Raw genomic sequence first — 56640 nt, forward strand, 5'->3', positions numbered from 1 at the left:
ACTGCAGGCGGTGTGGCACGCGGCTCAGGCGCGCGGGCTGCAGGCGTGGTTCGCCCGGAACGGTTCGGAGGAGTCGGTGGACCCGGCATGGCCGCTGCGCCCCGAGATCCCCGCCCGGGCGGCGTGACCGCCACGGCGTGACGGCCGCGCGGCGCGTACGGCGGGCCGGAGACGGGTACGGGTGCCCCGCCGCTTCGGGACACCCGTACGCTCCGTGGGGCCCGACCGGCCGCCGGTGCGGGCCGCGGCCGGCCCCCCGACCACCGCCGCGCGGTGGCACCGCAGGAGGCGGGACCTGGGAACGGGCCCTCACAGCCGAGGGGTATTGGTCTGGACCTCTCTGCACGCATTCAAGCCAATCCCCGGAACCGCGTCAAGGCGACCGCGGGAAACCGCCGCAACTCCTCCTCGCCCCGGCCCCGCTGGCGGCGGGTCGGCTCCGGGTAACCGGCAACGCACGAGGCCGGTCCGTCAGATGACGGACCGGCCTCTTCCGGTGGGCGATACTGGGATCGAACCAGTGACCTCTTCGGTGTGAACGAAGCGCTCTCCCGCTGAGCTAATCGCCCGGGAACGCACTGAACCATACAGGTACCGGCGGGTTTCCTTCAAACTCCCTTCCGCCCACGGCGGCCCCGGGCCGGGTCCGGCACCGGGCGCGCGGGTACTCACCGGAGATCTGAGTACCCGCGCCCATCCGGCCGCCCTGTGCCCCGCACCACACTCGACGCCATGGACAACGCGCTGCCGCCGGCCGAGGAGCTCCGGCTCATCGATCGCGAACTGGTCCGACTCGACGCCCACCGGGCCCGGTTGCTGGCCCGCAGGGCCTGGCTGCTGACGGCGCTGCGGGCCGCGGGTCCCGCCGCCGGGCCTTCCCCGGGCCCCGTTCGCTCCCGGGGGACGGCCGCCGAGACGTCCCCACCGGGTGCACAGAACGTCCTGCTCGCCCTCGGCGGGACCCTGCTGGCGATCGCCGCCGTCGCCTTCACCGTGGTCAGCTGGGGGCACATGGGCATCGGCGGCCGCGCGCTCGTGCTGGGCGCGGTGACCGTCGCGGCCCTCGGAACGCCCCTCCTGCTGCTGCGCCGCAAGCTCGTCTCGACCGCGGAGTCGGTGGCGGCGCTCGCTCTGGTCCTCACCGTCCTCGACGCGTACGCGCTCAGGCGTGCGGTGCTTCCCGGGACGGACACCCTGGCCTACACGGCCGCGGCCGCCGGTGTGCTCGCCGCGGTCTGGGCGGGATACGCGCGCGCCGGAGGCGGGCTGCGCCTGCCGCTGCCCGGTGCCGTGGTGGCGGGGCAGCTGCCGCTGCCGCTGTGGGCGCTGTCCGCGGGCGGAAGCGCCGGGGCCGTCGCGTGGGCGGCACTGGCGACCGCCGGACTGGACGTCCTGATCGCGCTCGGCGCCCGGCGCAAGGGCGTGCGGGCCCCCGCGGCCGCCTGCGCCGTGGCGACGGGCGGCTGGTCCCTGCTGACCGGCCTCTGGCTGTCGGTGTCCGCGGCCTCCCCGGCCGCCTCGGTGGAACCGGCGCTGCTGCTCCTGGCGGGCGCGGCCCTGGCCCTGGCGGCCGCGTGGCGGACGCCGGCGTCGGCATCGGCATCGGCGATCGCGACGATCGGCGGCCTCGCGGCGATCGGCGGCCTCGCGGCGATCGCGGCCCTCGGCGGTGTGCTGCGGACGGCGGTGCCACCGGACTGGGCCGTCCCCGCGTATCTGCTGAGCGCGGCGTCGCTGCTCGCCGCCGTGAGGATCCGTGCGCCTCGGGTGGTGCTCACCGGGCTCGGCGCCGCCTCCGGTCTGGTCCACCTCGCCTCGGCGCTGTGGGCGGCACCGGTCGTTCTGCTGGGGCTGACGGGACCGGCCGCCGTCCTCGAGAACGTCTGGGGCGGACCGCCCGCACCGGGCGCCGCCCCGCCGGGCGCGGCCACCGCCCCGGTCGTCCTCGCGGTCGTGGCCGCGGCACTGTGGGTGGCGCCCAGGCTGCTTCCCGCCGTACCGCCGCCCCGTCCTGCCGGGGAGTGCGCCGCACTGGTCCTGGCGTGGTCGGCGGCCGTGGCCGCCCCCGTCGCCCTGTCGCTCCCGCTCGGCCCGGCGCTGGCCGTGCAGTTGTCGGCGACGGCCGCGGCCCTCGCGCAGGCGGCCCGTCCCTCACTCGCGGCCGCTCTGCTGCCGACCGCGCGGCGAGCCCCCGGCGCCGGGAGAAGCGGCCGCGCGGCGGACGGGACCGCCACGCCGCCCGAGGCCGCCCGGACACCACGCGCCACCGCGTCACCGGAGGCCACCACGTCACCCGGGGCCACAGGATCAGCACGCGCCACCGCGACGCCCACCGGTTCACCACCGCACCCCGGCTCCCCCGCCGCGGACCCGGCGCCCGACGACCACACCCCGCCCGAGGCCCCGGGCCGCACCGGCGGTGCCGCCGGTGCGGCACCGCCGGCCGGCCGGCCGGAGCCTCCCCCGTACGCGCCCGACCCCCTCCGCGCCCTCGCCGCCACGGCGCTCGCCTGCGCGCTGCTGTCGGGGACGGCCGCGGCGCTGCTCGGCCTGGCGACCCGGCCCGCCACGTTCACCGCGCTGGGCGTGCTGGTGGCACTGGGCGCCACCGCAGCGGTGACGGCCCGAGGTCTCGTCCGGACCGTCGCCGCCTGCACCACCGTGGTGGGCAGCACGGGGCTGGTGGCGGCGACGGCGGCGGCAGCGGAGCTGCCGGGGCACCGGATCGCCCTCGCGCTCCTGGCCGTACCGGCGGGGGCGGCCTTGCTCGGCGCCCGGCTCGGCCGGCACCCGGTCGCCCCGGCAGTGGAGGTGACGGCCGCGGCGGTCGTGCCGATCGCCGTCGCCCTCGCGGCCCCGAACCCGCCGGCCCTGGCCCTGGTGCTGGCCCTCGCCGGCGTGGTGGCCGCGGGCACGGCCGTACGGGCCGAGCGCAGGCCCCTGGCCGGATACGCGGCGGCGGCGCTCTTCGTCGCCGCCACCTGGGTGCGCCTCGCGGCCTCGGGCGTCGACACGCCCGAGGCGTACACCCTGCCCGCGACCGTGCCCGCGCTGGCCCTGGGACTCCTGCGGCGCCGCACCGATCCGTCCGCCTCCTCGTGGACCGCGTACGGCCCCGGGCTCGGCGCGACCCTGGTACCGAGCCTGCTCGCGGCCTGGGGCGACGCCGGTTGGCAGCGCCCGCTGCTGCTGGGCCTGGCCGCCCTCGGGGTGACCCTCGCCGGAGCCCGGCGGCGGCTCCGGGCACCGCTGGTCCTCGGCGGTCTGACGCTCGCCCTGGTCGCGCTGCACGAACTGGCGCCCTATGTCGTCCAGGCCGTCGACGCCCTGCCGCGCTGGCTGCCGCCCGCGCTGGCGGGACTGCTGCTGCTGGCCGTGGGGGCGACCTACGAGCAGCGGCTGCGCGACGTGCGCCGGTTCCGGGAGAGCCTCGGCCGGATGCGCTGAACGGGTGATAGGCCGACGGCCCCGGAGACTCTCGGTCTCCGGGGCCGCCGATCCGGGTGGTGGGCGATACTGGGTTCGAACCAGTGACCTCTTCGGTGTGAACGAAGCGCTCTCCCACTGAGCTAATCGCCCGGGCGCACCGCAAACATTACCCCATGTCAGCGGCGCCTCGGGACCACTTCACCGGCCGCCCCGGCGACCGCCGGGCGGTCGCCGCCCGGCTCCGGTCACTGCTCGATCCTCCAGGGCATCTCGATCCCGAAGTTCCAGAGGTACACCCCGCTCAGCACGCCGACGACCACCAGTCCGACGGTGGTCAAGATGATGTTGCGCCGGCGCACCTTCGGGTCCAGCGCCCGCTGCGCCGCCTCGGTCACTTTCCGTTTCGTCCAGTGCAGTACGAGCTGCGCCCAGACGAACTCGGTGGCCCAGATCGCCATGCCCGCGAAGATCACCAGCCAGCCCGGCCCGGGCAGCGGAAGCATGATCACGCCGGCCACGACGACCGCGAAGCCCACGATGAAGACGCCGACCTGCCAGCTCAGATGAAGCGTCCGGCGCCTGCGCACGAACCCGGGTGCCCGCGATCCCAGAACAAGCCCTGCGGGCGCGGCCGCATCCCCCGTGACGGAACCTCGGGCCGCCGTCGCGGCGCCCCCGCTCCGCTCGTCACTCTCCGCACTCATGAGGCAAAAATACCCGACGAATCGGCCTGCTGGAATGACCGCACGGTCGTACGCGAAACTCCTCCGTTCGGGGTACCCCAAGGATCACAAAACAGACAGAGGGGTTTACAACGGCACCGTAGGTGGCATGTCGATTTCGCCGACGTGCGAATCCCCGAGCGCACACTGAGCGAAAGGCCCTGGCGCTTATGAACACCACGGTCAGCTGCGAGCTGCACCTGCGCCTCGTCGTGTCGAGCGAGTCCTCACTGCCTGTACCCGCGGGCTTGCGGTATGACACGGCCGATCCGTATGCCGTGCACGCCACCTTCCACACCGGAGCCGAGGAGACGGTCGAATGGGTGTTCGCCCGCGACCTTCTCGCCGAGGGCCTTCACCGGCCCACCGGAACCGGCGACGTCAGAGTCTGGCCGTCGCGCAGCCACGGCCAGGGCGTCGTCTGCATCGCACTGAGCTCTCCGGAGGGCGAGGCCCTGCTGGAGGCTCCGGCGAGGGCCCTGGAGTCGTTCCTCAAGCGGACGGACGCCGCGGTCCCGCCCGGCACGGAGCATCGCCACTTCGACCTCGACACCGAGCTCTCGCACATCCTGGCGGAAAGCTGAACCAGGGCGAGGGCAGCGGGCACCGTCCGACTCGGGGAGACGGCACCGCAAGGACACGGACAACCGCATAGGGCAGGCTCCGGCGCCGTCGCCGCGGAAACCACCGCGACGACGGCGCCTTCGCGTCCCGGTTCCTCCGGGGGCGACGGCGCCGTCGCCCCCGGAGGAACCGGCTAGAGTCAGCGGAGTTCGGCGGGCGGCCGGCCCGCGGCAGCCCAGGGAGCGAATCGTGCTGATCCCTCACGACACCCGCATCGCCCTCGACGTCGTCGTCGATCTGGTGAACACCGCGCCCGAGCGGGACGGCCCCGCCGAGGACGGGCTCGGCGACGTGTCGTCGCTGTACACGCTGGTGGAGAAGTACAGCATCAGCGACGTGGGCGACCTCGGCGAACACGATCTGGACGCCGTACGCGAGGTGCGGGACCGGTTCGAGAACGTGTTCGCGGCACCGGACGCCCGAACCGCCGCCGAACTCATCAACCGGCTGGTCGACTCGGCGGGCACCACGCCGCGGCTGACGGACCACGACGGCTACGACTGGCACGTCCACTACTTCGCGCCGGGCGCCTCGGTCGCCGAGCACCTCGCGGCCGACTGCGGCATGGCGCTGGCGTTCATGATCGTGTCCGGTGAGCAGGAGCGGCTGCGCCGCTGCGAGGCACCCGGCTGCGGCCGTGCCTTCGTCGATCTGTCCCGCAATCGCTCGCGCCGCTACTGCGACAGCCGTACCTGCGGCAATCGCCTGCACGTCGCCGCCTACCGGGCACGCCGCAGGGAAGCGGCCGGCTGAGCTCTCGTCGGGTCACCGCCGGCTCACAGCAGGAAGAGGTCGTGGACCGAGGCCATGAGCAGAAGGCAGCCGATCACCCCGAGGAAGATCATCAGGGGCGGCTGGGAGAGCGCGAAGAGGCAACCACGCGGCTCGTCTGAGGGGGCGGGGGCCTGGCCCCGGGAGGTATCCAGCATCTCGGGGGTGATGATGACGCAGGACCGGCCGCGATGATCGACCAACACGCCTGAGTGCCGGGGCAGTTCACCGGATCCCGTGGTTGACTCCGCCCCCGGGGGCCGCGCATCGCCGCCCCGCCCCGGGCCGCACATCGCCGCGCCGACCGTCGCCGTGCCGTCGCCGAACGGGGACCGCCCACCGCGGTGGCGTGCCGGGAGTCGGCACCGTCCGCCACCACCGGGCACCGCGTGGCACCGCCTGACACCGCCGCGGCGCTCGGAAGGCGTGCTCGGCAACCGTGCCCGGATGCCGTGCCCGGATGCCGTGCTGGGATGCCGTGCTCAGATGCCGTGCTTCTTCAGGATGGCCTCGATGTCGCTGAAGTCGTCGTCCGCGCCGGCGGCGGACCGCCTCCCCTTGGGCTTCGCGGCTCCCCCGGGCCCTGCGACCGGGCGGGCGGCCCTGCCGAGCGCCGGTGCCGAGGCCGGGGGCGCGACGGCGTGCGGGCCGCTGCCTTCCCGGGCGGAGGCCCGGGCCAGCCTGCGCCGCTCCACGGCGCGCGTGGTGAGGAAGAGCCCCCAGGCCGCACCCAGCAGCCCCACTCCCACCCAGGCCGTGGGACTGAAGACCGTGCCGGCCGCCCACTCGACGACGCCCGTAAGGACGAGGCCCAGGGGAACCAGCGCGTAGGCGGCGATCCGCGTCGCCGTGAGAAAGCGCTTGCGGTACGCCGCGACCGCGGCGACACCCAGCCCTGCCGCGGACACCGCGGCACATATCGTCTCGGCAAGCATGCGGTCCTCCCGGCGAGCGGAGCGGCCCCGGAGGGGGCCCCTGGGTAAGGCGGTCCCTTCCATCCTGCACCCGGTGGTACGGCCGGGGCCATGATCCCGCCGCTCCTCAGGGGGATCTCCGGGGCGCCCTCCTCCCCGGGAACCGGGAAGGTCCGGGTTACGAGGCCGCGGGCGAGGCTGGAAGACTGGGCCCATGAGCGACTCCTCCGCGGCCCCCGTCGTCCTGGACGTCTGGTGCGAGCTGCAGTGCACCGACTGCCGTACCGCCCTGTCCGATCTGCGGACCCTGCGCGCCCACTTCGGCGAGCGGCTGGAGCCCCGCCTGCGCCACTTCCCGCTCGAGAAGCACAAGCACGCCTTCGCCGCGGCCCAGGCCGCAGAGGAGGCCTTCGCGCAGGGCAGGGGCTGGGAGTACGTGGAGGCCGTGCTCGCCCGCGTCGAGGAGCTGGACCGCGAGGGCGAGCCGTTCCTCGTCCGGGTCGCCCGTGAACTCGGCCTGGAAGCGGAGGAGTTCGACACCGCCCTCATCGACGGACGGCACATTCTGGTCGTCGACGCCGACCAGGCCGAGGGCAGGGCGATCGGGGTCTCGGGCACCCCGACGTACGTCATCGGCGGCGAACGGCTCGACGGCGGCAAGAGCCAGGAGGGGCTGCGCGAACGCGTCGAGGAGATCACCGGCCGGCTGCTCGCCGGCTGACGGGCCCTCCCTGGCCGGACGGAACAACCGGCCGGACGGAACAACCGGCCGGGACCGACCGCCGGCGGATCCGGCGCGCGGCCCCGCCCGGCCCCCGCGCCGCGCCCGGCGGACCCAGCCCTGCCGAGCCGCCCCGCACACGTCCCTGCCGCGTCGGACGCCACCGCGGGGCGGGGGCCGGCCGTGGAACGGGCCGCACCGCGGTGGCGGGCGGCTGACGGCGCTCCCCACCGGTCGCTCCCGCCGATCGCTCCCGCCGGTCACCCCCGCCGGTCACCCCCGCCGGTCACCCCCGCCGGTCGAGGCACTACAGCAGCGGCTTGGCGAAGTGGTGGAGCACGGGCCGGTAGCCGAGCGACGCGTAGAGACCGGCTGCCGGGACGTTCCCGGCGGCGACGTGCAGTGCGAGCGCGGGCGCTCCGGCCCCGTGCGCGATCTGCTCGGCGACCAGCATCAGGGACCGTCCGTACCCCCGGCCGCGGTGCCCCCGGGCGACACACACGTCGTACACGTACGCGCCCCGCTCCCCCGTGCGCGGAGCATGTTCCGCTACCCAGACGTGCCCCACTGCGGCGCCGGCCACGACCAGGGCACGCAGCCACGCGCCTCGGGTCGCGGGGCCGTCGGGGAGCTTTCCCCGGTGGTCGGCCTCGGAGCGGGCGCGGGCCAGGTCCCCGGGCAGGCCCCGTTCCGTCCGGGTCCGCGCGTACCGCTCGACGGCGTCCGCCCGCCAGGACGCGAACTCCGCGTCCGTGAGAGGGCGGCTCGACACGCCCCCGGGCAGCGCGGGCGGTTCCGGCGGCACCTCCTTGCGCAGCGTGCGGCCGGTCTCGGCGTACCAGAGCGCGGTTGCCAGCCGCAGCCCGGCGGTGGCCTCCGCGGGGACGGAGGCCACGACGCGGGTGCAGCCCCAGCCGCGCAGCACCTCCTCGGCCGCCAGCGCCGCGACCGCGCCCCGGCCTCGCCCCCGGGCGTCCTCGTCGATGCCCAGGGACCGCAGGACGCCCGTCGACCGGCCGGCGTCCGGGTCGCGGGCGAGTTCGACGGAGCCCACCGGCCTGCCGTTGACGCATACGTCGTAGCCGCGTGACATGGCGCCGTCCGCGCCCCGCTGGAGCGGCCCGGTCGGCCGCAGGGTGGTGGTCATCAGAGGAGTTCTACCTGTCCCGGGGCCACCCGTCACCATGCCCGTACGCGCCGCTCCCCCGCAGCGGCGAGGAGGCCCCTCAGACGGGCAGCGGATCGGGGTCGGCGGCGGCGTGCTCCTCGAAGATCCGCATCGCCTTGGCCGTCAGGGGCCCGGGGGCGCCGGGCAGCTCGCGGTCGTCGACGCGGTGGACGGCCTGGACGTCGCGGGTGGTGGAGGTCAGGAAGATCTCCTCGGCGCGCTCCAGCACGTCCATCGGCAGGTCGGCCTCCTGCGCGCCGGTCCACTCCGCGGTCAGCGCGCGGGTGATTCCGGCCAGGCAGCCGGAGGTGACGGGCGGGGTGAACAGCTGGCCGTCGACGACGACGAACACGTTCGAGCCCGTGCCCTCGCAGAGCCGTCCGAGGGTGTTCGCGAAGAGCGCCTCGGACGCGCCCCGCTCACGGGCGCGGGTGAGGGCGACGACGTTCTCGGCGTAGGAGGTGGTCTTCAGCCCCGCCAGCGCACCGCGCTCGTTGCGGGTCCACGGCACGGTGATCACCGCGGTGCCGTCCGGCCGGCGTGTGGTCGCGGCGAGCGCGACGACCAGGGAGGGGCTCTTGCCGCCCCGGTCGGAACCGAGCGGGGAGAGTCCGCCCGTGTACGTGATGCGCAGCCGGCCCAGCGGCATGGGGTTGGCCTCGAGCACGGCCCGACAGGCGTGCCGCACCTCGTCGCGGTCCGGGTCGGGCAGGCCGAGACCGCGGGCCGAGCGGGTGAGCCGGTCGAGGTGGCGGGTGAGGGCGAAGGGGCTGCCCCCGGTCGCCTTCACGGTCTCGAAGACGCCGTCGCCCACGGTCAGCCCGTGATCGAACACGGAAACCACCGCCTCGCCGGCGTCCCTCAGTCCCCCGTTGACCCAGATCCTCATCGCCCGGTCCTTTCGCTCTGCGCGTACGCTCCCGACGCTACCGCGAGCAGCCGGGACGCCTTCAGCTCGGTCTCGTCCCACTCCCGCTCCGGGTCGGAGCCCCAGGTGATCCCGGCTCCGGTGCCGAAACGGAGGACTCCCCGGGCGCGGTCGATCCAGAAGGTGCGTATGCCGACGGCCAGCTCACCGGTGCCGCGGTCGGCGTCGACCCAGCCGACACCGCCGCAGTAGGGGCCGCGGGGCGCCGTCTCCAGTTCCGCGAGGATCCGCAGGGCGCTGGACTTCGGCGCTCCGGTGACCGAGCCCGGCGGGAAGGTGGCGTCCAGCAGCTCGCGCCATCCCGCGCCGGGCGCCGGCTCGCCGCGCACGGTGGACACGAGGTGGACCAGACCGGGATGTGCCTCGACGGCACACAGCGCCGGGACGGTCACGGAACCCGGCGCGCAGACCCGGCCGAGGTCGTTGCGGACCAGGTCCACGATCATCACGTTCTCCGCGTGGTCCTTCTCCAGCAGGTCGGCGGCCGTGCGGCCGGTGCCCTTGATCGGCCCGGACTCGACCGTGCTCCCCTCGCGGCGCAGATAGAGCTCGGGCGAGGCGGTGGCGATCTCCACCCCGTGCGCGGAGAGCCGAATCGTTCCGGCATAAGGGGCGGGGTTGCCGCGGGCGAGCAGCGCGGTCAGGGCGTCGACGTCGGCGGCCCCGGGATCGGGCAGCGGCGCCGACAGCACCCGGCAGAGGTTCGCCTGGTAGACCTCGCCGGCCGCGATGTGCGCGCGGATACGGCGCACGCCCGCGGTGTACGCGGCCCGGTCCATGGAGCTGGTCCAGTCGCCGGGGGCGGGGCCGCGCCAGCGCCCGGGGGCGGGGGCGGGCACCGGCGCACGCCGGACGTCCCCGAAGCGAGCGCAGGTCAGACGCCCTTCGAAGTCGGCGGCGACGGCCCAGAAGCCGGACGAGTCCAGTGCCTCGGGGTCGCTGGTGACATCCCGGAGGTCGGTGGCGACGAGGCCGCCGAAGCGGGCCATGGGAGCGAGGTCGTGCACGGCTGCGAGTCTATGGCGGGCCCCCGGCGGGTGCCGTCGGCGCCCGCCGCCCGATCCCGGGGACGGCCCCGGGGTGAGCACGGCTCAGCACGCTGCGGAAACGCGTTTTTGTGCTGGCCCGGGAATCCGCTAAAGTTCAACACGTCGCCGGGACGCGGAAGCGGGCCGGAAACGACAGGCGGACGTGGCTCAGTTGGTAGAGCATCACCTTGCCAAGGTGAGGGTCGCGAGTTCGAATCTCGTCGTCCGCTCGAAGAACGGGGGATCATCCCGACCCCCGCACTCCGGGGTGGAGTGGCCGAGAGGCGAGGCAACGGCCTGCAAAGCCGTCTACACGGGTTCAAATCCCGTCTCCACCTCCAAGGACGATTAGCTCAGCGGGAGAGCGCTTCCCTGACACGGAAGAGGTCACTGGTTCAATCCCAGTATCGTCCACGCAGCACAGGCACCACGTACAGCACGAGCAGCACACGCAACACCCACGGCCTCCGCGCCGTGATCCCGAGGACGATTAGCTCAGCGGGAGAGCGCTTCCCTGACACGGAAGAGGTCACTGGTTCAATCCCAGTATCGTCCACGCAGCACAGGCACCACGTACAGCACGAGCAGCACACGCAACACCCACGGCCTCCGCGCTGTGGCCCCGAGGACGATTAGCTCAGCGGGAGAGCGCTTCCCTGACACGGAAGAGGTCACTGGTTCAATCCCAGTATCGTCCACAGCCCGGAGCCCCCGGTCGCGCCATGCGGCCGGGGGCTCTCGTGTGGATCCGGTACCGCCGTGACCCGAGGCGGCTCCGGCCGTCTCCCGGGCCGTCTTCCGGCCGGTTCGGGCCGCGTTCCGGTCGCCGGAGCGGCCGGGCGGCCCGAGCGGCTTCGGCGTCAGGACGAGAAGAGCATCCGGCCGAAGCCACGCTGGCGGTGATGGCCGCCGTGGTGGCCGTGCGGGGCGCCCCAGGCCGGCTGCACCGGGGCCGGCTGACCGTGCGGGGCGGGCGGCGGGGCCTGCTGGACCCACCGGCTCTCCAGGCGGGTCAGCGCCTCCAGCTCGCCGTAGTCCAGGAATATCCCCCGGCAGCCGCTGCACTGCTCGATGTGGACGCCGTTGCGGTTGTACGTATGCATGGGTGCATGGCACTTGGGACACTGCATGCTTCGGTCAGCTCCTCGCCGCTCGGTCTCGTTGGGTGGTCCCGTTCCCCTCCGGCGGCCGGATCATGTCGTCCAACTCGATCGGAAGAGCGGCGATTCGGGCGCATGCGTCGGTCATCGACCGTTCCACGTCGTCGAGATCACGCCGTCCGGCGGCGCTCTTCGCCAGTGCGAGGGCCGCGGTCTGGACGGTCAGGGCGCGGGCCGGAGCGTCGAGCGACGGCCACGGATCGGCTCCGTCCGGCCCCGCGGCGGGACCCCCGGCGCCACGGTAGGCCCCCAGGAAACGCGCCCAGGTGTCCGGCGCGAGCAGGCCCGCCGCGAACCACGCGGCGGGCCGGGCGAGGTCCCAGGCCGGGTCACCGAGGCCGAGGTCGTCGACGTCGATGAGATACCAGGATCCCCCGCCGACGGGGTGGCGGACCAGCTGGCCCAGATGCAGGTCGCCGTGGCATAGCCGGGCGGGAGCGGGTGCCGGAGCCTCGCCCCTGGCCCACGGGGGCAGCCGGCGCCAGGCGCCGAGCACGGCACCCGCGGCGGGATGCTCCGGAGCGGCCGCCCGCATCCGCGCGACCGCGGCGGCGGCCCTGGCCGGACCGCGCATCACCGGCAGCGGGCGGGGCAGCGGGCCGAGCGGCACCCTGTGCAGCCGGGCGAGCAGTCCCGCCGTCTCCTCCCAGGGGGCGCCGTCCGGGTCGGACGGGTCCACGGGACTGCCGTACGGCCAGGTGGTGACGGGGCGCCCGTCGAGTAACCCGGCGGCGGGGAGCGGCGGCAGGAGTATCCCGGCGAGCAGCGGATGGGCGGCAACGGCGACCCTCACACGGTGGTCCTCCGGGTCGGTCCCGGGCGCATGGGCCTTGGCGACGGCACGGCCGTGCCGTACGACGAGCGCGTCGGCCCGCTCGGCCAGCACGTCCGCGTCCTGACCGCAGGCGCGGCAGGAGCCGCCGGGCGACCGCGCGTGCGCCGCCTCCCTCGCCTCCGCTGCGAGGGCAGGCACCAGTGCGCCGACGCTCTGCTCCACGCGCCGAGGGTACGGGCGGGGCGGGGCCGGGTACACGGGGCCCGGCACGGAGGACGGCGCCGCCGCCCGCCCGCCCGCCGTCGGAGAAGGCCGGGCCACGCGGTTCGGGCCCCGGCCGGCCGAGCGCCGGACACCGGGCACGGAGCGGCACCCCGGACCGGGCCGGCACCCCGGCCAACCCGGGGCGGGGCACGGGAGGGGCCGAGGCCCACCCGGGGCGGGGCACGGGAAGGGCCGAGGCCCACCCGGGGCGGCGCGGCACCGGACCGAGAAGAGCACCGGACGGAGAAGGGCTACACGCGGAGAAGGGCGACGGAAGCGGAAATAGCGCTCGGCCGGCCGGCTCCCCAGCCGGCCCGCCGAGCGCTGTCGTCCGCCGCACCCCCGTCCCCACGGGGTTTCGGGTGGGATGTACCCGGCCCGGGCCGCTCTCCCGGACCCGGGGCGCCGCTCAGCGCCCCAGCATCACGCCCACGGACGACGCCTGTGTGACCACTGCCTCCCAGCCGCCGAAGGCGACGACGAGCAGGGTCGCGAGAGGGAGGACCATGGCCGTGGCGACCAGCGGGTGGCGGCGACCGCCCGGACGGCCGTCGAACGCGGTCGACGTCCTGCGCGCCGCTGTCCGGATCATGCTCCGCGATGCCGTGTCCGCCATGGTTCCTCTCCCCGTGCGATCAGCAGCGGCGGGTGCGTGACCTCGGGGGACGAGTGCCGCCCCCGCCGCTTGGACTCAAGATTAGGGAGCGCGGGGAAGGCCCACGTCATGCCCGCGTACCGATTGCCGGGCCTCCGGGAGGATGACTCCACCCGGCTGTGTGTACTCCCCTGGGTGGAGAAGTGGCCCCGGGTCTGGGGGTCTTCCCGGAGGGGACGGCGGTCTCCGGGCGTCCACGCCCCGACGTGCGGCCCGACCGGCACACCGGCGTCCGGTCGGCGTGCCGGGCAGCCGTTCGCACGGCGGAACCGGAACACGTGACTTCGCTCACTTCGGCCGCTGCCCCCGGCCCGCGGCCGTCGCGGCCCGGCAGCCCGCCCGGCCCGCCGGGGCCCCCGCGCCCCGGCGGCGGGCCGCGCCCTCACGGACGTCTCCCCGCTCTCCCCCGTCGATCCAACCGGCTTACGCACATGCCCGGTTGAGAGCGGCCGGGACCGACGACCCGGGTCTCCGGGTGCTTCTGACCACTGCTCAGTTCCGCCGTCGGGCAGCCTCAATCGATCGGCCGGCGAGGGCGCGGCCTATGAGCACGCCGGCCCGCGGGTACGTAAGCTGTGCCACGTCAAAAGGACCACGGCCAGCGGGGATGAACATGGCGATGATGCGGCTCCGGCGCGAGGATCCGCGTGTCGTCGGCTCGTTCAGGCTGCACCGGCGACTCGGCGCCGGCGGCATGGGAGTCGTGTACCTCGGTTCGGACCGGCGCGGTCAGCGGGTCGCGCTGAAGGTCATCCGGCCGGACCTCGCCGAGGACCAGGAGTTCCGCTCCCGCTTCGCCCGCGAGGTGTCGGCGGCCCGGCGGATCCGGGGCGGCTGCACGGCCCGGCTGGTCGCCGCGGACCTCGAGGCGGACCGGCCCTGGTTCGCCACCCAGTACGTACCCGGACCGTCCCTGCACGACAGGGTGGCGGGGGACGGCCTGATGTCCGCCGCGGAGACGGCCGCCGTCGGGGCGGCGCTCTCCGAGGGCCTCGTGGCCGTGCACGAGGCCGGGGTGGTCCACCGGGACCTGAAGCCGTCGAACATCCTCCTCTCCCCCAAGGGCCCCCGGATCATCGACTTCGGGATCGCCTGGGCCACCGGAGCGAGCACGCTCACCCATGTCGGCACGGCGGTCGGCTCTCCCGGCTTCCTCGCCCCCGAGCAGGTGCGCGGCGCGGTCGTCACCCCCGCCACCGACGTGTTCTCGCTGGGAGCGACGCTGGCGTACGCCGCCACGGGTGACTCCCCCTTCGGGCACGGCAGTTCCGAGGTGATGCTGTACCGGGTGGTCCACGAGGAACCGCAGCTGCAGGGCGTGCCGGACGCGCTGGCACCGCTGCTGCGCTCCTGTCTGGCGAAGGATCCCGAGGAGCGGCCCAGCACCCTCCAGCTCTCCATGCGGCTCAAGGAGATCGCGGCGCGCGAGGCGCAGGGCCTCCCCGAGGTGCGGCCCCCGGTGCAGCGGGACCGGACGGAGGAGGAACTGCCGTCGGGGCGCCGCACGGCGCGGTACACGGAGCGGACCACCCAGGGCAGGCCGGCAGGTACCGGGACGGGGTCCTCCACTTCCCGGGAGCGGGCGCCTCGGCAGCAGGCGTACCGTACGGGCGGCTCGCGGCCGCCCCGGTCCCGGGGCGGCGCGAACACCGGCGGCAGGCCCGCTTCCCGGCCCGGGACGAGGACGACGTCCACCGGGCGCAGGCCGGCCAACCCCCGGCTGCTGCGTCAGCGGATCTTCGTGTTCGTCGTGGTGACGCTCGTCGTGGCGCTGGGCATCACGGTGGCACAGGGCTTGCGAAGCTAGGGCCGCGTCAGGCGACGTTCGCCCCGTCGCGACGCCCGGCACGGCGACTCGCCCCGTTGCCGCGTCGCCGAACCAACCGAGCAGCCCACCACGAGGCCGATCCGGCGCCCTGCGACGCACCGCACCCGACGCCGCTCCGCGCCGCCGCCGACGGGCGAACCTCGCCTGACGCGGCACCAGTGGTGCGGGCTGCGCAAGTCCCTCCCGGCCCGCGGGCGGACGGAGCTGCTTCCGCAACTCGCTCCCACTGATCCCAACGATCCCAATGACCCCACTGACCCCACTGACCCCGCTGATCCCGCTGATCCCGCTGATCCCGCTGATCCCGCTGGCCGGCTCCGGAGGCGATGGAGACGGTCCCGGACCTGCACGAACAGCGGCGCGGGGCGGGCGGCCAGGCGTCACCGCACCGGGTTCAGGCTCCTTGCGGGCGGGTCGCGTAGAAGGCCACGGCAGAGGCCGCGGCGACGTTGAGCGAGTCCACTCCCGCGGCCATGGGGATGCGGACCCACTCGTCGGCCGCGCGCAGGGCGTCGACCGACAGCCCGTCGCCTTCGGTGCCGAGCATCAGCGCCAGCTTCCCGTACCGGCGGGCTGCCAGTTCGTCCATCGTGACCGACTTCTCGTCGAGACACAGGGCGGCGGTCACGAAGCCGTGCTCGCGGAGGATCTCGACGTCCTTCGGCCACGAGGCCAGCCGGGTCCAGGGGACGTGGAAGACCGCTCCCATCGACACCTTCACGGCCCGTCGGTAGAGAGGGTCGGCGCAGCGCGGGGTGAGCAGGACCGCATCCACGCCCAGAGCGGCCGCGTTGCGGAAGGCGGCCCCCAGGTTCGCATGATCGACCATGTCCTCGAAGACGGCGACGCGCCGAACCGCGCCCTGGCGCGGACCCGGGGGCGGTGCCGTGCCGGCGCCGGTGCGCTCGCCGGCCGGCTCCGCGTCGACGACACGGTGGGCGCTCCGCAGCAGCTCCCCCACCGCCGGCAGCGGCTTGCGCTGCATGGACGCGAGGGCGCCCCGGTGGACGTGGTAGCCGGTGACGCGCTCGGCGAGGTCCGGGCTGACCGCGTACACCGGTGCCGGGACCTCGTCGATCACGTCGCGCATGACGTCGACCCACTTGGCGGACAGCAGCATCGAGCGCATCTCGTAACCGGCGTGCCGGGCACGGCGGATGACCTTCTCGCCCTCCGCGATGAAGAGGCCCTCGGCGGGCTCGCGCCTCCGCCGCAGTTCGACGTCGGTCAGCCCCGTGTAGTCGCGCAGGCGCGGGTCTTCGGGGTCGTCGACGGTGATGAGATCTGCCACAGGGTGATACTGCCTTGTCCGGGAGGAGGTGCCAACGGGTGGAGCGGAGTTCCCTTACCGCCGGTTACTTGCGGGGGCCCTCGGCGACGACGTCGCCGATGACGATGACCGCGGGAGGCCGGACATCCCGCGCCCGGACCGTCTCCGCGACCGTCGCGAGCGTCGCGTCCACCCGGCGCTGAGCCGCCGTGGTGCCCTCCTGCACCAGCGCGAGGGGCGTGTCCGGCGCCTTGCCGTGGGCGACGAGGGTCTCGGCGATGGCACCGATCTTGTCGACGCCCATCAGGATCACCAGTGTGCCGGTCAGCTTGGCCAGCGCCTCCCAGTCGACGAGAGAGCGGGGGTCGTCCGGTGCGACATGGCCGCTGACAACGGTGAACTCGTGCGCCACACCCCGGTGGGTGACCGGGATACCGGCGGCGGCGGGCACCGAGATCGAGCTGGAGATGCCCGGCACGACCGTGCACGCGACACCGGCCTCGGCCAGGGCCTGGGCCTCCTCCATACCGCGGCCGAAGACGAACGGGTCGCCGCCCTTGAGCCGCACCACCGACCTGCCCGCCTTGGCATGCTCGACCAGCGCGTTGTTGATGGCCTCCTGGGCCATGAAGCGGCCGTACGGGATCTTCGCCGCGTCGATCACCTCGACATGCGGCGGGAGTTCGTCGAGCAGGTCGCGGGGGCCCAGACGGTCGGCGATGACGACGTCCGCCTCGGCGAGCAGCCGGCGGCCCCGCACGGTGATCAGGTCGGGATCGCCCGGGCCGCCCCCCACGAGCGCGACGAAGGGCGGACGGTCGCGGCTGTGCGGTGCGGCGAGGGAACCGTCGCGGAGCCCTTCGACGATCGCGTCCCGCACGGCAGCCGACCGGCGCGGGTCCCGGCCCGTGAGCACCGCGACCGTCACGCCTTCACTGCGCCCGGTGGCCGGTGTCCACGCGGTCGCCGCTTCGGCGTCGTCGGACCGCACGCACCACGTCTTCGTCCTGTCCGCCTCGGCGGAGGCGGTCTCGTTGGCGATCGGATCGCTGGTCGAGACCAGCGCGTACCAAGCGCCGGCGATGTCCCCCTCCCGGTAGCGGCGCCTGTCCCAGGTGATCTGGCCCGCTTCCGCCATGGCCTCGACCGACGGTGTCACGGACGGCGAGATCAGGGTGATCTCGGCACCGGCGGCGACGAGGGCCGGCAGACGCCGTTGGGCGACCTGGCCGCCACCCAGCACGACAACGCGCCTGCCTGCGAGGCGGAGCCCCACGGGATAGGCGGGGTACTCCTCGCGGGCAGCGTGCTGCCGCTGTGCGGGGGTCTCTGCGGGCTCGGTGGGCTCTGCGGGCTCGGCCATGGCGGGGCGGCTCCTCGGTGCGGCGGTGCGGGGGCCGCTGCGACGGTGAAGCGGCTGGTGGGGACGGTGGGGCGTCCCGGCGAACACGATACGGGGTGGGGGCCCGGCACTGCCGGGCCGCGGAACGGGACGGACACGGACACGTTCGTGGACATGGACCCGGACCCGGACCCGGACATGATCGTGGTCTCGGACACGGTCGCGATCCTGGACACGGACTCGGACACGGTCGTGGTCTCGGACACGGTCGCGATCCTGGACACGGACACGGACACGGTCGTGGTCTCGGACACGGTCGCGGTCTCGGTCTCGGTCTCGGACACGGTCGCGGACACCGGCACGGTCGCGGACACCGGCACGGACGCGCAGCGGGCCGGGGCCTCGCGCGCCTGCGCGGAGGCAGCTTGCGCGTGGTGTGCAGATCCGGACTCTGCGGGCCTTCGCGTGCGCGGGCCCCGTCGACCCCAACGGCCTCGGCGGTCCCCTTCGCGTGCGCGCAGCCCCCTCTCCCGGCCCCGGGCACACCGGGTGGTTCACGCATTCGCGTGGGCGTGCGCGGGGCATCTCGCGACGATCGCGCCGCACGGACGTCCGGCACCCGCACGCCGACGCGCCGCGCACAGAGGCGTGGCTGCCGCGTGCTGACCGCTCGTACCCGACCGGGTGGCGGCCGCACGCCGACCGCCCCACACCGGCGCGTGGCGACCGCACGGGAACATGGCGCGGACGCACGGGAGCATGGCGCGGACGTACGGCACTGCGCCATACGTCCGCGCGAGCGCCGCGCTACTTCTCCGTGACGCCCGCCGAGTCGAAGGTCGCCACCTCGTGCATCGCGCGGGCGGCGCTCTGGACGAGCGGGAGGGCCAGCAGCGCGCCCGTACCCTCGCCGAGGCGGAGGTCGAGGTCGACCAGGGGACGCAGACCCAGCTTGTTGAGGGCTGCGACATGGCCGGGTTCGGCGCTGCGGTGGCCCGCGATGCACGCCGCCAGGGCCTCGGGCGCGACCGCCCGGGCGACCAGGGCCGCCGCGCCGGCCGAGACACCGTCCAGGACGACCGGCGTACGCAGTGACGCGCCGCCCAGGATGAAGCCGGCCAGGGCCGCATGCTCCAGACCGCCGACCGCCGCGAGGACGCCGACGGGGTCGGCCGGGTCCGGCCGGTGGAGTTCAAGTGCCCGCCGGACGACGTCCACCTTCCGCGCGTGCATCTCGTCGTTGATGCCGGTCCCGCGCCCGGTGACCTCCGCCGGGTCGGCCCCGGTGTAGACGGTGATCAGCGCGGCGGACGCCGTGGTGTTGGCGATGCCCATCTCACCGGTGAGCAGTGCCTTGTTGCCCGCGGAGACCAGGTCGCGGGCGGTCTCGATGCCCACGTCGATCGCGGCGTGGACCTCCTCGCGGCTCAGGGCGGGACCGGTCGTGAAGTCGGCCGTACCGGGGCGCACCTTCCGCGGCAACAGCCCGGGGGTGGCCGGGAGGTCGGATGCGACGCCGACGTCGATGACGCAGACCTCCGCGCCGACCTGGCTGGCGAAGGCGTTGCAGACCGCTCCCCCACCGAGGAAGTTCGCGACCATCTGGCCGGTCACCTCCTGGGGCCAGGCCGTGACGCCCTGGGCGTGCACCCCGTGGTCGCCCGCGAAGATCGCGACGGCGGCGGGTTCGGGGATCGGCGGCGGGCACATCCGGGACAGTCCGGACAGTTGAGCGGAGATGATCTCCAGCATGCCCAGCGCACCCGCGGGCTTGGTCATCCGTTTCTGCCGCTCCCACGCCTCACCGAGTGCCTTGGCGTCCAGCGGCCGGATGCCGGAAACGGTCTCCTGGAGAAGGTCGTGCGGTTCTGCGCCCGGCAGCGCCCGGCGGCCGTACGTCTCCTCGTGGACGACCCAGGACAGCGGCCGGCGTTTGGACCACCCCGCCTGCATCAGCTCGGGCTCCGCCGGGAACTCGTCGACATAGCCCACGCACAGATAGGCCACGACCTCCAGGTGCTCGGGCAGGCCGAGTGCGCGGACCATCTCGCGCTCGTCGAAGAAGCTGACCCAGCCGACGCCGAGCCCCTCGGCGCGGGCGGCGAGCCAGAGGTTCTCGACGGCCAGCGCGGAGGAGTACGGCGCCATCTGCGGCTGGGTGTGCCGACCGAGGGTGTGCCGGCCGCCGCGCGTCGAGTCGGCGGTGACGACGATGTTGACGGGTGTGTCGAGGATGGCCTCGATCTTGAGTTCCTTGAACTGCTTGGCCCGGCCCTTGGGCAGCGACCTGGCGTACGCCTCGCGCTGGCGCTGGGCGAGTTCGTGCATCGAGCGCCGGGTCTCGGCCGAGCGGATGACGACGAAGTCCCAGGGCTGGGAGTGGCCCACGGACGGCGCGGTGTGCGCGGCCTCGAGGACGCGCAGCAGGACGTCGTGCGGGATGGGGTCGCTGCGGAAGCCGTTGCGGACGTCGCGGCGTTCCCGCATCACGCGGAGTACGGCCTCGCGCTCGCTGTCGGCGTACCCGGGGGCGGGCCTCCCACGGGTCTCCGCGGAATCCGCCTCGCGGTCCCCGCCTGCGGACGGCGCTGCCTCGGCGACCGGTTCCGCCCCGGCCGCCCCGGCTGGCTCGCTCCGCTCGTCCGGCTCGGACACGGCGGCGGACTGTTCGGCGGGCTGTTCGGCGGGAGGGCCGGCCGCGGTCCCGGAAACCGGCTGCTCGGCGGCCTGTTCCACCGCGGCCCCAGGCCCGGTCTCGGTCTCGGTCCCGGTCCCGGTCTCGGTGTCCGGCAGCGTCCCGGCAGCGGGCTGCTCGGCGGCAGGTTCGGCTCCGGCCTCGGTGCCCGGCTGGGTCACGGCGACCGACTGACCGACGGCGGAGTCGCCCCCAGGGGCCGTCGGCCCCGCTTGGGCCGGCACGGTCTCGGCGGTGGCGTGCTGGGTGGTGGCGTGCTCCGCGATGGTGGCGTGCTCGGCGGTCGCCGGCGCGGTGCGCGATCCGGCGTCCGTGGAAGCCCCGGCCTCGGGCGCGGTCCCGGCGGCCGCGGGGGCGCCCGGTGCGGGCTCGGCCGTGGACGGGTCCCCGGTATGCGGTGCGGGGGACCCCGCGGGCTGCGCACCGTCGACGGCCTCGGCAGTCTCCCCAGTTTGCTCGGGCGGTCCGGTTTGCTCGGGCGGTCCGGTTTGCTCGGGTTCGGCGCCCGCATCATCCGCCGCCTCTCCCGTCCCGGGCTCGGCCTCGGTGACGGCGTCGGCCACCGCCGGCGGCTCCGCGGGAGCGCCGGGCGCCGTTGCGGCGACCTGCTCCGGAGGGACGGCGGGCCCCGCCTGCGCACCTGTGACGACGGGTGCCGGTGCGGGCTCGGCGGCGGGCAGGGGCTCCGGCGCGGACTCCGGCCGAGCGACCCCGGCGGCCTGGGCAGCGATCCCGCCCGAGGGCGCGGCGGCCCCGGCGTCCGTATGCTCCTCGCCGGACTCCGGCGCCACCGCCTCGGAGGCCGGCGCCACCTCGGGCATCGGGGTGGGCCCGGCCTGGGACCCCGTCGGCGGGACGTCCTCAGCCGGTACGAGCTGCTGCTCGGCGGCCGTGGGCTCCGGAGCCGCGCCGGCAGGGGCTGCCGCCGGATACGGCGGGGCGGGCACCGTCTCGGCGGCGGGGCCGGCTGCCGGGCCCGCGGGGGGAAGCACGGTCTGCGGAGGGGCCGTTCCGTCGAGGGCCCCGGCGACCTCCTCGGGTACCGCTTCCTCTGGCACCGTCACAGCGGTCGGGGCCTGAGCCTGCTGCGCGGCACCGGGCCGGCCGCCCTGCGGCGGGGCCTCCTCCGGCTGTGGGCCGGGCGGCACTTCGGCGTCGTCGTGGGGCGTGTCGAGGTACTCCGGGCCACCGGGCGGCGGACCCGCAACGGGTGCCGCCACCGCGCTCTGCCGGGGCGCGGGACTGCCGCCTCGGTGCGCGGCGGGGCCGCGGTCCGCGAGCGAGCGGACGACACCGCTGTTCGCCTCGGGGACCGGCGGGCCCATGTGGAGGGGGCGGCGCGGCTGAGCCGGGGCCTGAACCGGCGCAGCGCCCGGCGGCATCCGCACACCACCGAGGTCGAGAGACCTGGAGTCCCGGCCGCCGGCCTCATGCGCACCGGCCTCGTGCGCCGGAGACTCGGCCGCACCCCGCCTTTGCGCAGACGGACGGCTCCGGGCCGCGGACCGACCCTGACCCACCGGCTGATCGTGACCAGACTGATCGTGACCGGACTGTCCGTGGCCTGGCTGACCGGGGCCGGACTGTCCGTGGCCGTCCGGCCCCTGCCCAACCGGTCGGCCGTGGGCGGCACTTCGGCCCTGCTCCGCGGGCGGCTCCTCGGCCGGCTGCCGGCCCCCCTGGGCATTGGCCCGCCCGGCCGCCACGGCCTGGTCCGCCACCGCCGGCTCCGGCACCGGCGGCCGGGCGGCCGCCTGGGCGGGAACGCTCTGGGCCGGGACGCTCTGGGCCGGGACGGCGTGAGCGGCGGTCGCGTGAGCGGACACGGACGGCGCGGGCAGCGTCGGGGTGTGGGCGGCGTGCTGCTCGGCGGCCCGGGGAGGCCGCGGCTCGTCACCCGCGTACTGCTGCTGCTCCTGCGCGACCCGGGCGGGCGGCTGTCCGGGTGCGGCGGCCGCCGCGGCCCCGGGGTACGCGGGCACGGTCCGCGCTCCCGGAACCGGCGCGTGCTGGGCCGCCGCGGCGTCCTGGGCGGCCGGCGCCGACGGGTAGTGCCCTGCTCCGGGGGCCCCCGCCGGGACCGGCTCCGTCGCCACGGCCGGACTCGCCGTTTGAGTGGCGGCCGGGGGGGCTGCCTGAGTGGCGGCCGGGGGCGCTGCCTGAGTGGCCGTCTGCGGGTCGCTCCACGCCCCCTGCGCTCCCGGCATCAGGAGGAGGTCGTCGTCCTCGGGGACGGCTTCCGGGGCACCGCCGGAGTGGTCGAGGAAGGTGTACGTGCCGGGAGCGGGGACGCCCGGCTGCTCCACCATGCCTGCGTTCTCCGGCAGTCCCTCGCCCGGGACCCGGCCGGTGTCAGTCATGCGTACCCCTCGCCCATCGGTTGTGCTCCTTCAGACCTTCGCCCGGGGCGCCCGGTCGCGGCACGCACCCGTGCCCCTCACTACGAGAACGAGCATGTGCCCCACGCGGCACGAAAGCCCGCGGACACAAGCATTGTCGTGGGCGTTCGCGTCCGTGGCAGCAGGATCCGCCTCGGTCGGCTGTGGACTGCGCCACGTTGCGCGTCCCCCCGGTCGCGCCGTACCACAGCAGGGCCCTCGGCAACCCCCTCTTTCCGGCACTGACCGGGGGTCTCCCGGCGGGGCCGGGAGGGGGAATGGACCAACGGCCGGCTGCGGTGCAACGATCGGCCAGCCTACCCCGCCGGGGTTCGGCGCCCGGTTCAGGGGGGCGGTCGGCGGCAGGTCAGAAGGCCGGTTCCCGACGGTGGCCGGCGAGCAGGAAGACGACCGACCGCTCGCGCTCCGACCAGTCGCCGGGATCGAGTTCCACGGACTGGAGCAGGGCGCATTCGACGGCGTAGCCGCCCTCGGCGAGCGCCGCGCCGATCGACTCGGCCTCGTCCCTGGTGGAGGCGTGGGTGACGATCCGCTCGGGCCTGCGGTCGGCACAGGCGGTGACGACGGGTACGCCGCCCCCGCCGATGCGCACGACGTCCGGCTCCGGGAGCCGTTCCAGGACGTGGGGCGCCCGGCCGTGGACGGTCTGCAGCAGGACGCCGTGGCGGCGCGCAGCGGCGTCGGTACGGATGCAGGCGGCCGGGTCGCCGTCGACGGCGATCACCGCGGCGCCGAAGCGGGCCGCGTCGGCGGACAGTTCACCGCTGCCGCAGCCGATGTCCCACACGAGGTCACCGAGCCGGGGCCCGAGCCGGGCGAGTTGGGCGGCGCGCAGTCGCGGCGACTCGCTCTCGGCGGTGGGCCGGTCCTCGCCGGCCGGCAGGGCCCAGCCGCGCGGCTGGGAGGGGTAGCCGGGCTCCCGGCCGGCCGCCCAGCCCCCGCCGCCCTGGGCGCTGGTGCCGCCGACGACGATGACGACGTTGGGGTCGCGCCAGCTGTGGTCGGCGACCTTGTCGGAGGTCAGCACGGTGACCTGCGCACGTGCGGTGCCCAGTTCCTCGCAGATCACGAAGGTGCGGTGGACACCGTCGAGGAGCAGGGCGAGTTCGGCGGGCCCGGCGCCCGGGGAGGTGAGGACGGCGACCTTGGGATGGGACCGGCAGACGTTGACCGCGCGACGCAGTGTGCGGCTGTGGGCGACGACGACCTGGGCGTCGTCCCACGGCATGCCCGCCCGAGCGAAGGCGGCTGCGACGGCTGAGACGGCGGGGACGACCTCCACCTCCAGCCCGTGCTGCGGGGCGCGGAGGGTGCGTACGACACCGAAGAAGCCCGGATCGCCGTCGGCGAGGACGACGGGGCTGCCGCGGTGGCCGGCGATCCTGCGTGCGGCGAGATCGAGGCTGCCGAGGCGGACGCGTTCTGCGCCCGGCGGTACTTCGGGGAGCGCCAGGTGGTGGGCGGCCCCGGCGACGAGCGTGGCGGCGGACAGGGCGGACCTGGCGGCCGCGGTCAGCGGCGAGCCGTCCCAGCCGATCACCGTGACCCGGTCGGCCATCGTCGTCGTTCTCCTGGTGTCGTCGCAGGTGGGGACCGTGCCCAGGAGGCCCGGGGCAGGCAGGGCCGAGGGTACCCGGTGTCGGTGACGGGCGGTGGCTCGGCCTGCCCGGCGCCGCAGGGCTGGTTCCCGGGGACGATGCCGAGGAGCGGGTTACACGGTGCTGGTTCCACGACGCTGCTTCCACGACGCTGGTTCCACGGGGCCGGCGTGTACGGAGCCGGCGTGTACGGAGCCGGCGTGTACGGGGGCCTCCGGCCGCTGTCCGGCGCCGCCTGCCCCCCGGAGGGGACCGCGACACCTTGTCGTACCGGCAGGTCCGGCGCGGTGGGGCTTCGGGTCCGGTGGTTCAGTTCCAGTCGGTGTAGGCGGCGAACCCGCCTGCCTCGGCCATCTGGTCGGCGACGCCGTCGAGGTCCTCCGGGAGGAGGCTCCAGACGATGAAGTCGGTGCGCAGCTCGGCCCAGCTACCGTTCTGGGTGCGGGTGCGGGCTATGCAGGCACCGCGCAGGACGCCCTCGCTGATGCAGCCGATCCGCTGGGCGACCTGCTGGGCGGCCGCGTTGTCGGCGGCCGTGCGCAGCTCGACTCGTTCGAACCGCTGGTCGCGGAAGAGCCACCGCGCGGTGGCGAGGGCCGCCTCGGAGGCGTAGCCCTCGCCTCGGGCCCAGGGGGCGACGATGTACGACATCTCGGTGGAGCGCACCCGCCAGTCGGTCTTGCCCAGCCCGACCACGCCGACCAGGCGCTGGGTGAGGAACTCGGTGACGGCGAGGTCCATGCCCCGGCCCGAGGCACGTTCGGCGGGGGCGTGGTCGCTGATCCAGCGGTGCGCGGCGGACTCGCCGTAGGGCTGGGGCACGGCCGTCCAGGCGGCGACCTGCTCGTCGTTCATCATCTCGGCCAGGGCGGGGGCGTCGGCGGGTTCGAGCGCGCGCAGCACCAGCCGGTCCGTACTGATGGAGATGTCCGGGAACGTGGTAGTCATGCGCAGCTCCATGCGGAAGACCGTCGTAAGGGCCGTAAAGGCACAGCATGCAGCATCGGGTCGGCGCTGTGCATGGCCGGGTCGGTACGGCTCACCCTACGCCGGGGCCCCGCGCACCACCGGGGGTGCACGGGGCCCTCGTTCACCGGTACGTCCTCAAGGGCCGTACGGGAGGTGTCACTTGGCCGGGGCGCCGAAGGCCGGGACGACGGAGCCGGAGTAGGTGTCCTCGATGTACTGCCGCACCTCGGGTGAGTTGAGGAGCCTCGCGAGCTTCACGACGCGCTCGTCCTGCTCGTTGCCCTTCTTGACGGCGAGGAAGTTGGCGTACGGGTTGCCCTCCGCCTTCTCCAGGACGAGTGCGTCCCGGGCGGGCTTGAGGTCGGCCTCGATCGCGTAGTTGCCGTTGATGACGGCGGCGTCGACGTCGTCCAGGGCGCGCGGGACGGTCGCGGCCTCCAGTTCCCTGAACTCCAGGCCCTTCCGGTCGGTGATGTCGGACAGGGTGGCGCCGGTGCCGACGCCCGGCTTGAGGGTGATGAGGCCGTGCCCGGCGAGGAGCTGGAGCGCACGTCCCTCGTTGGTGGTGTCGTTGGGGACGGCGACGGTCTGCCCGGGCTTGATGTCCTTGACCGACGCGGCCTTCTTCGAGTAGAGGCCGAGGGGCTCGAGGTGGACGTCGACCACCGGGACGATGGTGGTGCCGTTCTTCTCGTTGAAGTCGTCCAGGTACGGCTTGTGCTGGAAGAAGTTGGCGTCGACCTGGCCCGACTGGGTGGCGGTGTTCGGCAGGACGTAGTCCGTGAACTCCCTGACCTCCAGTTCGAGGCCTGCCTTGGCGGCGAGCTTCTCCTTGACGAAGCCGAGGATGTCGGCGTGCGGGGTCGGGGACGCCGCGACGACGAGCGGCCGGGACTCCGCGGACCTGCCGCCGGATCCGGCCGCGGCGGGGTCGGAGGACGTGCCGCAGGCGGTGAGGCCGAGGGCGAGCGCGGCGGTGGCGGCGGCTGCCGCGGTGAGCTTGGTGTTCTTGCGGAGGTTGCGCACGAAGAGTGCCTCTTTCTGGTGTTGCGGTGGTGGCGCCCGGACAAGGAGTGCGGGCTCGCTCGGGCGGCCGGGGCGAAGCGCCGGCACCCGGGTGGTGCGGGTGAGTGGATGGGTGGGTGGATGGGGTCAGTCGGTGCGGCCGCGGCGCGACAGCAGCCGCACGAACCCGTCGCCGATCAGCTGTACGGCCGTGACGAGGGCGATCAGGACGACGACGGTGACGAGCATGAACTCGGTCTCGAACCGCTGGAAGCCGTAGGTCACGGCCTTGGAGCCGAGGCCCTCTCCGCCGACCGCGCCCGCCATGGCCGAATAGCCGACGAGCACGATCACGGTGGTGGTCACGGCGGCGGCGATCGAGGGGAGGGCCTGCGGCAGCAGTACCTTGCGGATGATCGTCGGGATGGATCCGCCCATGGACTGGACGGCTTCGACCAGTCCGTGGTCGACCTCGCGGACCGCCGTCTCCACGAGTCGCGCGAAGAACGGGATGGCGCCGACGGCGAGCGGCACGATCATGGCGGTTGGCCCGATGAAGGTGCCGACCACGGCCGTGGTGAACGGGATCAGCGCGATCAGCAGGATGATGAACGGCAGCGAGCGACCGATGTTCACGACCACTCCGACGGCCTTGTTCACGGGGGTGTTCTGCAGCAGTCCGCCCTTGTCGGTGAGGACGAGGAGGATGCCGAGCGGCAGTCCGCCGACCACCGTGACCACGGTGGACCACAGCACCATGTAGAGGGTGTCCAGCGTGCCCTGGGTCAGCAGGGGCTGCATCTCGGACCACGTCACTTGACGGTCTCCTTCACCAGCGCCGCGGCCCGGGCCCGGGTCGCGGTGCTCTCCACGGGCGCCGGGGCCGGCGCGTCGTCGTCCACGACGTCGACCTGGAGGCCCTGTTCGCGCAGGAAGCCGACGGGTACGACGTTGGCCTCGTAGCCGCCGGGCAGTTCGATGCGCATCCGGCCGACCTGCCTGCCGCCGACGGTGTCCATCGCGGCACCGAGGATCGATATGTCGATGTTGTAGGTGCGGGACAGCTGGGAGATCACCGGCCGGGTGGCGGCGTCACCGCGGAAGGTGACGTCCAGGACGGTGCGGTCCGGTCCCGAGGCGTCCCCGGTGACGGGGAACAGCTCGCGGGCGAGTTCGGAGCCCGGCGTGGCGAGCAGCTCGCCCACCGTGCCGGACTCGACGATCCGGCCCCGCCGCATCAGGGCGGCGGAGTCGCAGACGGTCTTGACGACGTCCATCTCGTGCGTGATGAGCAGCACGGTCAGACCGAGTTCCCGGTTGAGGTCGCGCAGCAGCTGGAGCACGGACCGGGTGGTTTCGGGGTCCAGGGCGCTGGTGGCCTCGTCGGAGAGGAGCACCTTGGGATCGCCGGCGAGCGCGCGGGCGATGCCGACGCGCTGCTTCTGGCCGCCGGAGAGCTGCGCGGGGTAGGCCCCGGCCCTGTCGGCGAGACCGACGAGGTCGAGGAGTTCGAGGGCGCGGCGCGAGCGTTCGGCACCGGACACGCCGAGGATCTCCAGCGGCAGTTCGACGTTGCCCCGCACGGTGCGCGAGGACAGCAGGTTGAAGTGCTGGAAGACCATGCCGATACGGCTGCGCGCCCGGCGGAGTTCCTTCCCGGCGCGGTCGCCGCTTCCGGCGAGGGCGGTGAGGTCGGTGCCGTCGACGACGACGCTGCCGGAGGTGGGGCGCTCCAGCAGGTTCACACAGCGGATCAGGGAGGACTTGCCTGCTCCGCTGCGGCCGATGACTCCGAACACCTCGCCCTCGCGGACGTGCAGGTCGACTCCGTCGAGCGCGGTGATGTCGCGGCCTCGCGACCGGTAGACCTTGGTGAGGCCCGTCGTGGTGATCACAGGGGTTTTCCGTCACTGTCGAGTGCGCGGCGCAGGGTTCCGCGGCCGGGCACGGGGCATGTCGTCTTCGGGGCAGCCGGCGCGGCACGCGGGTGGGCCGGTCGGCAACGTACGCGGGGCAGGCCGAGCCTTCACCGTCACGGCGGGCACGGCTGGACCGCGGGGTTTCGCTTCGGGGCGCGAGGCTCAGGCAGGGGTCCTCAGAAGGCGCACATTCGACACATACGGCGAGCACCGGGCGTCGTGATCGCCTCGGTCGCAGGGGTGCGGCTGCTCGTCGTGGTCATGCGGCCAGTAAAACAGACGAACGTACGACCGGATCACGGGTGTCCGAATAGCGGAACGCGGACCTCCGCAATCCGGATCACCGGCGACGGCCGTCGTCGTCGCCCCGGGCGCCTCGGGCTGCGCGGCCAGGGGAAGGAGCAGAAAGGACCAGGGAGGACCAGGGAGGACCAGGGGAAGTCAGGGGGACCAGGGGGAATCAGGGACAGAGGACGGGGGATTGCCGGGGAGGAGAGGACGGGGACGGCGGTGCCCGCGGCGGGTGCGAGGGGGAGGGCGGGCTGTGGTCAACGCCACGGGCGCCGTCCGGGCCGCGATCACCGTCCCGGCCACCCGTCACGGTCCCGGCCACCCGTCACGGTCCCGGCCACCCGTCGCCGTACGGACCACCCGTCACGGTCCCGACCACCCGTCGCCGTACGGACCACCCGTCACGGTCCCGACCACCCGTCGCCGTACGGACCACCGCCGACCAATCCGCCCGCGGTCGCCGGCCGGGGCCCGCCGCCCGTCGGACCCGCCGTCGCGCCCTCGGGGACCACACAGGCGGGTCGGGTCGGCGACGAGGCGCCGGGTCCGCGCGGTCGACCGGTCCCGCGCGGCGGCTCCTCCGGGGCCGCGCGCATGGTGCCTTTTGGCCCGTAATACGCTCTCCCCCATGCTTGACGCCCTGACGGTCGCGGTGTCCGTGACCGCTCTCGCCCTCGCCGCCTGGTGCGGTTTCGCAGCGTTCCGGGACCAGCCGACCAAGGACTGGCACTTCGCCGGTATGGCCGTGGTCACGCTGCTTGCGCTGGCCCAGCTGGTGACGGGCGTGGTGCAGCTGGCGAGGGGCGAGAAGGCCGACGAGGGGGCGACTATCTTCATCGCCTATCTGGTCGGCGCGTTCGCCGCGGTCCCCGCCGCCGGGTTCCTGTCGCTGACCGAGCGGACCCGCTGGGGTTCGGCGACGGTCGCGGCCGGAGCGGTGGTGCTCGCGGTGCTGGAGGTCCGGCTCCACGACATCTGGGGAGGCTGAGGTGGCCGGAGAGACCGGGCCGACGGGGGCGACCGGAGCAGCCGGAGCAGCCGGAGCCACCGTTCCGGAGGCGACGGGGGCGCCGGGGGCACGGCTGGTCAGGGGCCCGGGGCTGCTGCTGGTGTGGTTGTACGGGGTGATGTCGGTGGGCGCCGTGTCGCGTTCGGTGTACCAGATCGCCACCGAGTACGACCGCGCTCCCCTGGCGTACACGCTCTCGGCGATCGCCGCGGTGGTGTACGCGTTCATCACGTACACCCTGTTCCGCGGCGGCGAGAAGGCCCGCAGGGCGGCTCTGGTGTGCTGCGCCGCGGAGCTGGTGGGCGTCCTGATCGTGGGTACGTGGACGCTGCTGGACCCCTCCGCCTTCCCGGACGCCACGGTCTGGTCGGACTACGGCATGGGGTACCTCTTCATTCCGGTGCTGCTGCCCGTGACCGGATTGCTCTGGCTGCGCCGGTCCCGGCGCTGAACCGGTCCCGGCCGGCGGAGCGGGCCCGGCGGCGGAGCGGACCCGGCAATGACGGACCGCCCCACCCGCCGGACGGACCGTCCGCCTGCCTGCCTGCCTGCCTGCCGGACCGGCCCTGCCGCCGGCCGCGCGGGCTACGCGCTCCTGACGAACCTCCCCTCGGCCCGGGCCGAGGGCACCGCGGCCGCGTCCTTCTCCATGGTGACGAGCGTCAGCCGCGGGTTCATCACACGGGTGGAGACGGGCGTGTAGCCGTGGCCGCGGTAGAGGCGCAGATTCCGCTCGCTGCGGTGCCCGGTGAGCAGCTGGAAGCGGCGGGCCGCGGACTCGCCCGCGAAGTGCGCCTCGATGGCGTCGAGCAGCCGGCCGCCCAGACCGTGGCGCTGCATCCGGGGGTGGACGATGAGCTTGCGGATCGTGGCGATGCCCTCGCCGTCGGCCTCGCCGCGTACGGAGGCCACCACCTCGTCGCCGAGACGGGCCACCAGGGCGTGTCCCCGGTCGAGTTCGGCGCGGAGTTCCGCGAGCGTCTGGGTGAGCGGTTCGATGCGGTAGTCGCCGTAGAGTTCGGCCTCGCTCTGGTAGCACAGGTACTGAAGCTTGAGGATCTGTTCGGCGTCCTCCGCCGTTGCCGCTGAGATGGTCACGCTCATGCCCATGTGCGCATGCCTCCCGCTCACCCGCCGCCCGGTTGTCACCGCTCCATTCCCCGGAGTTCAGGAGCCGCAACCTCTGTAACGAGCATTCTGCGCAAGCATCCGAGGCAACGGGAACGCGTCGGTCCCAGACTTCCCTGTGAGATTCCCAACTCTCCTGCGATTTCTCGGTAGGTGGGGTCCCCCGGCGCCAGCATCGCAGTCAGCAGCCGGCGGCATCGACCCGGTGTGCGGGCGACCGCGGCCCGCAGGGCACGGCGCCGTTCCGCGACGAGCGCGGCCCGTTCGGGGCAGGCGGCGGGTCCCGCTGCGGGCTCGGCCGGGTAGGGGTGTTCACGCTGGGTGCGGGAACGGGCGCGGCGGGCCTCGTCCCGCACCGCCCCCGCCACCCAGCCGGCGGCGTCGGGCGGCGGGCCCTCGGTGCCGAGTCGCTCCAGGAGCCGTACCCAGACGGACTGTTCGAGGTCATTCGAGTCCAGGGCGCCGCCGTACGCCTCGGCGCTCGCCTCCGCGGCGACGAGCGGCCGCAGTTCGCGCACGAGCGCGCCGGCGGTCCCGGGTGCCGCGGCGGCGGGTGCCACACCCAAGGGTGCCGAGGCGCCGGATCCCTCCGCGGTGGCACGGGCACCCGCCGCGCTCCGGCCGGACCCCGGCCGCGGTCCGGAGCAGCCGCGGGCGGCGGTCGGGGACCGGGGCGCCATGGCGCCCCGGCGGGTGGCGGAGGGTGGGGCCGAGTCCGCTTCGCACGATGTCATGCCGTGCGGGACGCCCCACCCGGAGCCGCGGTTTCCACCGAGGACGGCTCTCACCCGGCCGTATGACGGCCGTTCGGCCCCTGACGCGGTCCGGCCGGAGCGGGCGCGGGCCGAGCGGCGGGCGCCGCCCGGCCGGTGGGCGCCCGGCCGATGGGCATGCGGCCGGTGGGCATGCGGCGGGCCGTCAGTCGTCGGCGAAGTCCGCACGGGCCAGCAGACCCGTGTCCGGGTTGTCGGTGAAGATCCCGTCGATGCCCTGCTCGAAGTACACCTTGAACGCGCCGAAGGCGTCGCCGTACGCGTGGGGGTCCGTACCGCGGCGGAAGTCGGCGGGCAGGAAGGAGTTCTCGTTCCGCATCGTGTACGGGTGCAGGATCAGCCCCTGCGCGTGGGCGTCCCGGACGAGCGTGGTGGGCGTGCCCAGCCTGCCGCTCGCGTCCTTGGGCACGATGAGGTCGAGGGTGGGCCCGATGCCCTGGGCGAACGAGGCGATCCACTTCAGGCCCTCGGGCGTGACCAGGTCCGCGACCGTGCGCGGGTCGCCGGCCTGGGTGAAGTCCCAGGGGCGCGTTGCCGCGCCGGCGAGCAGCACGACGCGCGGCGAGTCCACCAGCTTCGCCAGCCGCTGGATGCTGCTCGGCTCGAACGACTGGAGGAAGACGGGCGAGTTCCCGCGGTGCCGGCCATGGCGGCGCAGCAGCTTCGCGAGGCGTTCCTCCAGGCCGAGGCCGATGCTGCGGAAGTAGGTCGGGTGCTTGGTCTCGACGTGGAGCCACACCGGCCGGCCGCGGCGACGGCCCTCCTCGCCGGCCCAGCGCAGCACCTCCTCGAAGGTGGGTATCGTCCAGCGGCCGTCGTAGACCGTGTTCCGCTGGCGGCTCTCCGGGATCCGCTCCACGGCCCGCAGCGTCTTCAGCTCGGCGAGGGTGAAGTCCTCGGTGAACCAGCCCGTGATGCGGGTGCCGTCGACCGACCTGGTCGTCCGGCGTGAGGCGTACTCGGGACGCGAGGCGACGTCGGTGGTGCCTGAGATGTCGTTCTCGTGGCGGCACACCAGATGCCCGTCCCTGGTGGGCACCAGGTCCTGCTCGATGACGTGCGCGCCCATGTCCAGGGCCAGCCGGTAGGAGCCGAGGGTGTGCTCGGGCCGGTAGCCGCTCGCTCCACGGTGGGCGATGACGGTGGGCACCGGCAGCGAGCGGTAACCGGGGCCGTGGCCTCCGCCGTGCCGCTCCCCGCGGGCCCCGCCGTCACCGGCGGCCTGTTCCGCGGCGTGGGCCCCCGGCGCGGCCGCCATCCCGAGCGCCGCCGATCCGAGCACCGCCGCCCCCAGGACGGTCCGCCGGCCGGGGGTGGTCTCCGCACCGTGTGTCATGAACGCTCCTTCGTCGAATGGGCGTACTCCGCGGCCGGTTGCGCGGGGCCTCGCGGCGCACAGGCTAGTGCCGCGTCAGGCGACGTACGCCCCGTCGCGACGCTGCCGACGGGCAGACCCCGCCTGACGCGGCACCGGGCACGAGGACGTCACGTGCCGGAGACCCGGGGCGACCCCGGGGCGAACCCGGGCCGAACCCGGGCCGAACCCGGGTCAACACCGTGTATCCACTCGGTAAACCCGACGTGCGGTCGGGCGGCACTCGCGAGTATCGTCCTCACCTGCAGAGACTTCGCCGGCCGTACCGCAGTCCCGCTTCTGACACCGGAGGACCCGTTGTCCCGCTCGTCGCTCATCAAGGCAGTGCTCGGACCGCTCCTGCGCCTGATGTTCCGCCCGCGCGTGGAAGGCGCCGAGAACATCCCCGGGGACGGCCCGGTCATCCTCGCCGGCAACCATCTGACCTTCATCGACTCGATGGTGCTGCCGATCGTGTGCGACCGCCGGGTCCACTTCATCGGCAAGGACGAGTACGTCACCGGCAAGGGGCTCAAGGGCCGGCTGATGGCGTGGTTCTTCACCGGCGTCGGCATGATCCCCGTGGACCGGGACGGCGCCAACGGCGGTGTGGCGGCTCTGATGACGGGCCGCCGGGTGCTGGAGGAGGGGAAGGTCTTCGGCATCTACCCGGAGGGCACCCGCTCCCCCGACGGCCGCCTCTACCGCGGACGTACCGGAATCGCCCGGCTCACCCTGATGACGGGCGCGCCCGTCGTCCCGTTCGCCATGATCGGCACCGACAAGCTCCAGCCGGGAGGTGCCGGCCTGCCGCGTCCCGGCCGGGTGACGGTCCGCTTCGGCACGCCGATGGAGTTCTCGCGGTACGAGGGCATGGACCGCGACCGCTATGTGCTGCGTGCCGTGACGGACTCGGTGATGACCGAGGTGATGAGGCTGTCCGGTCAGGAATACGTGGACATGTACGCGACGAAGGCGAAGGCGGCCTGAGCCCTCCCCGGACGGCCGGGTCCGTCCGGCGGTTCTCGGGTGCGCCCGCCGCGAAGGACCCGTCCGGCCGGGCCCGAACGAGCGAACGCGATGGGCGCCGGTGCCGGGCGGCCGACCTGACCGCCCGTGCGGGGCCGGACCGCCAGCGCCGGGCCAGGCGCTGCTGCACCGCGCATGCCCACCTGACCGCCCGTGCCGGGCCCCGACCGCCTGTGCGGGTGGCCGGGCACCGGTCCGGCCCCGTCCCCTGGACGCATCGGCCGCGAGCCGGATGCCGCCTCCGCACATCGGTGCGGGCGCGGCGTCCGTCGTACACGGCGGCCGGTCTTCCGGTGCGCGGGGGCGGGTACCGGTCCCGGGGCACCGCGGCCCCGGCCCCCGAAGCGCCGCGGCCCCGGAGCCCCGGGCAGCGGAGCCCCGGGGGGCTGCGGTTCAACGGGGAGCCGGTACACTCGGGCGTCAGTGCTCGATGCCGTACACCCGGGCGTCAGTGCTCGATGCCGTCCGCCAGCCTCTGGCCGCGCAGGAGGAACCACGCGGCCGCGGCGGTGCCGAGCAGCACCGCCGCCCCCACGCCGGCCGCGAGCCGCAGCCCTTCGACGAACGCCTCCTGCGCCGCCCCGACCAGCTCGGCCCGCTGGTGCGCCGGCAGCACGGTCGCGGCCTCCACCGCCCCGCCGAGCGACTCATGGGCGGCGGACGCCACGTCGGCGGGCACTCCTTCCGGTGTCGCGAAGTTCCGGTACACCCCGGTCACGATCGATCCCAGCAGCGCGATACCGAGAGCGGCACCGAGTTCGTAGGCGGTCTCGGCCACCGCCGACGCCGAGCCGGCCCGCTCCTTCGGCACGCTGGACAGGATGACGTCGGCCGTGACGGTGAACGAGAAGCCGGCGCCGACACCGACGACGAGCAGGGCCGCGCCGAGCAGCGGATAGCCCGTGGAGCCGCCGATGAAGGTCAGCACGGCGAGTGCGGCACCCATGGCGGCGAGTCCACCCGCCACGACGGACCGGACGGAGTACCGGCGGGCGAAGCGGCCGGCGACCAGGCCGGTCGCCACCGCACCGATCGCGGCGGGCAGTTCCGCGAGCCCCGCCTCGAGCGGCGGCCGCTCCTGCACCAGCTGGAGGAACTGGGAGAGGAAGAAGACCAGTCCCGACAGGCCCAGGATGGTCAGCAGGTCGGCGAGGACGGCGCCGGAGAAGCCGCGGTTCCGGAACAGCCGCATGTCGAGCAGCGGGGAGGGCAGGGTGAGCTGCCTCCTGGCGAATCCGTACAGCGCGCCGGCGCCGGTGAGGGCGGCGGCGCCGGAATCCCAGCCCACACCGTGGCTGGCGGCCTCCTTGATCGCGTAGACCACGCCGATCATGCCGATCAGCGACAGGGCGACGCTGACGAGGTCCCAGGGGCCGGCGACCGGGTTCTTCGACTCGGGCAGCAGCTTGACGCCGACGACGACGAGGACGGCCATCACGGGCAGATTGATGAGGAAGACGGAGCCCCACCAGAAGTGCTCCAGCAGGAAGCCCCCGACGACCGGGCCCACGGCTGCGCCGGCCGAGGCCATGGCACCCCAGATGCCGATGGCGATGCTGCGCTCGCGCGGGTCGTGGAAGATGTTGCGGATCAGCGCCAGTGTGGAGGGCATGAGCGTGGCCCCGGCGACGCCGAGCAGGGCCCGGGCGAGGATCATCATCTCGGGCGTGGTGGCGTAGGCGTTGAGCACGGACACCGCGCCGAAGGCGACGGCGCCGGTCAGCAGCAGCTTCTTGCGGCCGATCCGGTCGCCGAGGCTGCCCATGGAGACCAGCAGTCCGGCGATGACGAACGAGTAGACGTCGCCGATCCACAGCAGCTGGGTGCCGGTGGGCTGGAGGTCCTCGCTGAGGAAGGGCGTCGCGAGGCCGAGCACGGTGGCGTCCACGGCCACCAGCAGTACGGCCAGGACGAGTACCGCCAGGGCCAGCCAGCGCCCGGGGCGGTACAGGGCCTCGTCCGCACCGCCCGTGCGCTGGACGGTACCGCTGGTCATCTCTCCACACTCCGGAGTGCTCCGCCGAGCACCAGCTCGGTGATCATGTACTGGAATTCGTTCTTGGCGACCCGGCCGTCCATGACGGCCCAGGCGCAGGTGCCGATGAGGCCGTAGAGGGCCTCGGTGAGCCAGACGGGCGAGAGGTCGATCCGGAACTCGCCCTGTTCCTGGCCCCGTCGGAACAGGGCGCTGACCCGGGCGTCGAGCCGGGCCCAGCCCTCGTCGACCTGGTCGCCCTCGAACAGCTGGTTCTCGGTGACCAGGAACGCGAGGAGCTCCGCCGCGGGCTCCATCTCGGCGATCAGCCGGCGCAGGGCGTCGCCGGCGGGGCCGTCCTCGAGCGCGGCGCGGCCGACGGCCGCCTCGAACTCCTCGATTCCGAAGGCCTCGAGCGCCTTCACCAGCGCGTCCCGCCCGGCGAAGTGCCGGTGCAGAGTGGCGCGGCCGATGCCCGCCGCCCGGGCGACCTCGTCCATGGTCGCGGTCGACTTACGGGCAAGGAGGGCTGCGGCGGCGCGCAGCACCTGTTCACGATCCATAGCCATGAGACAACCATAGACCGAATGAGACGTCAACGTCTCATTCGGTCCTGTGGTCGGCCTCATATGAGGCGGAGCAGGGGCGCCGGGCACCTGAAGCCGCCGCTGCCCGTCGGCCTCGCGCGCACCCCGCCCCGGGCGTGAGGAACTCCTCGCGGCCGGGGACGGCTACCCGCTCGCGTGGGCGACGGCCCGGCGGCCGGGCACCCCCGCGACGGTCACTCCTCGGCGCCGGCCCAGGCATGCTGGACGGCCAGATCCGCCTTGACCTCGGCGAGCTGGACGGCGACCGCCGACGGGGCCGTACCGCCGCGGCCGCTGCGGGAGGCGAGCGCGCCGGGGACGTCGAGCACGGTCCTGACCTCGGGCGTGAGGTGCGGAGAGATCTTCGCGAACTGATCGTCCGTGAGCTGGTCCAGCTCGATCCCGTGCGCCTCGCACTCCTTGACGCACTCGCCCGCGACCTCGTGCGCGACGCGGAACGGCACGCCCTGCCTGACCAGCCACTCCGCGATGTCCGTGGCCAGCGAGAAGCCGGCGGGCGCGAGTGCCTCCATGCGCTCGCGGTTGACGGTCAGGGTGGCCATCATCCCGGTGAAGGCGGGCAGCAGCATCTCGAGCTGGTCGCAGGAGTCGAAGACCGGCTCCTTGTCCTCCTGCAGATCGCGGTTGTAGGCGAGCGGCAGCGCCTTCAGGGTGGCGAGCAGACCGGTCAGATTGCCGACGAGCCGGCCCGACTTGCCGCGCGCCAGCTCGGCGATGTCGGGGTTCTTCTTCTGCGGCATGATCGACGAGCCGGTGGAGAAGGCGTCGTGGAGCGTCACGAAGGAGAACTCCTTCGTGTTCCAGATGATGACCTCCTCCGCGATCCGGGAGAGGTTCACCCCGATCATCGCGGTGATGAAGGCGAACTCGGCGGCGAAGTCCCGGGAGGCCGTGCCGTCGATGGAGTTCCCCGCGCTGCCGCGCTCGAAGCCGAGGTCCCGCGCCACCGCCTCCGGGTCCAGCCCGAGGGACGACCCGGCGAGCGCGCCGGAGCCGTACGGGGAGACGGCGGTCCGCTCGTCCCACTGGCGGAGCCGTTCGGCATCCCGGGACAGCGACTGGACATGGGCGAGCACATGGTGGGCGAAGAGCACCGGCTGGGCGTGCTGGAGGTGCGTGCGGCCCGGCATGGCGGCATCGGGGTGGGCCTCCGCCAGCCCCACCAGCGCGTCCTGGAGTTCGGCGATCAGTCCGCCGATGATCCGCGCGTGGTCGCGCAGATACATCCGGAAGAGCGTGGCGACCTGGTCGTTGCGGGACCGGCCGGCCCGCAGCTTGCCGCCGAGGTCCGGACCCAGGCGCTCCAGGAGGCCGCGTTCCAGGGCGGTATGGACGTCCTCGTCGGCGATGGTGCCGGTGAAACCGCCGTCGGCGACATCGGCCTCCAGCCGGTCGAGGCCGGCGAGCATCCGCTCCAGCTCGTCGGCGGTGAGCAGACCGGCCTGGTGGAGCACCCGGGCGTGGGCGCGGGAGCCGGCGATGTCGTACGGCGCGAGCCGCCAGTCGAAGTGGACCGACGCCGACAGCTTCGCCAGCGCCTCCGCGGGGCCGGCGGCGAACCGGCCGCCCCAGAGCCTGACGTCACCGCTGTTACTGCTCACAGCACTTGCTCCTCAAGAATTGCCGGGCTTCTGATGTGCCGCCGCCTCCCCTGCGCCGGGCCGGCGGCTCCCCCGCGGCCCGGCGGGCCGCGGGGGAGGCCGGCCGCAGGGGAGGCGGCGGCGGTGGACCTGCGTCAGGGCGGTGGCCCCGGTGGATCAGTAGTCCGGAGGCCGAGCCCCACCCTGTTGGCCTGTAAATCGAAGGCGAACGGGTCTTCTCGACCTTGGACGCGTTCTATTTACGAATCAGGCGAGGTCGCGCCTCGCCGCGATCTTCGCCGAGAGGCCGAAGATGTCGATGAAGCCCTGCGCCTTCGACTGGTCGAAGGTGTCACCCGTGTCGTACGTCGCGAGGTTGAAGTCGTACAGCGACTGGTCGGACCGCCGGCCGGTGACGACGGCGCGGCCGCCGTGCAGGGTCATCCGGATGTCGCCGGTGACGTGCCGGCTGGCCTCGTCGACGAAGCCGTCCAGGGCCCGCTTGAGCGGGGAGAACCACAGGCCGTCGTAGACCAGCTCGCCCCAGCGCTGCTCGACCTGCCGCTTGTACCGGGCCAGCTCGCGCTCGACGGTGACGTTCTCCAGCTCCTGATGGGCGGTGATCAGCGCGATCGCCCCCGGGGCCTCGTACACCTCGCGGGACTTGATGCCGACGAGCCGGTCCTCGACCATGTCGATCCGGCCGACGCCCTGGGCGCCGGCCCGCTCGTTGAGCTGCTGGATCGCCTGCAGGACGGTGACGGGCCTGCCGTCGACGGCGACCGGGACGCCCGCCTCGAAGGAGATGATCACCTCGTCGGCCTCGCGGGCCTCGGCCGGGTTGGAGGTGTACTCGTAGACGTCCTCGATCGGACCGTTCCAGATGTCCTCCAGGAAGCCGGTCTCCACGGCCCGCCCGAAGACGTTCTGGTCGATGGAGTACGGCGACTTCTTGGTGGTCGCGATCGGGAGCTGCTTCTCCTCGCAGAACGCGATGGCCTTGTCCCTGGTCATCGCGTAGTCACGGACCGGCGCGATGCACTTCAGGTCCGGGGCGAGGGAGGCGATGCCGGCCTCGAACCGCACCTGGTCGTTGCCCTTGCCGGTGCAGCCGTGGGCCACGATCGAGGCGCCGTGCTTCTTCGCGGCGGCCACCAGGTGCTTGACGATCGCGGGCCGGGAGAGGGCGGAGACGAGCGGGTAGCGGTCCATGTAGAGGGCGTTGGCCTTGATCGCCGGGAGGCAGTACTCCTCGGCGAACTCGTCCCTGGCGTCCGACACCTCGGCCTCGACCGCACCGCAGGCGAGCGCGCGCTTGCGGATGACATCCAGGTCCTCGCCGCCCTGGCCGACGTCCACGGCAACGGCGATGACCTCGGCGCCCGTCTCCTCGGCGATCCAGCCGATGGCGACGGAGGTGTCCAGACCGCCCGAGTAGGCGAGTACGACGCGCTCGGTCACGGGTTTCTCCTTACGGTGCATGCGTTGATGGGTATAACTATGCAGTGCTCCGTATGTTTTGTCAAAGCCGTGATAAGCAGTGGCCGCCCGTCCCCCCCGCTGCGTAGCCTCACCCCATGACGAGCAGGGGGAACACGGCCGTCGAACGGCTTGTACAGGGTGCCGGGATCCGCGACGTACTCGAGTCGGCGGACCCCGACGCCTGGCTGGATCTCGACGCGGAGGTCCGCGCCGTGCGGACGGGCGGGCCGCAGGTCCGCTCGCGGGAGCTGACGCGCGTGCCCGCCCTGGCGCTGTGCCACCGGGACGGACGGGTCCGGGAGGCCGCACTGGAACAGGTGGCCGGCCACCCGGACCTGCTGCCACTGCTGGTGGTCCGGACGGCGGACTGGGCCGGGCCGGTCCGGACGCGGGCCCGTGACCTGCTTCCCGGACTGCTGGCCGCGGTGGGACCTGAGGACCTGGTGCCGCTCACCGCCCTGGCGCTCCGGCTGTCCCGCCGCCGGCGCGGCGGGTTCGCGCACGAGACGCTGACCGCGTTCCTGCGGTCCGCCCGGCCCGCCGTGCTCGAACCGCTGCTGGTCTCGCCGGATCGCGCCACACGCCGGATCGCCTACGGCCTGGTCGTGGAACACGGACTCCTCCCCGCCGACCGGCTGGCCCGCGCCGCGGCCGCGGACGAGGACGTCGTCGTGCAGCGGCTGTGCGCCGATGCGGCCCTCGGACGCGCCCCCACCCTCGACGACGTGATCCTCCCGCTGGTGCGGTCACGGCACCCCGCCGCACGGTCCGCAGGGGTCACGGCCCTCCGCCGGGCGGGACGCCACGACGACGCCCGCCCGTTCCTGACCGACCGCTCGGGGCTGGTACGGGCCTGCGCCCGCTATGTCCTGCGGCAGGGCGGGACCGAACCGCTTCCTCTCTACCGCGCCCTGTGCGCCGACCCGGCCGACCACGGCATACCGGCCTGGGCGCCGCTCGGACTCGCCGAGTGCGGCGAGCCCGCTGACGCCGCGCTGCTGTGGCCACTGACCGGCCATCCCGTGCCGTCGGTACGGGCCCGGGCCGTCGCCGGGCTCCGGCTGCTCGGCAGAATCGACCTGGATCGGCTGCGGCCGCTGCTCGACGACCCCGCACCCACCGTCGCCCGGGAAGCCGCGACCACGCTCCTCCCGTGGGCGGGCAGCCTGCCGGAGGACTGGCTCCTGAGCCGGGTCACCGGCGACCGGGGCCCCGCCCACACCCGGCGCACGGCCTTCCGGCTGGTGCGCGCCCGTGGCGGGATCGCGGAACTCCGCGCCGCCGTGGCCCTGCTCGACGGCCCGGACCGCGCACTGGCGACCCTGGCCGTAACGGCGATCCAGCAGTGGGTACCGCCGCAGGGCGGACACCATGACCCCGCCGAACTCGACGCGCTGCTGGACCGCTGCACACACCTCTTCAGCGTGCACGCGCTGCTGAGCCTGCGGTGGCGGGCCGGACTGACCGGGCCGTCCGGGACGGGCGGCGAGACGGCAACGGCAGGGGGGCCGGAAGCGGCGGCAGATCCGGAAGCCGCGTGCGCGGCTGCAACTGCGCGGGGGCCTGGGCCGGTTCCGGGGGCGGGTACGGGGTCGGTTTCGGGGGCGGGTCCGGGGTCGGGAGACGGCGGCATCCCGGCACCGTCCCCGCGCGCCCGGGTGGGGGCCGCGATCCGGGCATGGATCAGACGCAGGAAGGCCTAGCCAGACCAGGAGTCTGCCGAAGATCTCGCTCCGACCGTCCTTCTTGCACCAGTTCGCCCGTGCCGATCGGGGCAACCTGGTGCAAGTCGGGCGCGTTCTCAAGATCGCCAGTGCACTCCCAGCGGCCGCATCCCTGCCTTCGACGACCCGCGCCGGGCGGCGGAAACACCCCGCGCCCTCGGGCAGGCCGACGGCGGCGGCGACGGCGCCCGCGCGCTGCCCGGCGTGCCCGCCCCTCGATACCGCCCCGACGCGCCGCCCCTCGATACCGTCCCGACGCGCCGCCCCGACGCGCCGCCGGACGATTGAACTCCTCGGAGCTTCTCTCCGTATCCACCTGCGCCACAGGGATGACCGAGGAGCAGCGGTGACGATGATTCAGAGCGGTCGGGCCGCCAGACGTCTGACGATGCGGGCGATCCGGCCGCGCCGCAATCCGGCGACGGTGCTGCTGGCCGCCACCTGGGCCGGGGCCGCCGCCGTCCTGTGGCTGTGGTGGGACAACACCGCGGTCGTCCACATGGACCCCGCGGAGTGGCTGATCGGCGCGGGCCGGATCACGGGACTGCTCGGGGGCTACCTGATCGCCCTCGTGGTACTTCAGATGGCACGCGTCCCGGCGCTGGAGCGGCGGGTGGGCTCCGACCGGGCGACGCGCTGGCACGCGATGAGCGGCCGGTACGCGATCAGCCTGGTCGCCGCCCATGTCGTGCTCACCGTCTGGGGATACTCCGTCCAGGCCGGCACCGGCCTGGTCGAGCAGACCGCCACCGTCGTCGTCGACTTCCCCGAGATGGTCGAGGCGACGATCGGTACGGCCCTGCTGCTGGTCGTCGGCTTCGTCTCGGCGGGCGCGGTACGCCGCCGGATGCGCTACGAGACCTGGTACTACCTGCATCTGCTGACCTACGTCGCCGTGTACCTGACGTTCTGGCACCAGCTGGCCACCGGATCGGAGTTCGTGGCGAGCGCGACCGCCCGGACCATCTGGTACGTGCTCTACGGCACCGTCGGCGCACTGCTCCTCTGGTACCGGATCCTGGCACCGGTGCGGCTCAACCTCCGGCACCGGATGCGCGTGGAGTCCGTCGTCGACGAGGCCCCCGGGGTGGTGTCCGTGCTCATCACGGGACGGCGGCTGCACCGGATCGGCGCGGAGGCCGGCCAGTTCTTCCGCTGGCGGTTCCTCACCGACGGGCTGCGCTGGAGCTCCAATCCGTACTCCCTCTCCGCGCCGCCCCGTCCCGATCTGCTGCGCATCACCGTCAAGGCGGCCGGTGAGCACAGCGGCGCGCTCAGCCGGCTGGAGCCGGGTACCCGGGTCTGGGCCGAGGGCCCCTACGGGGCGATGACCGCGGGCCGGCGCAGCCGGAACAAGGTGCTCCTGATCGCCGGCGGCGCCGGGATCACTCCGCTGCGGGCGCTGTTCGAGACGCTGCCCGCCGCGCCCGGGGACCTGTCCCTGCTCTACCGGGCCGGCTCGACGGACGACCTGGCGCTGTGGACCGAGCTCCAGGAGATCGCCGAGGCCCGGCGGGCGAAGCTGCTGTACGCCGTGAACGGGCCGGACGGGGCGCGGCCGGAGATCAGCACCGAGCGCCTCAAGGAGGTGTTCCCGGACATCGACGAGCACGACGTGTACCTCTGCGGGCCGCCCGGTCTCGCCGAGGAGTCCTACAACGCACTTCGGGCGGCGGGCGTGCCGTCGCGTCGTATCCATCACGAGTCGTTCGAGATGTGAGGCCGTACGTGAAGAGGAAGCATCCACTGCGCCGGATGATGGTCGCGGTCGCCGGCACCGCGTCGGCCGTCGCGCTGCTGCTGACGCTGAAGCAGCCCGGCACCTCGGTGGCGGGGGCGGCGTCCCAGGCCGGCGGCGTACCGCCCGCGGCCTCGGAACCCGCGGGCAGCGGCGCCGTACCCGCGGGCGGGGCGACCGTCCTCGGGGACGAGGCGGACACGCAGTTCGGTCCGGTGCAGGTCGAACTCACCCTGAGCGGCGGCCGGATCACCGGGGCGCGGACCGTCAAGGTGCCCAGCACCGACGCCAACAGCCGCAAGATCGCCGAGAGTTCCGTGCCGAAGCTCAACCAGGCGGCCGTCGCCGCCCAGAGCGCCGAGATCGACACCGTCTCCGGCGCCACCTACACCAGCCAGGGCTACATCCGCTCCCTGCAGAGCGCCCTCGACAAGGCGGGGGTCGCGGGTGCCGGTGCCGGTGCCGGTACGGGACAGGGCTCCGCGCCGGGCGCCGGCAGCGGTGCGGAAGCCCCGGGCGGGGAAGAGCCGGGACGGGACGCCGGCTCCGGCGGCGAGGGCCCCGGTTCCGGTTCGGGCGACGGTTCGGTCGCCGGCGGCCCGGGCCAGGGTTCCGGCTCGGGGGCCGCCGAGTCGGTGCTCGGAGACGTCGCGGGCACCCAGTACGGCGACGTGCAGGTGCGGCTCACCGTCAGCGGCGGCCGGATCACCGGCGCCGAGGCCGTGAAGACCCCCGGCTCCGACGCCAACAGCCGCAGGATAGCGGCCGGCGCCGTGCCGAAGCTCAACCAGGCGGCCGTCGCCGCCCAGAGCGCCGAGATCGACACCGTCTCCGGCGCCACCTACACCAGCCAGGGCTACATCCGCTCCCTGCAGAGCGCCCTCGACAAGGCGGGCCTGTGAGCGGCGACCGGGCGCGGATGCGCCATGTCGAGCATGTGATGGGCACGGTGTTCTCGTTCGACGTCCGGACGGACGGCGATGCCGACCGCGAGCGCGTGCGCGCCGGGCTCGCCGCCGCCGTGGCCGGGCTGCACCATGTGGACGAGGTGTTCTCGCCCTACCGCCCGGACAGCCAGATCAGCAGGCTCGCCGTAGGCGGACTCGCCCTGGCCGACTGCGAGCCGGACGTCGCCGAGGTCTTCCGGCACTGCGCGGCCGAAGAACGCCTGAGCGAGGGCTGGTTCACCCCCCGCTACACCGGCGGGCTCGATCCCACCGGCCTGGTGAAGGGGTGGGCGGTGCAGCGGGCGGTGGAGATGATCGCCTCCTCCGGGGCGGCGGCGGTCTGCCTCAACGGCGGGGGCGACGTCCAACTGCACGGCGGACCCTGGCGGGTCGGCATCTCCGATCCGCTGCGCCCCGGCGCGCTGGCTGCGGTCGTGGAGGCGCACGACACACTCGCCGTCGCCACCTCCGGACCGGCCGAACGGGGTTGCCACATCGTCGACCCGCACTCCGGCGGGGCCCCGGCCGCGGGCCCGGCGTCCCTGACCGTGGTCTGCCGGGGGCTGACCCAGGCGGACGCGAGGGCGACGGCGGCGTACGCCATGGGCCCGGGAGCACGTGCCTGGCTGGAGCGGCTGCCCGGCACGGAGGGCTTCGGCGTCGCCGCGGACGGCAGCACCTGGCAGACCAGCGGATTCGCCCGGCATCTGGCCGGGCGCGGCGACGGGGAGGGCCGGGCGGCCTGAGGCCGGGCCGCTGCGGCTCCGGCTCCGGCTACAGCTACGGACCGACTGATTCAGACTCCGGACCGGCTCCGAACCGGCGGACGGCGTTCGCCCGGGGCCCGGCGGGGTCGCATCGAGCGGCGGACGGGGCTCGACGCCCGCCGGCATCGTCGAGCGGCTCGGGGAAGCGGGACGGCCTCCGGCGTCCCGGACGCTCACCGTCGTGCACCCCCGGCGGGGGTGCACGACGCCCGCGGCGGCGGCACCCCCTCCCCCCGTGCCGTCAGCGGGCCCTCTGTGCCAGGCGCAGCAGATGGTCGGCGAGGGCCTGGCCGCCCGCGGGGTCGCGGGAGATCAGCAGCAGGGTGTCGTCGCCGGCGATGGTGCCGAGGATCGCGCGGAGTTCGGCCTGGTCGATCGCCGACGCGAGGAACTGGGCCGCGCCCGGGGGCGTACGCAGGACCACCAGGTTGGCCGATGCCTCGGCGGAGATCAGCAGTTCGCCGGAGAGGCGGCGCATCCGCTCCTCCTTGGCGGACTCCCCCAGCGGGGCCTGCGGGATGCGGAACCCTCCCTCACTCGGCACCGCGTAGATGAGTTCTCCGCCGGTGTTCCGGATCTTCACGGCCCCGAGTTCGTCGAGGTCGCGGCTGAGGGTCGCCTGGGTGACACTCAGTCCGTCGTCCGCGAGCAGCTTCGCCAGCTGGCTCTGGGAGCGCACCGGCTGCCGGTTGAGGATGTCCACGATCCGGCGGTGGCGGGCCGTGCGCGTCTGCGGCACGGACGGCCCTCCACCGGACTCCGTCTGGGAGGCTCCCCAGTTCTCGGTGCCCTGCGCGTCGGTCATCGTCGTCTCATTCTCCGGATCGTCCGTCCCCGTGTGTCCCGTCGAGGATGCCGGGCAGCGCCCTGAGGAGGACGTCCGCCTCCGCGTCGCCGATGATCAGCGGCGGCATGATCCGTACGACGTCGGGGGCGGGCGCGTTGACCAGGAGTCCGGCACCCTGAGCCGCCTGCTGCACCTGGGCGGCGAAGGGCTCGGTGAGCACGATACCCAGCAGCAGCCCCGCCCCGCGGACGTGGGAGACCAGCGGATGTCCCAGGGACTCGATCCCGTCCCTCAGCTTCTCCCCGGTCCGCTTGACCTCGTCGAGGGCGCCGTCGAGGGTTTCCAGGACGGCCAGCCCGGCGGCACAGGCGACCGGATTGCCGCCGAACGTGGTGCCGTGCTGCCCGGGCCGGAGCAGTTCGGCGGCCGGGCCGAAGGCGAGTGCCGCGCCGAGCGGCAGGCCTCCGCCGAGGCCCTTGGCGAGGGTGACGACATCGGGGTCCACGCCCTCGTGCGCCTGATGTGCGAACCAGTGGCCGGTGCGGCCGATGCCGGTCTGCACCTCGTCGAGCACCAGCAGCGTCCCGGTGGCGCGGGTGATCTCCCGCGCGGCCCGGAGGTAGCCGGAGGGCGGGACGACCACGCCGTTCTCGCCCTGCACCGGCTCCACGATCACCAGGGCGGTGTCCTCGGTGACGGCGGCCCGCAGTGCTTCCGCGTCCCCGTAGGGCACATGCGTGACCTCTCCCGGCAGCGGCAGGAAGGGCTGCTGCTTGGCCGGCTGGCCGGTGAGCGCGAGCGCGCCCATCGTCCGGCCGTGGAAGCCGCCGTGGGTGGCGACCATGTGGTGACGACCCGTCAGGCGACCGATCTTGAAGGCGGCTTCGTTGGCCTCGGCTCCGGAGTTGCAGAAGAGGACGCGGCCGGAGCGGCCGGAGAGCCGGAGCAGCCGCTCGGCGAGCGCGACGGGCGGTTCGGCGGCGAACAGGTTCGACACATGGCCCAGTGTGCCGATCTGGCGGGTGACGGCCTCGACGACGGCCGGGTGGGCGTGGCCGAGCGCGTTGACGGCGATGCCGCCGACGAAGTCCAGGTACTCGGCGCCGTCGGCGTCCCATACCCTGGCGCCCTGCCCGCGTACCAGCGCGAGCCCGGGCGTCCCGTAGTTGTCCATCATCGAGTTCTGCCAGCGCTGTGAGAGCCGCTGGTTGGCGGTGGCGTCGCTCATGCCGGTCCCCCTTCGGTCCCGTCGGGCACGACCATCGTGCCGATGCCCTCGTCGGTGAAGATCTCCAGCAGGATGGAGTGCTGCACCCGGCCGTCGATGACGCGTGCGGTGTTCACGCCGTTGCGCACGGCGTGCAGGCAGCCCTGCATCTTGGGGACCATGCCGCTGGACAGCTGGGGCAGCAGCTTCTCCAGCTCGCCGGCGGTGAGCCGGCTGATCACCTCGTCGCTGTCCGGCCAGTCCTCGTAGAGGCCCTCGACGTCGGTGAGGACCATCAGCGTCTCCGCGCCGAGCGCCGCGGCCAGCGCCGCCGCCGCGGTGTCCGCGTTGACGTTGTAGACGTGGCCGTCGTCGGCGGAGCGGGCGACGGAGGAGACGACGGGGATGCGGCCGTCGTCCAGGAGGGCTCTGATCGCTCCGGTGTCGATCGCGGTGATCTCACCGACCCTGCCGATGTCGACGAGTTCCCCGTCGATGGTGGGCCGGTGCCGGGTGGCGCTGATGGTGTGGGCGTCCTCGCCGGTGAGACCGACGGCGAAGGGGCCGTGCTGGTTGAGCAGCCCCACCAGTTCGCGCTGGACCTGTCCGGCGAGCACCATGCGGACGACGTCCATGGCCTCGGGTGTGGTGACGCGCAGTCCGGCCTTGAACTCGCTGACCAGGCCGTGCCTGTCCAGCTGGGCGCTGATCTGGGGTCCGCCTCCGTGCACGACGACCGGCTTCAGGCCCGCGTGCCGCAGGAACACCACGTCCTGGGCGAAGGCGGCCTTGAGGTCCTCGTCGACCATGGCGTTGCCGCCGAACTTGATGACGACGGTCCGGCCGTGGTGGCGGGTCAGCCACGGCAGCGCCTCGATCAGCGTCTGCGCCTTGGGCAGTGCGGTGTGCTTGCGGGTGCTCATCGGCTCCGGATCTCTCGGGACTCGCTCGGACTGGTGTCGGTGGCTCGCCCATCCGCCCGGGGCCGGGGCCCGGGCGGATGGGCGGGCACTCCCGGCCGCTCGGGCTCGGGCCGGGGCCCGGGCGGGGGTTCGGGCTCGGACGGGGGCTCGGGCGGGGCCGGGCCACTGGCTGTGGCTCCGGCTCATCGGCGGCCTCGGGCGTGCGGCCTCGGGCGTGCGGCCTCGGGCGTGCGGCCTCGGGCGTGCGGCCTCGCCCCGGCTCGTTCAGGAGGAGTAGGCGCTGTTCTCGTGGACGTAGTCGGCGGTGAGGTCGTTGGCCCAGATGACGGCGGACTCGGACCCGGCGGCGAGGTCGGCGGTGATCCGGACCTCCCGGTAGCGCATGTCGACCAGTTCCCGGTCCTCGCCGACGGAACCGTTGCGGCACACCCAGACGCCGTTGATGGCGACGTTCAGCCGGTCCGGCTCGAAGGCCGCCCGGGTGGTGCCGATGGCGGACAGGACACGGCCCCAGTTCGGGTCCTCACCGTGGATGGCGCACTTGAGGAGGTTGTTGCGGGCGATGGACCGGCCCACCTCGACGGCGTCGTCCTCGCTCGCGGCGTTGACCACCTCGATGCGGATGTCCTTGCTGGCGCCCTCGGCGTCGCCGATGAGCTGCCGGGCGAGGTCGTCGCAGACGGTGCGTACGGCGTCGGCGAACTCGCCGTGCGCCGGGGTGATCCCGGAGGCGCCGGAGGCGAGGAGCAGCACGGTGTCGTTGGTCGACATGCAGCCGTCGGAGTCGACCCGGTCGAAGGTGACGCGGGTGGCGTCGCGCAGCGCCTCGTCGAGGCCGGGGCCGTCCACGTCGGCGTCCGTGGTGAGGACGACGAGCATGGTGGCGAGGCCGGGAGCGAGCATGCCCGCGCCCTTGGCCATGCCGCCGACGGTCCAGCCGTCCCGCGCCGCGACCGCCGTCTTGTGCACGGTGTCGGTGGTCTTGATGGCGATGGCGGCCTTCTCACCTCCGTACGCGCTGAGTTCGGCGGCGGCCTTCTCGATGCCGGGCAGCAGCTTGTCCATGGGCAGCAGGACACCGATCAGCCCGGTGGAGGCCACGGCGATCTCCCCTGCGCTGTGCCCCGGAAGGACCTGGGCGGCCCTCTCGGCGGTCGCGTGGGTGTCCTGGAAGCCCTTGGGGCCGGTACAGGCGTTGGCCCCGCCGGAGTTGAGGACGACCGCGGACACCTCGCCGCCCTTGAGGACCTGCTCGGACCAGAGGACGGGGGCGGCCTTGACGCGGTTGGAGGTGAAGACGCCGGCGGCTGCGTGGCGCGGTCCGTCGTTGACCACGAGGGCCAGGTCCGGGTTGCCGTTGTCCTTGATCCCGGCGGCGATCCCGGCCGCCGTGAATCCCTGTGCAGCGGTGACGCTCAAGGTGCCACTCCGATCGTGGGAAGGCCCGCGGTCTGGTCCAGACCGAGGGCGATGTTCATGCTCTGGACCGCGCCGCCCGCCGTGCCCTTGGTCAGGTTGTCGATGGCGCTGATCGCGATGATCCGGCCGGCGGCCGGGTCGAGCGCGACCTGGACCTGAACGGCGTTGGACCCCTGGACGGACGCCGTCGCCGGCCACTGCCCCTCGGGGAGCAGCCGGACGAACGGCTCGTCCGCATAGGCCTTGTCGTAGGCGGCCCGCACGGCCTCGGCGGTGGTGCCCGGCCGGGCCCTGGCACTGCAGGTGGCGAGGATGCCGCGGGGCATGGGTGCGAGGGTGGGGGTGAAGGACACGGTGACGGGCTCGCCCGCCACGGCGCTGAGGTTCTGGACCATCTCCGGGGTGTGCCGGTGGCCGCCGCCGACGCCGTACGGACTCATCGAGCCCATGACCTCGGAGCCGAGCAGTTGCGGCTTGAGCGTCCTGCCGGCTCCGGAGGTGCCGCTGGCTGCGGTGATCACGGCCTCGGGCTCGGCGAGTCCGCCCGCGTACGCGGGGAACAGCGCGAGCGAGACGGCGGTGGGATAGCAGCCGGGCACCGCGATGCGCCTGGACCCCTCCAGCGCGTCGCGGGCACCCGGCAGTTCGGGGAGGCCGTAGGGCCAGGTCCCGGCGTGCGGGGAGCCGTAGAACCTCTCCCAGTCGGCGGCGCTGCGCAGCCGGAAGTCGGCACCCAGGTCGACGACCAGCACGTCGTCGCCAAGCTGCTCGGCGACCGCGGCGGACTGGCCGTGCGGCAGCGCCAGGAACACCACGTCGTGCCCTGAGAGCGCGTCGGCGGTGGTGGCCGTGAGCACCCGGTCGGCGAGCGGATGCAGATGGGGCTGGAGCGCCCCGAGCCGCCGGCCGGCGTTCGAGTTGGCCGTCAGGGCCCCGATCTCGACTCCGGGGTGTGCGAGGAGCAGCCGGAGCAGTTCCCCGCCCGCGTAGCCGCTCGCTCCCGCGACTGCTGCGCGTAGTGCCATCGATTCCTCCATACGTGATGGCATGACTATACGTAGGGCCGCAGCTTTATGCAATGCGGTGATCTCGTCTCTCCACCGGCCCGCTTCTTGAGACCTAGCGCTCCAGTCGGGCCTTTGGCCCTGTAGTTGATCCGAAGGAGCGCTGGTCCGAAGGAGCGTGGCCGCCTCTCGCCCGGGGCGTTTGCGAGCAGCGGCCCGGTGCCCCGCTTGTCAGTGGCTCCCCGTACGTTCTGCGGATGCCTGATCAGAGCCCCGCCTTGTCATCGATGTCCGACTTTGCGACCTGGGAACCCGTGGTCCGGCTCGTGCTGGCCGACGACGCGGACCGGCGTGCCGCCCGGCCAGCGCGGGTCGCCGGTCGCATCAGCCAGTACGGAATGAGCCCGGCGTATCCGGGGTCCATGTCGCCGACAACGCGGACCGCGGTGGAGGACATTCGGCGTACGCTCGCGCGCGGCGCAGCCATCAAGGTGCGGGACCAGGACCACCTGCCCGTTGCGGCCCTCGCGAACGAGATCCCGGCCCTCTGGGACCGCCCCAAGATCACACAAACGCTCCTCGCGGGAGACCTCGGACCTCCGATCTGGCCAACGGTGCCGCACGCCCCGTAAGAGCCGGGTAGCCGGATCACACCCCCGGACCGGCGCCCAGGGTCCCGGAACCGCGCGGGGAGGCCCGGGCATGTCACGGTCACAACCCGCCGCGTTGCCGGGGGATCCACTCGCGCTGCCGGCCCTCCGGGCCCGGAGGGCCGGCCGGCACCCGGTGCCCCTACCGGTGCCGAGGCCGTGACCTGCGCGTTCGGTTGCGGTACTAGACTCGTACCGCACTCGGGGTGCAGTGGCCCGCCCCGGACCCCCGCTGCCGCGGACCACGCCGCCGCGACCGGACCGGACCCGTACGCCGCCGGCCCCGCCGGCTCACGGCAGTCCGCCACCGGCGGAACGCGCCCCTGATCCGGAGGGTCCCCCATGCACGGACGTCGCGGAGAAACGGCGCGTGTGGCGATACCGCACCGGCGCGGCGGGTCGGCCGGACTCGCGGAGATCGAGCGGGCCGCACGAGGAGTGTGCCGGCCCGTACTGCTCTTCGACCGCTCGGTCGCCGCGCTCGATCCCGGACTGGTGCGGGAGGCCGAGGCGCTGTTCCCGGTCCGCGTCTTCGGACGGCACGCACTCGCCGAGGCCGTCAGGGGCGTGGGGGCCGAAGGCATCACCACCTTCCACGACGCGGAGGTGGACGGCGTCACCGCCGCGGCCTCGGCCCTCGGGCTGCCGGGCCCCCCGGCCGCGCCCAGTCCGTGGGACAAGCTCACCCAGCGGACACTGCTCGCCGAGGCCGGCCTGACACGCGTCACCGCGGTCGCCGTCGACTCGGCGGAGGCGTTCTCCTCCGCCCTGGACGCGGTCCGGCTGCCCGCCGTCCTCAAACCGCGGCGCGGCGCGGGCGGTACCGGAATCGCCTTCGTCGACGACCCGTCCGACGCCGACTACCAACTGCGGCACCGAACGCGGTGGAGCGACCTCCTGCTGGAGACCAGGCTCCCCCCGTACGAGCATCCGCGGGGCGGATGGTGCGCGGACTACGTCTCGGTGGAGACGGCAAGCACCGGCGACGACCACAGGCCCGTCGCGGTCTTCGACAAGACGCCCGTCGCGGTGTGCCGGCGCGCCGGACCGGGCGCCTCCGACACCGTCAGCGTCACCGGCGACCTGACACCGACGCGGCTGCCGCAGGCGGTCCGCGAGCGCGTTCTCGGCTACGTCCGGAACGTGCTCCGGACGCTCCGCGTGCGGTGGTGCGTCTCGCACACCGAGGTCAAGCTGCTGCCCGACGGGGTCGACCTCATCGAGGTGAACGGACGTGTCGGCGGTCATCTGCCCCGGCTGCTCCTGGCCCTGGAGGGGCCGGACCTGCTCACGGCGGCGATGAGGCTGGCCCTGGCCCTGGACCCGGATGTTCCACCGCTCGCCTGCGGTGCGCCCCGCGGATACGCCATGGGGCTCTTCCCCACCTTCGGGGAGAAGTCGGGAACCGTGCGCTCGGACGTGGCACGGGAGCGACTCGAAGGCCTTCCCTGCGTGGTCCGGGTGGACGAGGTCGCCGAGCACGGCGCGCCGCGCCGGGCCACCGGATACCGTGCCGCGAACGTGGTGCTGCGCGCCCGGGACGAGAGCGAGCTGGACGCGGCCGTCGCCGCGGTCGCGGCCGAGATCTCCGCGCTGTTCGCCGCCGACGGACTGGCCGAGGCCGGCTGGCTCGAGAACTTCTGAGGGCGCTGCCGGGTCACCGGCTCCGGCCCGCAGGGGTGGTCCTTCCCGGGGTCCGCGCCGAGCCCCGGGGCAGTGGCCGTACGTCCCGGCGCAAGAGCTTCGCCGCGGGAGGCGGCCGCACCCCTCGGGCCGGCTGCGCCGGCGGCGGCGGGGACGCGACGGCCGCGCCAGCGGGATCAGCCGCTCCCGCGGGCAGGCCTCGCGAGGGCGCCGGGGCGTCCGTTCCACGGGACCGCCCGCAGGAGTCCCGGCGCGCAGCCCCGCGCGCGGCCCCGGCGCGCAGGCCCGGAGGCCAGGCGCCCCGTTTCGGGGCCACGAGAAAGGTAACGGGGGAACGCGGCCGCGGCCTCACCAGCACCGGTCCAGCCGCAGGTTCCAGCAGCCCGGCCTCCCGGTCAGCACCACCGTGGACAGCGGCCGCACGTCCACGCTCCAGTACGTCGCGGGCGGCGCCTTCAGCGCGTACACGAGCGCCGCGCGCACGACATCGGGCTCGGCGACGGCCAGCACGGAGGTCCCGTCGTCGGCGGGCCGGGTGTCGAGCCAGCCCCCTATCCGGGTGATGAAGCCCAGCAGCGGCTCACCGCCGTGCGGTGCCGAGCGCGGCTCGGCGAGCCACTCGTCCACCGCGTCCGGCTCCATCGCCGCCACCTCGGCGAGCGTACGGCCGCGCCATCGGCCCATGTCGCAGTCGCTCAGCGCGGGCTGGGCCAGCGTGGCGTAGCCGAGGGCGCCGGCGGTGGCCCGGCTGCGGGCGGTCGGCGAGCAGTAGCGCAGGTCCGCGGCCCCGAGCGGAACCAGCGCGGGCGCGGCGAGCTGCACCTCGTGCCACCCGGCCGCGTCCACGGTCCGGTCGTCGTCGAAGCGCTCGCCCAGCCGGGACGCGCAGCGCGCGGCGGTGAGGAGGGTGACCCGAACAGCCATGGCGGGATCGTGATGCCCGGCACCGGCCTGGTCAAGAGGGGTGACGCACCGCCCGGCGCCGGTCACCCGGTCTTGAGGACCATCAACTTCTCCGGGTCGGTGATCGGGGCGAAGCCGGCCTTCCCGTACACCCCGTGCGCGTCGTCCGTGGCGAGCAGGACCCGCCGCAGCCCCAGCGGCGCGAGGCGGTCGCGCACCGCCGCCGCCAGGGCGGTACCGAGTCCCCTGCCGCGCACGTCCCTGTCGACGTAGACGTCGCACAGCCACGCGAAGGTGGCGTGGTCCGTCACCACGCGGGCATAGCCGACGAGCCGGCCCGAAGCCCGCTCGTAGGCCCCGAAGCTGAGTGAGCCGGCGATCGCCCGGTCCTGCTGCTCCCGGCTGCGGCCGAGGGCCCAGTAGGCGTCGGTGGAGAGCCAGTGGTGGATCCGGGCGGGATCGAGGCGGTCCGGGTCACAGGAGATCTCGTAGTCGGCCCAGGTGCCGGTCGGGTCGCTCATGCCCGTACCTTCGCAGCCCCGGGGCCGGTTGTCAGCCGGGTTTCGGGAGCGCCCCGGGACGGCTGCGCCGTTCTCCCGGGTGTGCGCCTCGCCGCGCTCGGCTTCCACGCGCCGGTGGCCGGGCCGGCGCGCCGCGGTACGGACCCGGCGGCGAGCCCTGGCAGAGGTACGGACCCGGCCCGGCGAGCCCTGGCAGAGGTACGGGACCCGGCCCGGCGAGCCCGGCGACACGGCCGGCCGCGGCCCCGGCGGAACGCGCCGCGCGACCGTGCCGGCCCGTCGATCGCCCGCGCGGAGGCCGCCACCGGCCGGCCCGGCCCCCTCGGCATTCCCCGCCCACGGCACGGGACCCGGCCACCGCGCCGCACTGCACTGCACCGGGCCGCACCACGCCGCGCCGCACTGCACTGCACCGGGCCGCACCACGCCGGGCCGCGCCGCACCGGGCCGCACCACGCCGCACCGCGCCGCACCGCGCCGCACCGCACCGGGCATGCGCAGCGGTGGCGGTCAGTCCGCGCCGCGGCCCAGCACCTCGTCGCAGGAGGTGCGCAGCCGCCGCACCCCTTCGGTGATCTCGGCCTGTCCGGCGACCCCGGCGAAACTGAGCCGGAGGTGCCCGGCCGGCGGCTCGGCGCTGAAGTACGGGCGGCCGGGGGCGACGGCGACGCCGGCGCGGAGGGCCGCGGAGACGAGGGCCGTCTCGTCGGTGCCGTCGGGCAGGCGGACCCAGAGGTGGTTGCCGCCGGCCGGGACGTACGGCAGCGCGAGTTCGGGCAGCCGGAGCCGCACGGCGGCGGTCATGGCCTCGCGGCGGGCCTTCAACTCGGCGGCGACGGCCCTGAGGTGGCGGCTCCAGGCGGGGGCGCCGACCAGTTCGAGCGCGGCCTCCTGCAGGGGCCGGGAGACGAAGAAGTTGTCGACCACGTGGATGGCGCGCAGGCGCTCCAGCACGGGTCCGCGTGCGGCGAGGGCGCCCACCCGCAGGCTCGGGGAGGTGACCTTGGTGAGGGAGCAGACGTGGACGACGACGCCGTCGGGGTCGTCGGCGGCGAGCGTGGGCGGCAGCGGACCGGCGTCGGCGTGGACGAGGCGGCGGGCGAAGTCGTCCTCGACGACGAACGCCCCGGCGGCGCGGGCGATCCGCAGCACCTGGACGCGGTGTTCGGGGGCGAGCACGGCCCCGGTCGGGTTCTGGAAGAGCGGCTGGGCGACGAAGACCCGGGCGCCGGTCGCGTGGAAGGCCGCGGCGAGGAGGTCGGGGCGGACGCCGTGGGCGGGGTCCGCCGGCACCGGTACGGGTCGCAGCCCCGCGGCCCGGGCGATGGCGAGCATCCCGGGGTAGGTGGGCGATTCCACGAGCACCGGCGCGCCCGGCGGGGCGAGGGCGCGCAGGGCGGTGGTGAGCGCGGACTGGCCGCCCGCGGTCACCAGTACCTCCGCTGCGGTGAAGCCCGGGCCGATGCCGCGGGCGAACCAGTCGCGGAGTTCCGGCAGCCCGTCGGCGGGCGGGCGGTTCCAGGCGCCGGGGCGCCGGCCGGCGCGGGCGAGCGCGGCGGCCATCGCCTGCTCGGGCTGGAGCGAGGGGTGCAGATAGCCGCCGTTGAACTCGATCACGCCCGGCGGGGGCGCGGCGAGCGTGACGAGGACCCCGGAGGCGTCCACGGCGCGCGGAACGGCCTCCGGGGCGGCGTCGGCGCTGAGCGCGACCTCCTGCCAGGACGTGTCGGCCGCGGCGCCGGGGTCCGTCCTCGGCGGTGCGCGGAAGGCTCCGGCTCCGGGGCGGGTGACGACGAGCCCCTCCGCGGCGAGCCGGGCCAGGGCGCGGGAGACGGTGACGGGGGAGACCCGGTGCCGCTCGATCAGCGTCCGGCTCGATGGCAGCTTCTCACCGGGCGAGTAGCGCTTGAACTCCTCGCGCAGGAATTCCGCCAGTTCACCGACACTGCTACTCTCATGCATGAGAACCAAGAATAGCGCTATCGACCCGGGGTCGATAGCGGCCGCCGATGCCGACGACTGCGGGGCCGAGGAGCAGACCAGGGCCCCGCGGGCCGATGCCGCGGCCCCGGCGGTCCGGACCGGGTCCCGGCAGGGCACCCTGCTCGCGTCGCTCGGCGTCGTCGCCTTCTCCCTCACCTTCCCGTCCACCGTCTGGGGGCTGGAGTCGTTCGGGCCCTGGTCGCTGGTCGCCGTGCGCAGCGTCCTCGCGGCGGTGATCGCGGGAGGGTTCCTGCTCGTCCTGCGGGTACCGCTGCCCGAGCGGCGGCACCTGGGCCCGCTGCTCGTGGTCGCGGGCGGGGTGGTGGTCGGATTCCCGCTGCTGACGACCCTCGCGCTGCGGACGTCGACCGCTTCGCACGCCGCGGTGGTCGTCGGTCTGCTGCCGTTGACCACCGCCGCCTTCGCCGCGGTGCGCACCGGCCGGCGGCCGTCCCGGACGTTCTGGGCGGCGGCGCTCGCCGGCGCGGCGGTCGTGCTGGGGTTCACCCTGGGCCGGAACGGCGGTGCCCCGTCGGCGGGGGACCTGTACCTGTTCGCTGCGCTGCTGGTCTGCGCCGCCGGCTACACCGAGGGCGGCCGGCTGGCCGGGCTGATGCCCGGCTGGCAGGTGATCGGCTGGGCCCTGGTCCTGTGCCTGCCGCTCGCCGCCACCGGAGCGGTGTTCGCCCTGATGGCCGAACCGGTGCTGCCGAGTGTGCGGGGGGTGGCCGGGCTGCTCTGGGTGGCCGCCGGATCGACCTTCTTCGGGCTCTACGTCTGGTACCGCGGGATGGCGGCGATCGGCATCGCCAGGGCCAGCCAGCTGCAACTGGCCCAGCCGCTGCTCACCCTGCTCTGGTCGGTGCTGCTGCTCGCGGAGCCCCTCTCCCCCGCCGCTCCCGCGGCCGCCGCGGCCGTCCTCGTCTGCATCGCCGTCACCCAGCGGGCGAGCACCCGGGGGTGACACGGGTCACGTATCGGCACGTACACTCTGATTGACTCCGATTGAC

48 protein-coding genes and 7 tRNA genes (1 of these 55 running past the window's edge) are annotated in these 56640 nt (G+C 74.2%); 21 read left to right on the top strand and 34 right to left on the bottom strand.

What is annotated here, in order from left to right:
- Window positions 1-127: the 3' portion of a 3'-5' exonuclease gene (locus DDQ41_RS01175; protein ID WP_109292764.1), read on the top strand. 602 nt of this gene lie to the left of the window's left edge; only the last 127 of its 729 coding nucleotides appear in the window; its start codon lies off the left edge, out of view; it ends in the stop codon at window positions 125-127.
- A gap of 370 nt (window positions 128-497) precedes the next feature.
- Here the strand turns inward: DDQ41_RS01175 and DDQ41_RS01180 are convergent.
- A tRNA-Val gene (locus DDQ41_RS01180) sits at window positions 498-569 on the bottom strand.
- 163 nt (window positions 570-732) lie between these two features.
- Between DDQ41_RS01180 and DDQ41_RS01185 the strand changes: the two genes are divergently transcribed.
- On the top strand, window positions 733-3447 hold the full coding sequence (locus tag DDQ41_RS01185) for an SCO7613 C-terminal domain-containing membrane protein (RefSeq protein WP_262508323.1): 2715 nt from the start codon (window positions 733-735) through the stop codon (window positions 3445-3447).
- A 57-nt stretch (window positions 3448-3504) separates the two neighbouring features.
- Here the strand turns inward: DDQ41_RS01185 and DDQ41_RS01190 are convergent.
- Together DDQ41_RS01190 and DDQ41_RS01195 are read right to left on the bottom strand one after the other, a co-directional pair.
- Window positions 3505-3579 (bottom strand) — tRNA-Val (locus DDQ41_RS01190).
- A gap of 95 nt (window positions 3580-3674) precedes the next feature.
- Window positions 3675-4133 (bottom strand): TIGR02611 family protein, encoded by a 459-nt coding sequence (locus tag DDQ41_RS01195; protein ID WP_109292766.1) that lies wholly within the window; start codon window positions 4131-4133, stop codon window positions 3675-3677.
- Window positions 4134-4321: 188 nt separating this feature from the next.
- Here DDQ41_RS01195 and DDQ41_RS01200 point away from each other — a divergent pair, with 188 nt between their 5' ends.
- Both DDQ41_RS01200 and DDQ41_RS01205 read left to right on the top strand, forming a co-directional pair.
- On the top strand, window positions 4322-4735 hold the full coding sequence (locus DDQ41_RS01200; RefSeq protein WP_003959770.1) for an SsgA family sporulation/cell division regulator: 414 nt from the start codon (window positions 4322-4324) through the stop codon (window positions 4733-4735).
- 229 nt (window positions 4736-4964) lie between these two features.
- Entirely contained in the window at window positions 4965-5528 is a 564-nt protein-coding gene (locus DDQ41_RS01205; protein WP_109292767.1) for a CGNR zinc finger domain-containing protein, read from the top strand.
- Between the two features lie 23 nt (window positions 5529-5551).
- Here DDQ41_RS01205 and DDQ41_RS31540 read toward each other — a convergent pair whose 3' ends face one another.
- Together DDQ41_RS31540 and DDQ41_RS01215 are read right to left on the bottom strand one after the other, a co-directional pair.
- Complete coding sequence (locus DDQ41_RS31540; RefSeq protein ID WP_167450225.1) at window positions 5552-5704, bottom strand: hypothetical protein; 153 nt, start codon at window positions 5702-5704, stop codon at window positions 5552-5554.
- 324 nt (window positions 5705-6028) lie between these two features.
- On the bottom strand, window positions 6029-6481 hold the full coding sequence (locus tag DDQ41_RS01215) for a hypothetical protein (RefSeq protein ID WP_109292769.1): 453 nt from the start codon (window positions 6479-6481) through the stop codon (window positions 6029-6031).
- Between the two features lie 193 nt (window positions 6482-6674).
- On the opposite strand from DDQ41_RS01215, the gene DDQ41_RS01220 reads away from it, so the two are divergent.
- A complete protein-coding gene (locus tag DDQ41_RS01220; protein WP_109292770.1) occupies window positions 6675-7181 on the top strand; it encodes a DsbA family protein in 507 nt (168 codons plus the stop codon).
- Between the two features lie 307 nt (window positions 7182-7488).
- Here the strand turns inward: DDQ41_RS01220 and DDQ41_RS01225 are convergent, their stop codons facing one another.
- The 3 genes from DDQ41_RS01225 to DDQ41_RS01235 form a co-directional block, all read right to left on the bottom strand.
- Window positions 7489-8328 (bottom strand): GNAT family N-acetyltransferase, encoded by an 840-nt coding sequence (locus tag DDQ41_RS01225; RefSeq protein WP_109292771.1) that lies wholly within the window; start codon window positions 8326-8328, stop codon window positions 7489-7491.
- Window positions 8329-8407: 79 nt separating this feature from the next.
- The gene (locus tag DDQ41_RS01230; RefSeq protein WP_109292772.1) at window positions 8408-9238 is read right to left on the bottom strand and encodes an aminotransferase class IV; all 831 of its coding nucleotides are present in this window, start codon (window positions 9236-9238) and stop codon (window positions 8408-8410) included.
- Window positions 9235-10284, bottom strand: a complete 1050-nt coding sequence (locus DDQ41_RS01235) for a chorismate-binding protein (RefSeq protein ID WP_109292773.1) — start codon at window positions 10282-10284, stop codon at window positions 9235-9237. Before DDQ41_RS01235 ends, DDQ41_RS01230 begins: the two co-directional genes overlap by 4 nt.
- A 178-nt stretch (window positions 10285-10462) precedes the next feature.
- On the opposite strand from DDQ41_RS01235, the gene DDQ41_RS01240 reads away from it, so the two are divergent.
- The 5 genes from DDQ41_RS01240 (at window position 10463) to DDQ41_RS01260 (ending at window position 11003) form a co-directional block, all read left to right on the top strand.
- Window positions 10463-10535: transfer RNA gene (locus tag DDQ41_RS01240), tRNA-Gly, on the top strand.
- Window positions 10536-10572: 37 nt separating this feature from the next.
- Window positions 10573-10646, top strand: a tRNA-Cys gene (locus tag DDQ41_RS01245).
- A gap of 1 nt (window position 10647) precedes the next feature.
- Window positions 10648-10719, top strand: a tRNA-Val gene (locus DDQ41_RS01250).
- A gap of 70 nt (window positions 10720-10789) precedes the next feature.
- Window positions 10790-10861, top strand: a tRNA-Val gene (locus DDQ41_RS01255).
- 70 nt (window positions 10862-10931) lie between these two features.
- Window positions 10932-11003 (top strand) — tRNA-Val (locus DDQ41_RS01260).
- A gap of 162 nt (window positions 11004-11165) precedes the next feature.
- Here the strand turns inward: DDQ41_RS01260 and DDQ41_RS01265 are convergent.
- The 3 genes from DDQ41_RS01265 to DDQ41_RS01280 all read right to left on the bottom strand — a co-directional run bounded on the left by DDQ41_RS01265 (window position 11166) and on the right by DDQ41_RS01280 (window position 13120).
- The gene (locus DDQ41_RS01265; RefSeq protein ID WP_109292774.1) at window positions 11166-11435 is read right to left on the bottom strand and encodes a TFIIB-type zinc ribbon-containing protein; all 270 of its coding nucleotides are present in this window, start codon (window positions 11433-11435) and stop codon (window positions 11166-11168) included.
- 7 nt (window positions 11436-11442) lie between these two features.
- On the bottom strand, window positions 11443-12462 hold the full coding sequence (locus tag DDQ41_RS01270) for a phosphotransferase family protein (protein ID WP_394342114.1): 1020 nt from the start codon (window positions 12460-12462) through the stop codon (window positions 11443-11445).
- Window positions 12463-12913: 451 nt separating this feature from the next.
- Window positions 12914-13120, bottom strand: a complete 207-nt coding sequence (locus tag DDQ41_RS01280; RefSeq protein ID WP_109292776.1) for a hypothetical protein — start codon at window positions 13118-13120, stop codon at window positions 12914-12916.
- 652 nt (window positions 13121-13772) lie between these two features.
- Between DDQ41_RS01280 and DDQ41_RS01285 the strand changes: the two genes are divergently transcribed.
- On the top strand, window positions 13773-14966 hold the full coding sequence (locus DDQ41_RS01285; RefSeq protein WP_174720346.1) for a serine/threonine-protein kinase: 1194 nt from the start codon (window positions 13773-13775) through the stop codon (window positions 14964-14966).
- Window positions 14967-15381: 415 nt separating this feature from the next.
- On the opposite strand, the gene DDQ41_RS01290 is transcribed toward DDQ41_RS01285, so the two are convergent.
- The 8 genes from DDQ41_RS01290 to DDQ41_RS01330 all read right to left on the bottom strand — a co-directional run bounded on the left by DDQ41_RS01290 (window position 15382) and on the right by DDQ41_RS01330 (window position 28160).
- Window positions 15382-16278, bottom strand: coding sequence for a TrmH family RNA methyltransferase (locus DDQ41_RS01290; RefSeq protein ID WP_109292778.1), 897 nt, complete (start codon window positions 16276-16278; stop codon window positions 15382-15384).
- Window positions 16279-16342: 64 nt separating this feature from the next.
- Complete coding sequence (gene cobA, locus DDQ41_RS01295; protein ID WP_262508324.1) at window positions 16343-17620, bottom strand: uroporphyrinogen-III C-methyltransferase; 1278 nt, start codon at window positions 17618-17620, stop codon at window positions 16343-16345.
- Between the two features lie 786 nt (window positions 17621-18406).
- Window positions 18407-22654, bottom strand: a complete 4248-nt coding sequence (cobT, locus tag DDQ41_RS01305) for a nicotinate-nucleotide--dimethylbenzimidazole phosphoribosyltransferase (RefSeq protein WP_109292779.1) — start codon at window positions 22652-22654, stop codon at window positions 18407-18409.
- Window positions 22655-23039: 385 nt separating this feature from the next.
- Window positions 23040-24251, bottom strand: coding sequence for a precorrin-6y C5,15-methyltransferase (decarboxylating) subunit CbiE (cbiE, locus tag DDQ41_RS01310; protein WP_109292780.1), 1212 nt, complete (start codon window positions 24249-24251; stop codon window positions 23040-23042).
- Between the two features lie 349 nt (window positions 24252-24600).
- Complete coding sequence (locus tag DDQ41_RS01315; protein ID WP_167450226.1) at window positions 24601-25239, bottom strand: GNAT family N-acetyltransferase; 639 nt, start codon at window positions 25237-25239, stop codon at window positions 24601-24603.
- A 177-nt stretch (window positions 25240-25416) separates the two neighbouring features.
- Window positions 25417-26286, bottom strand: a complete 870-nt coding sequence (locus tag DDQ41_RS01320) for a MetQ/NlpA family ABC transporter substrate-binding protein (protein ID WP_109292782.1) — start codon at window positions 26284-26286, stop codon at window positions 25417-25419.
- Window positions 26287-26412: 126 nt separating this feature from the next.
- Window positions 26413-27081, bottom strand: a complete 669-nt coding sequence (locus tag DDQ41_RS01325; protein WP_109292783.1) for a methionine ABC transporter permease — start codon at window positions 27079-27081, stop codon at window positions 26413-26415.
- Window positions 27078-28160 (bottom strand): methionine ABC transporter ATP-binding protein, encoded by a 1083-nt coding sequence (locus tag DDQ41_RS01330; protein WP_109292784.1) that lies wholly within the window; start codon window positions 28158-28160, stop codon window positions 27078-27080. Before DDQ41_RS01330 ends, DDQ41_RS01325 begins: the two co-directional genes overlap by 4 nt.
- A 943-nt stretch (window positions 28161-29103) precedes the next feature.
- On the opposite strand from DDQ41_RS01330, the gene DDQ41_RS01335 reads away from it, so the two are divergent.
- Complete coding sequence (locus DDQ41_RS01335) at window positions 29104-29463, top strand: hypothetical protein (protein WP_109292785.1); 360 nt, start codon at window positions 29104-29106, stop codon at window positions 29461-29463.
- Between the two features lie 94 nt (window positions 29464-29557).
- Window positions 29558-29935 carry a hypothetical protein gene (locus DDQ41_RS01340; RefSeq protein ID WP_109297478.1) on the top strand — a complete coding sequence of 126 codons (378 nt, stop codon included), beginning with the start codon at window positions 29558-29560 and terminating at the stop codon, window positions 29933-29935.
- Window positions 29936-30069: 134 nt separating this feature from the next.
- Here DDQ41_RS01340 and DDQ41_RS01345 read toward each other — a convergent pair whose 3' ends face one another.
- The 3 genes from DDQ41_RS01345 to DDQ41_RS01355 all read right to left on the bottom strand — a co-directional run bounded on the left by DDQ41_RS01345 (window position 30070) and on the right by DDQ41_RS01355 (window position 32721).
- Window positions 30070-30594 (bottom strand): GNAT family N-acetyltransferase, encoded by a 525-nt coding sequence (locus DDQ41_RS01345; protein WP_109292786.1) that lies wholly within the window; start codon window positions 30592-30594, stop codon window positions 30070-30072.
- A 35-nt stretch (window positions 30595-30629) separates the two neighbouring features.
- Window positions 30630-31178, bottom strand: coding sequence for a sigma-70 RNA polymerase sigma factor region 4 domain-containing protein (locus DDQ41_RS01350; protein WP_109297479.1), 549 nt, complete (start codon window positions 31176-31178; stop codon window positions 30630-30632).
- A gap of 352 nt (window positions 31179-31530) precedes the next feature.
- The gene (locus DDQ41_RS01355; protein ID WP_109292787.1) at window positions 31531-32721 is read right to left on the bottom strand and encodes a glycerophosphodiester phosphodiesterase; all 1191 of its coding nucleotides are present in this window, start codon (window positions 32719-32721) and stop codon (window positions 31531-31533) included.
- 318 nt (window positions 32722-33039) lie between these two features.
- Between DDQ41_RS01355 and DDQ41_RS01360 the strand changes: the two genes are divergently transcribed.
- Complete coding sequence (locus DDQ41_RS01360; RefSeq protein ID WP_262508634.1) at window positions 33040-33729, top strand: lysophospholipid acyltransferase family protein; 690 nt, start codon at window positions 33040-33042, stop codon at window positions 33727-33729.
- Between the two features lie 487 nt (window positions 33730-34216).
- Here the strand turns inward: DDQ41_RS01360 and DDQ41_RS01365 are convergent, their stop codons facing one another.
- From DDQ41_RS01365 to DDQ41_RS01380, 4 genes are all read right to left on the bottom strand, one after another.
- A complete protein-coding gene (locus DDQ41_RS01365) occupies window positions 34217-35764 on the bottom strand; it encodes an MFS transporter (protein WP_109292788.1) in 1548 nt (515 codons plus the stop codon).
- The gene (locus DDQ41_RS01370; RefSeq protein WP_109292789.1) at window positions 35761-36312 is read right to left on the bottom strand and encodes a TetR/AcrR family transcriptional regulator; all 552 of its coding nucleotides are present in this window, start codon (window positions 36310-36312) and stop codon (window positions 35761-35763) included. The genes DDQ41_RS01365 and DDQ41_RS01370 overlap by 4 nt, the downstream gene beginning before the upstream one ends.
- A 212-nt stretch (window positions 36313-36524) precedes the next feature.
- The gene (argH, locus tag DDQ41_RS01375) at window positions 36525-37952 is read right to left on the bottom strand and encodes an argininosuccinate lyase (protein WP_109292790.1); all 1428 of its coding nucleotides are present in this window, start codon (window positions 37950-37952) and stop codon (window positions 36525-36527) included.
- Window positions 37953-38198: 246 nt separating this feature from the next.
- Window positions 38199-39392, bottom strand: coding sequence for an argininosuccinate synthase (locus DDQ41_RS01380; protein ID WP_216365075.1), 1194 nt, complete (start codon window positions 39390-39392; stop codon window positions 38199-38201).
- 116 nt (window positions 39393-39508) lie between these two features.
- Between DDQ41_RS01380 and DDQ41_RS01385 the strand changes: the two genes are divergently transcribed.
- From DDQ41_RS01385 to DDQ41_RS01400, 4 genes are all read left to right on the top strand, one after another.
- Entirely contained in the window at window positions 39509-41116 is a 1608-nt protein-coding gene (locus DDQ41_RS01385; protein ID WP_109292792.1) for a hypothetical protein, read from the top strand.
- Between the two features lie 373 nt (window positions 41117-41489).
- The gene (locus tag DDQ41_RS01390; RefSeq protein WP_109297481.1) at window positions 41490-42857 is read left to right on the top strand and encodes a ferredoxin reductase family protein; all 1368 of its coding nucleotides are present in this window, start codon (window positions 41490-41492) and stop codon (window positions 42855-42857) included.
- Window positions 42858-42895: 38 nt separating this feature from the next.
- On the top strand, window positions 42896-43777 hold the full coding sequence (locus DDQ41_RS01395) for an FMN-binding protein (RefSeq protein WP_109297483.1): 882 nt from the start codon (window positions 42896-42898) through the stop codon (window positions 43775-43777).
- Window positions 43778-43815: 38 nt separating this feature from the next.
- Entirely contained in the window at window positions 43816-44568 is a 753-nt protein-coding gene (locus DDQ41_RS01400) for an FAD:protein FMN transferase (RefSeq protein WP_109297482.1), read from the top strand.
- A 262-nt stretch (window positions 44569-44830) separates the two neighbouring features.
- On the opposite strand, the gene DDQ41_RS01405 is transcribed toward DDQ41_RS01400, so the two are convergent.
- From DDQ41_RS01405 to argC, 5 genes are all read right to left on the bottom strand, one after another.
- Window positions 44831-45394 (bottom strand): arginine repressor, encoded by a 564-nt coding sequence (locus tag DDQ41_RS01405; protein WP_109292793.1) that lies wholly within the window; start codon window positions 45392-45394, stop codon window positions 44831-44833.
- Between the two features lie 7 nt (window positions 45395-45401).
- Window positions 45402-46604 (bottom strand): acetylornithine transaminase, encoded by a 1203-nt coding sequence (locus tag DDQ41_RS01410; RefSeq protein ID WP_109292794.1) that lies wholly within the window; start codon window positions 46602-46604, stop codon window positions 45402-45404.
- The gene (gene argB / locus DDQ41_RS01415) at window positions 46601-47506 is read right to left on the bottom strand and encodes an acetylglutamate kinase (RefSeq protein WP_109292795.1); all 906 of its coding nucleotides are present in this window, start codon (window positions 47504-47506) and stop codon (window positions 46601-46603) included. Before argB ends, DDQ41_RS01410 begins: the two co-directional genes overlap by 4 nt.
- Before the next feature lie 264 nt (window positions 47507-47770).
- Window positions 47771-48925, bottom strand: a complete 1155-nt coding sequence (gene argJ, locus DDQ41_RS01420; RefSeq protein ID WP_109292796.1) for a bifunctional glutamate N-acetyltransferase/amino-acid acetyltransferase ArgJ — start codon at window positions 48923-48925, stop codon at window positions 47771-47773.
- Complete coding sequence (gene argC / locus DDQ41_RS01425; protein WP_109292797.1) at window positions 48922-49950, bottom strand: N-acetyl-gamma-glutamyl-phosphate reductase; 1029 nt, start codon at window positions 49948-49950, stop codon at window positions 48922-48924. Before argC ends, argJ begins: the two co-directional genes overlap by 4 nt.
- 236 nt (window positions 49951-50186) lie before the next feature.
- Between argC and DDQ41_RS01430 the strand changes: the two genes are divergently transcribed.
- Window positions 50187-50561: a hypothetical protein gene (locus tag DDQ41_RS01430; RefSeq protein WP_147317704.1), complete on the top strand. Its 375-nt coding sequence runs from the start codon at window positions 50187-50189 to the stop codon at window positions 50559-50561.
- A 390-nt stretch (window positions 50562-50951) separates the two neighbouring features.
- Window positions 50952-52223 carry an ATP-grasp domain-containing protein gene (locus DDQ41_RS01435; protein ID WP_109292799.1) on the top strand — a complete coding sequence of 424 codons (1272 nt, stop codon included), beginning with the start codon at window positions 50952-50954 and terminating at the stop codon, window positions 52221-52223.
- A gap of 348 nt (window positions 52224-52571) precedes the next feature.
- Here DDQ41_RS01435 and DDQ41_RS01440 read toward each other — a convergent pair whose 3' ends face one another.
- The 3 genes from DDQ41_RS01440 to DDQ41_RS01450 all read right to left on the bottom strand — a co-directional run bounded on the left by DDQ41_RS01440 (window position 52572) and on the right by DDQ41_RS01450 (window position 55690).
- Complete coding sequence (locus DDQ41_RS01440; protein ID WP_109297484.1) at window positions 52572-53147, bottom strand: histidine phosphatase family protein; 576 nt, start codon at window positions 53145-53147, stop codon at window positions 52572-52574.
- Between the two features lie 62 nt (window positions 53148-53209).
- Window positions 53210-53647: a GNAT family N-acetyltransferase gene (locus tag DDQ41_RS01445; RefSeq protein ID WP_109292800.1), complete on the bottom strand. Its 438-nt coding sequence runs from the start codon at window positions 53645-53647 to the stop codon at window positions 53210-53212.
- 510 nt (window positions 53648-54157) lie between these two features.
- Entirely contained in the window at window positions 54158-55690 is a 1533-nt protein-coding gene (locus DDQ41_RS01450; protein WP_394342173.1) for an aminotransferase-like domain-containing protein, read from the bottom strand.
- On the opposite strand from DDQ41_RS01450, the gene DDQ41_RS01455 reads away from it, so the two are divergent.
- Window positions 55608-56594, top strand: coding sequence for a DMT family transporter (locus DDQ41_RS01455; protein ID WP_109292802.1), 987 nt, complete (start codon window positions 55608-55610; stop codon window positions 56592-56594). The genes DDQ41_RS01450 and DDQ41_RS01455 overlap by 83 nt on opposite strands.
- Window positions 56595-56640 lie beyond the last annotated feature (46 nt).

This window comes from Streptomyces spongiicola (assembly GCF_003122365.1).
GTDB lineage: Bacteria > Actinomycetota > Actinomycetes > Streptomycetales > Streptomycetaceae > Streptomyces > Streptomyces spongiicola.

Coding starts and splice junctions, on each gene's coding strand:
- DDQ41_RS01185 (WP_262508323.1), top strand. CDS start 733: ATGGACAACGCGCTGCCGCCGGCCGAGGAGCTCCGGCTCATCGATCGC.
- DDQ41_RS01195 (WP_109292766.1), bottom strand. CDS start 4,133: ATGAGTGCGGAGAGTGACGAGCGGAGCGGGGGCGCCGCGACGGCGGCC.
- DDQ41_RS01200 (WP_003959770.1), top strand. CDS start 4,322: ATGAACACCACGGTCAGCTGCGAGCTGCACCTGCGCCTCGTCGTGTCG.
- DDQ41_RS31540 (WP_167450225.1), bottom strand. CDS start 5,704: ATGCTGGATACCTCCCGGGGCCAGGCCCCCGCCCCCTCAGACGAGCCG.
- DDQ41_RS01215 (WP_109292769.1), bottom strand. CDS start 6,481: ATGCTTGCCGAGACGATATGTGCCGCGGTGTCCGCGGCAGGGCTGGGT.
- DDQ41_RS01220 (WP_109292770.1), top strand. CDS start 6,675: ATGAGCGACTCCTCCGCGGCCCCCGTCGTCCTGGACGTCTGGTGCGAG.
- DDQ41_RS01225 (WP_109292771.1), bottom strand. CDS start 8,328: ATGACCACCACCCTGCGGCCGACCGGGCCGCTCCAGCGGGGCGCGGAC.
- DDQ41_RS01230 (WP_109292772.1), bottom strand. CDS start 9,238: ATGAGGATCTGGGTCAACGGGGGACTGAGGGACGCCGGCGAGGCGGTG.
- DDQ41_RS01265 (WP_109292774.1), bottom strand. CDS start 11,435: ATGCAGTGTCCCAAGTGCCATGCACCCATGCATACGTACAACCGCAAC.
- DDQ41_RS01280 (WP_109292776.1), bottom strand. CDS start 13,120: ATGGCGGACACGGCATCGCGGAGCATGATCCGGACAGCGGCGCGCAGG.
- DDQ41_RS01285 (WP_174720346.1), top strand. CDS start 13,773: ATGGCGATGATGCGGCTCCGGCGCGAGGATCCGCGTGTCGTCGGCTCG.
- cobA (WP_262508324.1), bottom strand. CDS start 17,620: ATGGCCGAGCCCGCAGAGCCCACCGAGCCCGCAGAGACCCCCGCACAG.
- cobT (WP_109292779.1), bottom strand. CDS start 22,654: ATGACTGACACCGGCCGGGTCCCGGGCGAGGGACTGCCGGAGAACGCA.
- cbiE (WP_109292780.1), bottom strand. CDS start 24,251: ATGGCCGACCGGGTCACGGTGATCGGCTGGGACGGCTCGCCGCTGACC.
- DDQ41_RS01315 (WP_167450226.1), bottom strand. CDS start 25,239: ATGACTACCACGTTCCCGGACATCTCCATCAGTACGGACCGGCTGGTG.
- DDQ41_RS01335 (WP_109292785.1), top strand. CDS start 29,104: ATGCTTGACGCCCTGACGGTCGCGGTGTCCGTGACCGCTCTCGCCCTC.
- DDQ41_RS01345 (WP_109292786.1), bottom strand. CDS start 30,594: ATGGGCATGAGCGTGACCATCTCAGCGGCAACGGCGGAGGACGCCGAA.
- DDQ41_RS01355 (WP_109292787.1), bottom strand. CDS start 32,721: ATGACACACGGTGCGGAGACCACCCCCGGCCGGCGGACCGTCCTGGGG.
- DDQ41_RS01365 (WP_109292788.1), bottom strand. CDS start 35,764: ATGACCAGCGGTACCGTCCAGCGCACGGGCGGTGCGGACGAGGCCCTG.
- DDQ41_RS01370 (WP_109292789.1), bottom strand. CDS start 36,312: ATGGCTATGGATCGTGAACAGGTGCTGCGCGCCGCCGCAGCCCTCCTT.
- DDQ41_RS01385 (WP_109292792.1), top strand. CDS start 39,509: ATGACGAGCAGGGGGAACACGGCCGTCGAACGGCTTGTACAGGGTGCC.
- DDQ41_RS01390 (WP_109297481.1), top strand. CDS start 41,490: ATGATTCAGAGCGGTCGGGCCGCCAGACGTCTGACGATGCGGGCGATC.
- DDQ41_RS01395 (WP_109297483.1), top strand. CDS start 42,896: ATGGTCGCGGTCGCCGGCACCGCGTCGGCCGTCGCGCTGCTGCTGACG.
- DDQ41_RS01400 (WP_109297482.1), top strand. CDS start 43,816: ATGGGCACGGTGTTCTCGTTCGACGTCCGGACGGACGGCGATGCCGAC.
- DDQ41_RS01405 (WP_109292793.1), bottom strand. CDS start 45,394: ATGACCGACGCGCAGGGCACCGAGAACTGGGGAGCCTCCCAGACGGAG.
- DDQ41_RS01410 (WP_109292794.1), bottom strand. CDS start 46,604: ATGAGCGACGCCACCGCCAACCAGCGGCTCTCACAGCGCTGGCAGAAC.
- argB (WP_109292795.1), bottom strand. CDS start 47,506: ATGAGCACCCGCAAGCACACCGCACTGCCCAAGGCGCAGACGCTGATC.
- argC (WP_109292797.1), bottom strand. CDS start 49,950: ATGGCACTACGCGCAGCAGTCGCGGGAGCGAGCGGCTACGCGGGCGGG.
- DDQ41_RS01430 (WP_147317704.1), top strand. CDS start 50,187: ATGCCTGATCAGAGCCCCGCCTTGTCATCGATGTCCGACTTTGCGACC.
- DDQ41_RS01440 (WP_109297484.1), bottom strand. CDS start 53,147: ATGGCTGTTCGGGTCACCCTCCTCACCGCCGCGCGCTGCGCGTCCCGG.
- DDQ41_RS01445 (WP_109292800.1), bottom strand. CDS start 53,647: ATGAGCGACCCGACCGGCACCTGGGCCGACTACGAGATCTCCTGTGAC.
- DDQ41_RS01455 (WP_109292802.1), top strand. CDS start 55,608: ATGAGAACCAAGAATAGCGCTATCGACCCGGGGTCGATAGCGGCCGCC.